General features: G+C 50.9%; 47 protein-coding genes (1 of these 47 running past the window's edge). 32 read left to right on the top strand and 15 right to left on the bottom strand.

Features of this window, described 5'->3' with window-relative positions:
- Positions 1-137: 137 nt before the first annotated feature.
- The 4 genes from E2980_RS13140 to E2980_RS13125 all read right to left on the bottom strand — a co-directional run bounded on the left by E2980_RS13140 (position 138) and on the right by E2980_RS13125 (position 4,774).
- Complete coding sequence (locus E2980_RS13140; RefSeq protein WP_167747114.1) at positions 138-2,579, bottom strand: beta-propeller domain-containing protein; 2,442 nt, start codon at positions 2,577-2,579, stop codon at positions 138-140.
- Positions 2,580-2,758: 179 nt separating this feature from the next.
- A complete protein-coding gene (locus E2980_RS13135; RefSeq protein ID WP_135152629.1) occupies positions 2,759-3,043 on the bottom strand; it encodes an ATP synthase beta subunit C-terminal domain-containing protein in 285 nt (94 codons plus the stop codon).
- 44 nt (positions 3,044-3,087) lie between these two features.
- Complete coding sequence (locus E2980_RS13130; RefSeq protein WP_135152628.1) at positions 3,088-4,335, bottom strand: MFS transporter; 1,248 nt, start codon at positions 4,333-4,335, stop codon at positions 3,088-3,090.
- A gap of 97 nt (positions 4,336-4,432) precedes the next feature.
- Positions 4,433-4,774, bottom strand: coding sequence for a hypothetical protein (locus E2980_RS13125; protein ID WP_135152627.1), 342 nt, complete (start codon positions 4,772-4,774; stop codon positions 4,433-4,435).
- A gap of 124 nt (positions 4,775-4,898) precedes the next feature.
- Here E2980_RS13125 and E2980_RS13120 point away from each other — a divergent pair, with 124 nt between their 5' ends.
- Positions 4,899-5,903, top strand: a complete 1,005-nt coding sequence (locus E2980_RS13120; RefSeq protein ID WP_135152626.1) for a TraB/GumN family protein — start codon at positions 4,899-4,901, stop codon at positions 5,901-5,903.
- Positions 5,904-6,197: 294 nt separating this feature from the next.
- On the top strand, positions 6,198-6,785 hold the full coding sequence (locus tag E2980_RS24465; RefSeq protein WP_135152625.1) for a hypothetical protein: 588 nt from the start codon (positions 6,198-6,200) through the stop codon (positions 6,783-6,785).
- Between the two features lie 190 nt (positions 6,786-6,975).
- Here the strand turns inward: E2980_RS24465 and E2980_RS13110 are convergent, their stop codons facing one another.
- From E2980_RS13110 to E2980_RS13095, 4 genes are all read right to left on the bottom strand, one after another.
- A complete protein-coding gene (locus E2980_RS13110; protein WP_135152624.1) occupies positions 6,976-7,674 on the bottom strand; it encodes a hypothetical protein in 699 nt (232 codons plus the stop codon).
- A gap of 243 nt (positions 7,675-7,917) precedes the next feature.
- Entirely contained in the window at positions 7,918-9,000 is a 1,083-nt protein-coding gene (locus tag E2980_RS13105) for a phosphodiester glycosidase family protein (protein ID WP_135152623.1), read from the bottom strand.
- Positions 8,997-9,434 carry a hypothetical protein gene (locus E2980_RS13100; protein ID WP_135152622.1) on the bottom strand — a complete coding sequence of 146 codons (438 nt, stop codon included), beginning with the start codon at positions 9,432-9,434 and terminating at the stop codon, positions 8,997-8,999. The genes E2980_RS13105 and E2980_RS13100 overlap by 4 nt, the downstream gene beginning before the upstream one ends.
- A gap of 180 nt (positions 9,435-9,614) precedes the next feature.
- Positions 9,615-10,517 (bottom strand): aldo/keto reductase, encoded by a 903-nt coding sequence (locus tag E2980_RS13095; RefSeq protein WP_135152621.1) that lies wholly within the window; start codon positions 10,515-10,517, stop codon positions 9,615-9,617.
- Positions 10,518-10,672: 155 nt separating this feature from the next.
- On the opposite strand from E2980_RS13095, the gene E2980_RS13090 reads away from it, so the two are divergent.
- From E2980_RS13090 to E2980_RS13050, 9 genes are all read left to right on the top strand, one after another.
- Complete coding sequence (locus E2980_RS13090; RefSeq protein ID WP_135152620.1) at positions 10,673-11,521, top strand: DUF72 domain-containing protein; 849 nt, start codon at positions 10,673-10,675, stop codon at positions 11,519-11,521.
- Positions 11,522-11,540: 19 nt separating this feature from the next.
- The gene (locus E2980_RS13085; RefSeq protein WP_135152619.1) at positions 11,541-12,533 is read left to right on the top strand and encodes a Gfo/Idh/MocA family protein; all 993 of its coding nucleotides are present in this window, start codon (positions 11,541-11,543) and stop codon (positions 12,531-12,533) included.
- Between the two features lie 35 nt (positions 12,534-12,568).
- Positions 12,569-13,534, top strand: a complete 966-nt coding sequence (locus E2980_RS13080) for a D-2-hydroxyacid dehydrogenase (RefSeq protein WP_135152618.1) — start codon at positions 12,569-12,571, stop codon at positions 13,532-13,534.
- A gap of 17 nt (positions 13,535-13,551) precedes the next feature.
- Positions 13,552-14,721: an MFS transporter gene (locus E2980_RS13075; RefSeq protein ID WP_167747113.1), complete on the top strand. Its 1,170-nt coding sequence runs from the start codon at positions 13,552-13,554 to the stop codon at positions 14,719-14,721.
- Entirely contained in the window at positions 14,714-15,352 is a 639-nt protein-coding gene (gene trhA, locus E2980_RS13070) for a PAQR family membrane homeostasis protein TrhA (protein ID WP_135152616.1), read from the top strand. The genes E2980_RS13075 and trhA overlap by 8 nt, the downstream gene beginning before the upstream one ends.
- Positions 15,353-15,376: 24 nt before the next feature.
- A complete protein-coding gene (locus E2980_RS13065; RefSeq protein WP_135152615.1) occupies positions 15,377-16,033 on the top strand; it encodes a pentapeptide repeat-containing protein in 657 nt (218 codons plus the stop codon).
- A gap of 871 nt (positions 16,034-16,904) precedes the next feature.
- Positions 16,905-17,921: an ABC transporter substrate-binding protein gene (locus E2980_RS13060; RefSeq protein WP_135152614.1), complete on the top strand. Its 1,017-nt coding sequence runs from the start codon at positions 16,905-16,907 to the stop codon at positions 17,919-17,921.
- Positions 17,922-17,928: 7 nt separating this feature from the next.
- Entirely contained in the window at positions 17,929-18,708 is a 780-nt protein-coding gene (locus E2980_RS13055) for an ABC transporter ATP-binding protein (protein ID WP_135152613.1), read from the top strand.
- Entirely contained in the window at positions 18,689-19,489 is an 801-nt protein-coding gene (locus E2980_RS13050) for an ABC transporter permease (protein WP_135152612.1), read from the top strand. The genes E2980_RS13055 and E2980_RS13050 overlap by 20 nt, the downstream gene beginning before the upstream one ends.
- Positions 19,490-19,531: 42 nt before the next feature.
- Here E2980_RS13050 and E2980_RS13045 read toward each other — a convergent pair whose 3' ends face one another.
- Positions 19,532-19,729: a hypothetical protein gene (locus E2980_RS13045; RefSeq protein WP_240703020.1), complete on the bottom strand. Its 198-nt coding sequence runs from the start codon at positions 19,727-19,729 to the stop codon at positions 19,532-19,534.
- Between the two features lie 177 nt (positions 19,730-19,906).
- Between E2980_RS13045 and E2980_RS13040 the strand changes: the two genes are divergently transcribed.
- The 4 genes from E2980_RS13040 to E2980_RS13025 all read left to right on the top strand — a co-directional run bounded on the left by E2980_RS13040 (position 19,907) and on the right by E2980_RS13025 (position 24,416).
- Positions 19,907-20,383: a DUF1904 family protein gene (locus tag E2980_RS13040; RefSeq protein WP_135152611.1), complete on the top strand. Its 477-nt coding sequence runs from the start codon at positions 19,907-19,909 to the stop codon at positions 20,381-20,383.
- 24 nt (positions 20,384-20,407) lie between these two features.
- Entirely contained in the window at positions 20,408-21,346 is a 939-nt protein-coding gene (locus tag E2980_RS13035) for a metallophosphoesterase family protein (RefSeq protein WP_135152610.1), read from the top strand.
- A gap of 630 nt (positions 21,347-21,976) precedes the next feature.
- A complete protein-coding gene (locus tag E2980_RS13030; RefSeq protein WP_135152609.1) occupies positions 21,977-24,049 on the top strand; it encodes an Ig-like domain-containing protein in 2,073 nt (690 codons plus the stop codon).
- 103 nt (positions 24,050-24,152) lie between these two features.
- Complete coding sequence (locus E2980_RS13025) at positions 24,153-24,416, top strand: DUF1294 domain-containing protein (protein ID WP_135152608.1); 264 nt, start codon at positions 24,153-24,155, stop codon at positions 24,414-24,416.
- 61 nt (positions 24,417-24,477) lie between these two features.
- Here the strand turns inward: E2980_RS13025 and E2980_RS13020 are convergent, their stop codons facing one another.
- The 3 genes from E2980_RS13020 to E2980_RS13010 are packed head-to-tail and all read right to left on the bottom strand — an operon-like array spanning position 24,478 to position 26,872.
- Positions 24,478-25,335 (bottom strand): J domain-containing protein, encoded by an 858-nt coding sequence (locus E2980_RS13020; protein ID WP_135152607.1) that lies wholly within the window; start codon positions 25,333-25,335, stop codon positions 24,478-24,480.
- Between the two features lie 59 nt (positions 25,336-25,394).
- Positions 25,395-25,850: a bactofilin family protein gene (locus tag E2980_RS13015; protein ID WP_135152606.1), complete on the bottom strand. Its 456-nt coding sequence runs from the start codon at positions 25,848-25,850 to the stop codon at positions 25,395-25,397.
- A 2-nt stretch (positions 25,851-25,852) separates the two neighbouring features.
- Positions 25,853-26,872, bottom strand: a complete 1,020-nt coding sequence (locus E2980_RS13010) for a M23 family metallopeptidase (protein ID WP_135152605.1) — start codon at positions 26,870-26,872, stop codon at positions 25,853-25,855.
- Positions 26,873-27,050: 178 nt separating this feature from the next.
- Between E2980_RS13010 and E2980_RS13005 the strand changes: the two genes are divergently transcribed.
- A complete protein-coding gene (locus E2980_RS13005) occupies positions 27,051-28,145 on the top strand; it encodes a ParM/StbA family protein (RefSeq protein ID WP_135152604.1) in 1,095 nt (364 codons plus the stop codon).
- Between the two features lie 416 nt (positions 28,146-28,561).
- On the opposite strand, the gene nagA is transcribed toward E2980_RS13005, so the two are convergent.
- Genes nagA through E2980_RS12990 form a run of 3 tightly spaced genes read right to left on the bottom strand, consistent with a single transcriptional unit; the run spans position 28,562 to position 31,346 of the window.
- Positions 28,562-29,755: an N-acetylglucosamine-6-phosphate deacetylase gene (gene nagA / locus E2980_RS13000; RefSeq protein WP_135152603.1), complete on the bottom strand. Its 1,194-nt coding sequence runs from the start codon at positions 29,753-29,755 to the stop codon at positions 28,562-28,564.
- Entirely contained in the window at positions 29,752-30,480 is a 729-nt protein-coding gene (gene nagB / locus E2980_RS12995) for a glucosamine-6-phosphate deaminase (protein WP_135152602.1), read from the bottom strand. Before nagB ends, nagA begins: the two co-directional genes overlap by 4 nt.
- Positions 30,477-31,346 (bottom strand): MurR/RpiR family transcriptional regulator, encoded by an 870-nt coding sequence (locus E2980_RS12990; protein WP_135152601.1) that lies wholly within the window; start codon positions 31,344-31,346, stop codon positions 30,477-30,479. The genes nagB and E2980_RS12990 overlap by 4 nt, the downstream gene beginning before the upstream one ends.
- 159 nt (positions 31,347-31,505) lie before the next feature.
- Between E2980_RS12990 and E2980_RS12985 the strand changes: the two genes are divergently transcribed.
- The 16 genes from E2980_RS12985 to mglC form a co-directional block, all read left to right on the top strand.
- The gene (locus E2980_RS12985; protein WP_135152600.1) at positions 31,506-31,730 is read left to right on the top strand and encodes a helix-turn-helix domain-containing protein; all 225 of its coding nucleotides are present in this window, start codon (positions 31,506-31,508) and stop codon (positions 31,728-31,730) included.
- 79 nt (positions 31,731-31,809) lie between these two features.
- The gene (locus E2980_RS12980; protein ID WP_135152599.1) at positions 31,810-34,389 is read left to right on the top strand and encodes a PAS domain S-box protein; all 2,580 of its coding nucleotides are present in this window, start codon (positions 31,810-31,812) and stop codon (positions 34,387-34,389) included.
- 16 nt (positions 34,390-34,405) lie between these two features.
- Entirely contained in the window at positions 34,406-35,071 is a 666-nt protein-coding gene (locus E2980_RS12975; RefSeq protein ID WP_135152598.1) for a response regulator transcription factor, read from the top strand.
- Between the two features lie 233 nt (positions 35,072-35,304).
- Positions 35,305-35,760: a chemotaxis protein CheX gene (locus E2980_RS12970; RefSeq protein WP_240703019.1), complete on the top strand. Its 456-nt coding sequence runs from the start codon at positions 35,305-35,307 to the stop codon at positions 35,758-35,760.
- Positions 35,761-36,123 carry a response regulator gene (locus tag E2980_RS12965; RefSeq protein ID WP_135152597.1) on the top strand — a complete coding sequence of 121 codons (363 nt, stop codon included), beginning with the start codon at positions 35,761-35,763 and terminating at the stop codon, positions 36,121-36,123. It abuts the gene before it with no gap.
- 212 nt (positions 36,124-36,335) lie between these two features.
- On the top strand, positions 36,336-37,403 hold the full coding sequence (locus tag E2980_RS12960) for a LacI family DNA-binding transcriptional regulator (RefSeq protein ID WP_135152596.1): 1,068 nt from the start codon (positions 36,336-36,338) through the stop codon (positions 37,401-37,403).
- A 23-nt stretch (positions 37,404-37,426) separates the two neighbouring features.
- Positions 37,427-38,119: an ABC transporter ATP-binding protein gene (locus tag E2980_RS12955; RefSeq protein WP_135152595.1), complete on the top strand. Its 693-nt coding sequence runs from the start codon at positions 37,427-37,429 to the stop codon at positions 38,117-38,119.
- Complete coding sequence (locus E2980_RS12950) at positions 38,103-39,125, top strand: efflux RND transporter periplasmic adaptor subunit (protein WP_167747112.1); 1,023 nt, start codon at positions 38,103-38,105, stop codon at positions 39,123-39,125. Before E2980_RS12955 ends, E2980_RS12950 begins: the two co-directional genes overlap by 17 nt.
- 40 nt (positions 39,126-39,165) lie before the next feature.
- Positions 39,166-42,045 carry an ABC transporter permease gene (locus tag E2980_RS12945; protein ID WP_135152593.1) on the top strand — a complete coding sequence of 960 codons (2,880 nt, stop codon included), beginning with the start codon at positions 39,166-39,168 and terminating at the stop codon, positions 42,043-42,045.
- Between the two features lie 3 nt (positions 42,046-42,048).
- Positions 42,049-42,936 (top strand): ABC transporter ATP-binding protein, encoded by an 888-nt coding sequence (locus tag E2980_RS12940; protein WP_135152592.1) that lies wholly within the window; start codon positions 42,049-42,051, stop codon positions 42,934-42,936.
- 154 nt (positions 42,937-43,090) lie between these two features.
- Complete coding sequence (locus E2980_RS12935) at positions 43,091-44,737, top strand: response regulator (protein WP_135152591.1); 1,647 nt, start codon at positions 43,091-43,093, stop codon at positions 44,735-44,737.
- A gap of 68 nt (positions 44,738-44,805) precedes the next feature.
- Positions 44,806-46,494 carry a sensor histidine kinase gene (locus tag E2980_RS12930; RefSeq protein WP_135152637.1) on the top strand — a complete coding sequence of 563 codons (1,689 nt, stop codon included), beginning with the start codon at positions 44,806-44,808 and terminating at the stop codon, positions 46,492-46,494.
- Complete coding sequence (locus E2980_RS12925; RefSeq protein WP_167747111.1) at positions 46,491-47,471, top strand: substrate-binding domain-containing protein; 981 nt, start codon at positions 46,491-46,493, stop codon at positions 47,469-47,471. The genes E2980_RS12930 and E2980_RS12925 overlap by 4 nt, the downstream gene beginning before the upstream one ends.
- Before the next feature lie 155 nt (positions 47,472-47,626).
- Entirely contained in the window at positions 47,627-48,667 is a 1,041-nt protein-coding gene (locus E2980_RS12920) for a galactose ABC transporter substrate-binding protein (protein WP_135152589.1), read from the top strand.
- A gap of 187 nt (positions 48,668-48,854) precedes the next feature.
- A complete protein-coding gene (locus tag E2980_RS12915) occupies positions 48,855-50,372 on the top strand; it encodes a sugar ABC transporter ATP-binding protein (protein WP_135152588.1) in 1,518 nt (505 codons plus the stop codon).
- Between the two features lie 14 nt (positions 50,373-50,386).
- Positions 50,387-51,025, top strand: partial view of a galactose/methyl galactoside ABC transporter permease MglC gene (mglC, locus tag E2980_RS12910; RefSeq protein WP_135152587.1) — the 5' portion only. Its footprint extends 375 nt past the window's final position; the window shows 639 of its 1,014 coding nt (coding positions 1-639); its start codon is at positions 50,387-50,389; its stop codon lies beyond the right edge, outside the window.

Here is a 51,025-nt window from a genome sequence, read left to right as displayed (position 1 = left end):
CAAATGGATTGAAAGGCTTAACGGATAGATACAACGACTTACGGAATATTTCATGAACCGCCGTATACCGAACGGTACGTACGGTGGTGTGAGAGGTCAGGGGTTAATCACCCCCTCCTACTCGATTGCTTATACGTTTATCTGGAAGCAGGTAGCGGCGTGATGGAAGGACTTCCCGGATCGGTCTTATACCGGATTTCAGGAGACGCCGGATAGTTGAGCGAGCCTCGAGCCGATAGGCTTTGCAGGTCATTCGCCTTTAGCATACTTTCGGATAATGTGTAGAGGGTGTCGCCCGAGTACAGGATGCGGCGAACGGATTTGTTATAGTCAAAGCCGTATTGGCCGCTCTTGAGCAAATCGTCCTGCGTCAGATGGGTGATCCGTCCGCGCAGATTGAAGCCAGTCTCTAAATCGATGCGATACACGTAAGCGCCTTGGTAAGTGAATTGTCCGTAGGCAGGGAAGCCGCCCGGCTCGATGGCTTCCTTGTTCTTGATCTCCATCAGCTCCACGGGAAAAGCGAGAAGCCCTTTGGACTTGGAGAATAGCAGCGCTTTAGGGTTGCTTAGCAGCTCGGAGCCCGTTCCGCGGTCGCCGATAACTTCCTTGAATTTCTCCTTGGGTTGGCTAACGTCGGACACGTCGAACAGGGCGATCTTCATTCCTTGGTAGAAGGCCATCGTTTCATCCGCGCCTGCACCCTTCGAGGGAACTTCTACGGTTTCCTTGCCGAATCCGATAATGTGATTGTCATCGTAAGGGTGCAGGTAGTCGCTGTAACCCGGGATTTTTAACTGTCCAAGAACGGCAGGCTTCAGGGGATTGCGCAAATCGATCGCGAAAAGCGGGTCGACGTTCCGGAACGTAACCATGTAGGCGCGTCCGCCCAAGAACCGGGTCGAGTATATACGTTCGCCCGGAGCAAGATTCTCCAGAGTTCCGACGGTCTTCATCTGCTCATCCAGCACGTAGAGATTGTTGGATGATCTCGCGGCACCGCTAGCCCGCATGTCCCCATTGGTAGTCGCGATGCGAAGGTAACCTCCATGCTCATCCATGGCATATTGATTTAGTACCGTGCCGGGCACGGATCCTTCGCCGATATAAACGATATTGCCTTGGTCCAGCCGGAATTTATAGACTTGCGTAACCTGGCTGTAGCCATCGCCTTTGGGCAAGTACTTCGCAATGGCGACATAGAGATGTTTAGCGGAGGCATAGATCGTTTGGCCGGAGCCGAGATAAGCGGATACTTGAATGTCTTGGTCGGGCCGGTCTAGATCGAGCGCCCCGATCAATAGAGTGCTATTATCGGGCGATTCCGGGAAATATCGAATCTGGTCCAGGGGCAGCTTCCTGAGGTCGACCGAAGAGCCGGAGTCTGAAAAGAGAGGCTCATATTGACTCGTCGCGTCGCCGGACCCGGATGTGTTCCCATTCGATTCCGTCCGAATCGCCGGATAGGAGAAGTTATTATACTTGTTCGTAATGATGTAGAGGGAGCTGTCGATCTTGCGGGAGGAGACGTAACCGCCCTCCAGCTTCGTTTCGCGAACAAGCTTGGGTTTTCCGGAGTCGCTAAGCTCATAGATCTTCGTCTGAACGCTGCTGCGTATCGCATTCGTAGGAAGGATCGACATCTTGGAATCGGAGCTCGAACCCGAGCCCCCCACTGATGGTTTCGCGGGGTCAACTTGGATCGGAATGACGGTGTTATTTTGACCTATTACGATTAACCGTTTGTTATCCACATACATTTCCTGCGGGGAAAATCCCTCATCCGGACCGTATTCCAATGTCTCGGCCAGCTTAGGTGCCGGTGGATTGGAGATATCCGCGATGAATACGCGGGAGCCGCTCAGCTGATAGATGAAGCGGCCATCGGTCTTCGCCCAATCGGCTTCATCGACTCCAGCGACCTGAATGTTCGTCTGAGAATAATCGCCGGAGCCACCAGCAGACTCTTCCGAAGGTGCGGCAGGGGAAGTATCCTTGCTATCGGTCGTTACTGCAGCCCCACCGGATTCTGCTATGACACCCCCGAGATAGTAGCCGTTAAAGGTCTCCATCTGTTTAATTAGTTCATTTAATTTCTTGGTCGTGCCTACGATAGGAAGCTGAGTAGGGTCGTCAATGCGGATCACTTTGTTGATGCCATCCCATGCGACGACTGTTCCGAGCGATTCCGATAGAGCACGCAATGGAACATAGGTCAAATTGCCCCGCGATAACGGTGCCACATCAAGGTTAACCGAACGCCCTTTGGCTTTCATTAATTTGGATCCCAGCGTTAACGTCGAAGAACGGTCTCCGCGGCTAAGCGTGACGGTATTCTGACTGTTATTCGCCTTATTCCACGAGACTTGTGCATGAAGCGCCTCCGCCACCTCGCGCAGAGGGACCATCGTTGTCTTGTTCTCTACGAAAACGGGGGTCGATAGCGATAGAGGCTTTCCGTTAACCTGAACCTTGATGCTTGTCTGCGCGGGCACGGTTGGGTATACAGCTCCGGTGACTGAAGGAACTGCCAACAGGATGCACAACAACAATGCGGCGACAAAACCTTTTCTACGCATGAGTATATCCTCCTTGGGATCGTTGGGGACTTCCGTTACGTTCATTGACGCAAATTGGAAGGGATTGGTTGCGGGGATGCGCGATCAAATTTGAGAATACTTTGGATCTTCTCTCTCCTAGACAAGAATGCCGCAGTCTCGGAGACTGCGGCATTTTGTGGGGGTGGAGCTTCGTCGTTTTATTGTAATCGACCGATAAATAATAATTTTTTTACGTCTATCTGATCCATGCCGCCATCAATTATCCGCTGAACATCTTGCAGGGTCTCTTGAAGCGAAACGGTGACTCCGGCAGTCCCCGTAAAAGTCTCGGCTACGTATAATGGCTGAGTAAGATAGGCTTCGAGGCGCTCGCCACGCGCATAGGTTCGAGTTTCGGAATCGGGTAGCCCGTCTCTGCCATGCGCTTGAACCAAGAATCGCAATTCCTTGTAACGGCGCAGCAATCTCTTAGCTTTTTGCACAACGGCAACCCCCAATTAATCCCAGGCCTGCCGCTTCGACTAACTTACTTTCTCTTTCCCCGGAAAATAAAGTAATAATACAATGCGGAGGTAACGTAGAGAACTCCCGTGATGCTGAACGTGAGCACGTATCCCCAGTAGGTGCCGAAATGGGTGATGATACGAGGCTGTACCTGCCCCATGGATGCCCAACCTAGCATGAACACGGTTTGAGTGAGCGAATTGGCGATGCCTCTCCGCGAGTCCGATATTCGATCGACCAGGATGGAATTTTGAATCGGATTCGCGGCGTTCATGAGCGCTTGCCGGAACAAGAAAGCAATGCCCGCGACCAGCAGCAGATTCGTAAACCCGGTAAGAAGCAAGAACGGCAAGGACAGCAGTTGAAAAATAACGACCGCTCGTACTTGTCCGACTTTGCCCACGAGAGTAGGACCGATCAGCATGGAAAGTACCGTCATGACTTGTCCAAGCGAGATGAGCAAGCCGACGGCAGACAGCGAGACGGAGAAGCGATCCGTGAAATAGACGTTCAGATAGGGAACGACCATCCCCGATCCGAAGCCGATGAGCAGTTGAGTAAATGTAATCTTGCTAATTAAGCTCCATTCGCCTTGAACCGATTTCGTAGGCGCGGAAGCGGGCTTTCCAACAGCAACATTCTCATTCTCTTCTTCGACAATAACCGTACGCTTCACCAAAGCAAGAGGGAGACAAGCCACGATGCTCATGACCCCTCCCGATAGCAACGCAATTCTCAAGCTGGAAGTCTCGCTCGATCCGAGAAGCTGGAGGAGGTCGCCTAGCAGACCGCCGCCGAAGCTGCCGATGACCTGAGCGGCGAGCATGACCGAGAAGTGAAAGCTGAATAGCCGTAAGCGCTGTTGTTTGGTAGAGTTCGCCGCGAGGAACGGTACCGCGGTCACTTGGAAGAACGCGGTAAACATTCCCGACAGCAACGCAAAGCTTTGCAGCCCGAATTCCGACACGGCAAAGGAGCTCCCGATGTAGGAGCTCCCCGTTATGAGCATCCCGATCATCAGGATGATTTTGCGGCTCGACCGGTCCCCTAACAACCCGATGGGGATAATCATCAACGCGGCTGCTAAAGACTGCACGCTAACGATTGATCCGATCATTCCTTGCGGATAGCCAAGAGATTGCACGTATAAATTATATAATACCGAAAATACGCCAGTACCGATTTGATAAAACACATTTGCCAAGAAAAACAACCGTATGTTGCGATTCCACGTTAAAAATTCCATTTTGGCTTGCCGTAACCATTGCATTGCTATACCTTCATTCGCCTAAGATGAATCCAATCATTATACCATAACGGAACATAACGTATGGCTGGGAATGAATGCGACAGAACCGATATTTCATTCAGGGACTAACGTAGAGGAAGGGAGTTCTGGTGACTCGATACGTGCCTTCTAGCGACTTTTCCGTTAAAAGATTGGCTTTGATTAAAGCCGAGATTTTGGCGGCATCCGCCTTGAAGAGCACCTTCCACAGCTCCGGATCGGGTAACGCGTCTATCAACAGCTGATCGTTATAGTGCTTTTTATCCTGATAGATGAGTTTGAGCGTATAATTCTCTAATTGGAATTGCACGTCCGCGGGATAGGCTGCAATGATCTCCTGTCGAAGAGACTCGAGTTCCTCCTCCAGCTTTTTTTGCTGCATTTTCAGTTCGCAGAAACGGGTAAGCTTTGCATTTTCCATAGGGCACCACCTTAACTAATATGATGAACTCTATGAAAGCCGATGCCGTAATATGCGATTTCGTTTTCCGATGCTATAATGATTTAGGAAAAAAGGGTTCCGGGAATGGAGAGTAACCATTACGATGATAAGAAAAATTGCGGGCTTAATTGTTCTAATACTTATGGCAGCATTTTTGGCAGTGGCTTGCAGCTCCGAATTAACGGCAAACTCGCCCCCAACTCCGACGCTAACGCCTACCGAGACAGTGCAACCATCAACGACGGCACCGGATGTGGTAAAGGAACCGGGCTCCAAGGGCTTCCTATGGAAAATATCTGGAGGCAAAAACCCGAGTTACCTGGCAGGGACGATCCATATCGCTAGAAAAGCGATGTATCCTCTGGATCCTGATCTGGAGCAAGCCATAGAGGATTCCGACTTTGTCGCTCTCGAATTGGATTTAACTAAGGTTGACAAGAAGAAAACTTTAGAAGTTGTCAACGAGACGGCTTTGCTCACGGACGGCACCACCTTGAAGGATCATGTGCCCGAAGAGGATTACGAGAAATTCAAGAGGATTCTGAAGAAGTCGATACTCGGTGCAGGCGCCTCCGCGTTCGATAATTACGAGCCTTGGTATGCGGCGATGACGTTAGAGAGCCTGCCGGCGATGAAGTATATGCTGACCGACGGTATAGATGAACATATTGCGAAGCAAGCCCATAAAGACGGCAAAACCGTTATCGAGCTGGAGAGCATGGAGTCGCAAATCGGAATCTTTGATGAATTTTCGGATGAGTTGCAGCAATTATATTTTCATCAGACGGTGGAAAATGCCGGCTTGGGCGCGGTAGGTATAAAGCAACTGCTCGATATGTGGACGTTAGGGAACCTTAAGCTGCTGGAAACGATGCATGCCCAGTTCGAGAAGGAAGGCAAAAAATCGATGGGCAAGCTATTCGACGACTACAACGGCAAATTCTTGGTGAACCGAAACGTTGAGATGGCGAAGAAAATCGATGGTTACCTGGCTGACGGAGAAAAAGGTACGTATTTAGTCGCGGTCGGTTCGTTGCACATGGTGGGTGAGCAGGGTTTGGTGTCGTTGTTGGAAAAAGAGGGCTATACGGTAGAGTTTGTGGAGTAGTTTGGGATGCTGAGGGAGAAATCGCTCCGCCCTCCGCTGAACCACGCCGAGCTAGTAAAGAAAAGTTACTAACTCGGGTCAAAGCGAAGGTGGAGCGCCTAGCTAGTAAAGAAAAGTTACTATCTCGGGTCGAAGCGAAGGTGGAGCGCCGAGCTAGTAAAGAAAAGTTACTATCTCGGGTCGAAGCGAAGGTGGAGCGCCTAGCTAGTAAAGAAAAGTTACTATCTCGAGTCGAAGTGTAGGTGGAGCGCCGAGCTAGTAAAGAAAAGTTACTATCTCGAGTCGAAGCGAAGGGTGGAGCGCCGAGCTAGTAAAGAAAAGTTACTGACTCGAGTCAAAGCGAAGGTGGAGCACCGAGCTAGTAAAGAAAAGTTACTAACTCGAGTCGAAGCGAGGGTGGAGCACCGAGCTAGTAAAGAAAAGTTACTAACTCGATTCGAAGCGAGGGTGGGGCGCCAAGCTAGTAAAGAAAAGTTACTATCTCGAGTCGAAGCGAGGGTGGGGCGCCAAGCTAGTAAAGAAAAGTTACTATCTCGAGTCGAAGCGAAGGTGGAGCGCCGAAATAGTAAAGAAAAGTTACTATCTCGGGTCGAAGCGAAGGTGGAGCGCCGAGCTAGTAAAGAAAAGTTACTATCTCGGGTCGAAGCGAAGGTGGAGCGCCGAAATAGTAAAGAAAAGTTACTATCTCGGGTCGAAGCGAAGGTGGAGCGCCGAAATAGTAAAGAAAAGTTACTATCTCGGGTCGAAGTGACGGTTGAGCGCCGAGCTAGTAAAGAAAAGTTACTATCTCGGGTCGAAGTGACGGGTGAGCGCCGAGCTAGTAAAGAAAAGTTACTAACTCGAGTCGAAGCGAGGGTGGAGCGCCGAGCTAGTAAAGAATAGTTACTAACTCGAGTCGAAGCGAGGGTGGAGCGCCGAGCTAGTAAAGAAACGTTACTAACTCGGGTCGAAGTGTGGGTGGAGCGCCGAGCTAGTAAAGAAAAGTTACTATCTCGAGTCGAAGTGACGGTGGGGCGCCGAACTAGTAAAGGAAATTTACTATCCCGGGTTGAAGCGCGGGTGAAAGCGTCCATTATCGTGTCGAGAGAAGAAGAGCTTTGCCTCTCTCGTTGATATCAAACTCATAGAATCTTTTAGTGCCTCCTCCTACTACTTTGATAAGGCTCCTCTCCGCCATTTCAAGTAAAATTTTCTTGCACGGAGCTTTAGTCAAATGCAAATACCGACGAATAACCGCGACATGGACGGGACCCGGTCTCGTGATCAACAACCTCAAAACTTCCCTCTGGTACACCGATAACTCGAGGAACTCCGTATTATCCGTTGTCCGATAATTGCCTAACTGCTCATAAAAGGATCGAAGGCAGAGCTCAGGCTTCTTGTCCAGTTCATCCCAGCTAAAAGGCAAGTAGGTAAAACGGTACCCTCCAACACTTCTGATTTTCATCTGCTCGAACGAGTAACGCTCGCGGGTGATTGTTTCTACATGCGATACGTATCCATTCGCCTCCATCGCGAACCATAGTACCTCGTAGAAGATATCCACGTAAGCTTTGACGCCGCTCGTCGTTACGATTTCATACTCCAGCACGAAACCTTCGAACGACTTCATCGCCGGCCAAACGACCTTCTCCAGCAACTTCTTCGTTCCCGTCAAATCCCTGTGCAGCATCTCCAGACGCTGACCGCTCGCGCCTTTCCTTTGTTCAGCTAAGAACCGTTCGTACTCGCGCTCGAAATCTTTGTTTTTGTTCAACATACTCTTGTTCATGGTTACCCTCTCCCTTTTCGGAATACAAAAAGCCGCCCGCTCCGGTAAAAGGAGACAGACGGCGTATGCTTTACGCGCGGTATTAAGCTTATATATCTATAATTTATCAGGTATTCACTAGTCAGGCAACATCTTTGGAGCGGAAAAGGTTGTGCATTGAGAAGATCTCGACTCGGTGCGTAAACGGATGGTTGTGTTAGCTAACTTTCTTCGTTCCCTCGGCAATACTCCGACCGACTCCCATTACTTAAAAAACAAAAAGTTGGTAGGAAGCTTGCGAAGATTGCCATCGGACGGGTTGTTGATTACTCGCCCGTTAAACACGAGCGAGGTCGAGCCGCCGCCGTCCAGGTTATAGCCGTCCAGCGCCCCATAGCGCTGCAGCAGAATCTGCATCTCGGCAAGCGTCGCGCCCGAGCTGCCGCTCTCGTTATAACCATCGGCGACTAAGAACAGCAGCTGGTCGTCCTTGTAGCTTGCGATGACCGTGCGGGGAGCGCGCTTAGGACTGGATTGCCACTTAGAAGGAATGGAAGTCTTGCGGCCGTCCTGCAATAGAACCGGCACGAAGGACGCTCCGAACTTGGGACCTAGCGCATCCAGCTGCTGCTTGCTCGAGAATTTTCCTCCGACAAGCTTGTTGTTCCCATTCAAGCCTACGAAGAATAGATCCTTGTAGGACGGCTGAAAGCCGCCAACGTATTCTCCGTCTACGACGGTCGTACTCAGAGGATAACGTTTGCCTCCGCTATCGGCAAAGCCCCCGGCATTCACGCCAATGGCGGCCTTATACCTATTAACGGCAGCTAAAGTCGTTTCCGCGCCGCCGTGCTTGTCGTTCCCGAGCACGAGCTTCATCGCGCTTTCATCCTTAAGCTTCACCTTCAAGGCATAGCTGCGGAAATTCCGCGTGCCCAAGTAGAATAATTGCGCCTGCAGCTTGTCCGACTGAATGGTGGCTGCCGGCGCTCCGAGCTTCCTCGTAATCCGTCGGTCATAGATTTGATAGGGTCTGCCCGCTTGAGCGGAAGCCAACGAAGCGATTTTCTTCATGTCGGCATTTGTCTTGTTATACAAAGTAAGCTGTCTCTGAATGGACTTGCCTGTTTCCTTGGCGATTGCTTGAGCTTGTCCCAAGCCTTTTATCGCCTTGGCGGCTGGAGCAACAGGGTCAGCCAAAACCGATTTGCGGGCATTCATCGGAAACGTAGCCTCGGACAGCTCGATTCCTACGTTCGAGACCAGCATCCAGACCAACATCCCAACGAAAGGAGTGCAGGCGAGCAACAACGTTCGGTTAACGGAGCGAATGGAAGCCGCGCTCATTTGAGCACGTCCAGACTTTTCTTAAGCTCGTTCAGCTGCTTCTTCACTTCGGCCAACTGCGTATAGAGCTTGTTGCTGTTGTCCGTTTTCGTGTCCATATTATCCTTAGTAAAAGTCAGCAGTTCGTTGAGCGCTTGAATCTTGCCTTCCATCTGGGCCATTTGTTCCTTATACCCGGCCTCGAGCTTCGTTAACCTGGCGTCGTAATCCTGCTGCATAAGCGCGATCTGCGCGGATGTCTGACGCTCGAGGTCGGAGGTGACATTGTTCTGAATCCGCTCGGAATACCACTTCGCTCCGGCGACGCCGCTAGCGATTAGTACAAGCCATGCGATGGCAAAAATGAAAAAGGCGCCACGGCGCTTCTTCCTCGGCGACGTCTCTCTGTAAGTTTCGGTCAGCGTGGCGTTACTCTCTACTCCCGTGTTTCCCATTTCTCTTTTTCATACACCTCTCTTGTTGTCTTTACGGTAATATGAACGAAACTAGGCGGGAAAAGTTGCGAAGACATGATTTTGTAACATACCCTCTCTAGTAAAAAGGCAGAAATGCAGGCAATACTTTCGCCTTTGCCCCTGCCTTTGCCCCTGCCTTTGCCCCTGCCTCTGCAAAACTTATTTCAATCCTGCCCAAGCCGGTTCGCGAGCTTCCTTCCAACGACTGCGGATAAGATGAAGGTCGCCGTCGCTAAGCTTACCTTTGGACGCCGACATGACGTTCTCGAGCAAATGCTTCGGATTGGTCGTTCCGACGATAGCGGTATGAACCTGCGGATAGGTAATCGCGAAACGAAGGGACATCTCGATCATGGAATCGGAATCCGCTTGCGCGAACGGGTAATCCAGCTTTTTCATGCGTTTCACGTAAACGTCCGGAGCATTCTCCGTTCCTTCCCTTTCCCAGACGACGTTGGTGACCGGACGTTTCGCGATGACCCCCATGCTTCGCTGCGCGGCTTCATCCAACGTTAGTTCGATCGCTTCCTGATCGGCAAGGTTAAGCGAGGTTTGCAACGCGTCGAAAACGTTGGTCCGAACGGCATAGAGAGCAGCCGTGCTATCTCCGCTGTATCCGATATAACGGGCTAAACCTTCTTTCTTTAGCCGCTGAACGGCTTCGATCAATTCTCCTTGCCGAAGCACGTCCTCCGAGCAACTATGGATGAGAAGAAGATCAAGATAATCCGTCTTCAAGTTTCGCAGACTGCGTTCGATGCTGGGACGTACGTTGCGCACGTCCCAATCGGGATAAGGCAGTCCGACGCTGGTCCCTTCGCCAAGCTTGCTGAATAAATAGTAATCCTTGCGCCGATGAGATACGGCTGCGCCAATCAATGCCTCGCTGCTATTATAGCTAGATGCGGTGTCGAGAACATTAACCCCGTTTTCCAATGCGGTGCTTAGGAGCTGCTGCACCTCCTTGACGGTTTTTTCCTTTCCTTTCATCGCGATCTCGTAACCGCCGAAACCAAGTACCGAGACTCGCATATCCGTATTTCCGAATTGTCTTTGTTCCATTGCTGTCCACCTCCGAGCTGTTTAGAGGTTATTACCCAAAGCGATAGGGAACCACCCACCCATTTACCCATTCGGGTTAATGACTTGAAGAATAGACGATAAAGTTTTAGTATCAGGGTATTGCTTAACCTAGGTCGGGTATGGGAGGTGCCGCCGTGATTCAGGTTGGATTGGCGGGATGGGGAGATCATGATACGCTTTATCCGCCCGGAACGGCGGCGAAGGACAAGCTTCGAACTTATGGCACGCAGTTTGGGATCGTGGAGATGGATAGCTCGTTCTACGCCGTGCAGCCTATGGAGCGGATGACCCGCTATGCGGAAGAAACCCCTGAGGGCTTCGGCTTTATCGTGAAAGCCTACCAGGGAATAACGGGGCACCTGCGAGGAAAGCCCTATTACGAGAATGACGACGAGATGTACCAGGCGTTCAGGGAAAGCTTGGAACCGGTCATGCTGGCAGGTAAGTTAACGGCGGCGCTGCTCCAATACCCGCCATGGTTTGATTGCACCAAGGATAACGTGAGAATATTAAGAGAGACCAAGAAAAGGATGGAAGGTTTTCCGTGCGCGCTTGAATTCCGCCATCAAAGCTGGTTCGCGCCGGAATACCGGGAGAAGACGCTGGCGTTCATGCGGGAGGAAGGCTGGATTCATAGCGTCTGCGATGAACCGCAGGCGGGCGCAGGGTCGATTCCGATCGTCCTTGAAGCGACAACGCCGGAATTCACTCTCGTTCGCTTGCACGGACGAAACGTCGGCGGCTGGAACCAGAGCGGCGCCGCGAATTGGAGAGAGGTTCGTTACCTCTACGATTACAGCCAAGAGGAGCTTGGGGAGTGGAAGGACTGTATCGACCAATTGCTCCGACAATCGGCGAAAATTGGGATTATTTTCAACAACAACTCCGGGGGACACGCGGCTAACAATGCCAAGCAGCTTATGCGAATGCTAGATTTACCCGTAACGGAAATACCGAGACAGCTAGATTTATTCAACCTCTAAAATAGAAAGGATTATCCCTATGATTAGATTCGGCATTATCGGCACCAATTGGATCACGGAAGACTTTATTAACGCCGCTCGCAGGATCGGGGACTTCGCTCTGACAGCCGTGTATTCCCGCTCGGAAGCGACAGGGCGACAATTCGCGGACAAGCACGGCATTCCCCATGTTTACGCGGACTTAGAATCCTTCGCGGCAAGCAGCGAGTTGGACGCCGTCTATATCGCCAGCCCTAACTCCTTCCACGCCGAACAGGCGATCCTGCTCATGAACCATGGCAAGCACGTGCTGTGCGAGAAGCCGCTTGCTTCCAACGCATTGGAAGTCCGGCGCATGACGGAATCGGCAGCGAACAACCAGGTCGTGCTCATGGAGGCAATGAAATCCACGTTTACGCCTAATTTCCTCGCGATTCGCGACAACCTGCACAAGATCGGAACAGTTCGCCGTTATTTCGCGAGTTATTGCCAATACTCTTCCCGGTACGATCTCTACAAGCGTGGAGAGATTCCCAACGCATTCAACCCGGAGTTCTCCAATGGCGCGTTGATGGATTTAGGCGTCTATTGCGTCTATCCGTTGGTCGTTTTGTTCGGGCTGCCGGACAGCATTCAGGCCAACGGATTTATGCTGGATTCCGGAGTAGACGGAGCGGGCAGCATTCTGCTCTCTTATAAAGGCATGGACGCCGTCATCCATTACTCCAAGATCGTCGACTCGTACGCGAGCGCCGAGATTCAAGGAGAGAACGGGACGATCATCTTCGATAAAATCAGCCGGCCGGACAAGGTGCAAATCCGTTATCGCGACGGTACGTTGGAGGATCTTACGCAAGCGCAGGAAGACAACGCCATGTTCTACGAAGTTCAAGAATTTATTGCGCTAATCCAGCGAGGGGCAAAGCAATCCAGCGTGAATTCCCACGTGAATTCGCTGGCTGTTATCGGAATATTGGACGAGGCGCGTAAGCAAATGGGACTTGTGTATCCTGCTGACGGGGCCAACTCCTGAGGAATACTTAAACCTGGAAAGCGGAGGAAGTAAAAATGAACATTGTCGTCTTAGACGGCATGACTTTGAATCCGGGGGATTTGGATTGGAGATCGCTTGAAGCATTCGGTCGATTAACGGTGTACGATCGGACACCTCCGGACCGGATCGTGGAGCGTGCCAAGGGTGCGCAGATCGTCATTTCGAACAAGACTCCCCTGCGGGCCGAGACGTTGAATTTGCTTCCCGACCTGCGCTACATCGGGGTTCTGGCGACGGGTTACGACGTCATCGACACGAAGGCAGCCGCGGCAAGGGGGGTCGTCGTCACGAACGTGCCCGGGTACGGCACGCAGACCGTCGCGCAAACCGTGTTCGCGCTGTTGCTTGAATTGTGCCATCATGTCCAACTTCATAGCGATGCGGTACGTGGCGGAGAATGGTCGTCCTCCCCGGATTTCAGCTTTTGGAAAACGCCTTTAATCGAGCTGGCCGGCAAAACATTGGGGATCGTCGGCTTCGGCAGAATCGGGGAGCGGGCGGCCCGTATCGCGGAAGCTTTCGGAATGAACGTTATCGCTGTTCGAAGCAATCGTGCCATGCCGTCTTCTTCGGATGACGCCGTGCGGCGAGTGGAGCTGAACGAGCTTTTCCGCGTCTCGGACGCGGTTACCTTGCATTGCCCGCTAACGCTCGAAACGGAAGGCATGATTAACCGGAACAGCCTAAGTTTAATGAAACCATCGGCTTTCCTGATCAATACGGCTCGCGGCAAGCTTGTCGTCGAGCAGGACTTGGCCGACGCCTTGAACGAAGGTATTATCGCGGGTGCCGCGCTTGATGTTCTGTCGACGGAACCGCCTCCGCCGGACAATCCTCTATTGACCGCCCGGAACTGTATCGTGACGCCTCACATCGCATGGGCTACGAAAGAAGCGCGCGAACGACTTCTTGCAACGGCTGCGGACAATGTGGGGGCTTGGTTAAACGGCTCTCCGCGGAACGTCGTGGGGGTATCTTAGCGTGAAGGAAAATGACCGTGTCTATCATAACCAGGCTTAAAGGCTTCAACTTTTTTTACTTTGCCCTGTTCGCGTTATTCATTTCTTTCCTGCCGACCTATAGCGCCCAAGTCGGCGTATCTGGAACTCACATCGGACTTATCCTCGGCTTGGGCAGCTTGATCAGTATAGTGGCTCAGCCCTTATGGGGAATGGTCAGCGATAAGTCACGGACGATTAAGAAGGTGCTTCTGCTTCTATTAACGGCCTCGATTCTCGTTGGAACGCTGCTGTACCAAGCTAACCATGTCTGGAGCTTGGTCGTCCTTGTCGCACTAATGAACGTGTTCTACTTGCCGACGGATCCTCTCGTGGAAAGCTTGAACTTTCAAACGTCCCAGCGTGAAAATGTCGGCTACGGATCGGTCCGGATGTTCGGGGCGTTAGGCTATGCGTGCGTATCCCTCACTGCGGGTTATGCTCTTAAACTGTGGAGTATGGACAGCCTGTCTTGGATATTTCTAGGCATCGGCATCGCGGCTCTGGTGCTGGCTTTAGGGCTGTCGGATGTGAAGGCTTCGGCTTCCAGGGCTTCCTTTCATCATTTGCGGGAATTTTTCTCTCAGTCGCATACGTTAGCCTTTTTCCTTGTCGTGCTCATCGTCGCCATTCCCCACAAAATGAACGATACGTTCATTGGACTCTACATGGAGCAATTGGGCGGGGACGTACGGCTGACCGGGATATCCTGGTTCGTGATGACGATCACAGAGACGGTTATGTTCGCGCTCAGCGCCCGGATAATAAAACCCGGCAAAGAAGCTTTATGTATGGCAGTGGCAGCGGGGCTGTACGCATTGAGGTTCCTATTGAGCTCGATGATCGGAACGCCTTACGGACTTGTTGCGCTTCAGGTTTTCCAAGGGTTTACGTTCGTCATTTTCTATGTTGGAGCGCTGCAGTATTTGTACCGAATCGTGCCCGACCAATGGAAGTCTACGGGACAAACCGTACTAACGGCGATCTTTTTCGGCGTTTCGGGCATTGTCGGCTCGACCCTCGGAGGCTGGCTGATCGACGAATACGGAGGAACCTTCTTATATAGAGGGATGGCGTTCATCGCTTTGCTTGGATTTCTGCTCGGCATTTATTTGGTTAGGAAGCCTGATAGTCTGCAGCAAAAGGGAAGGTGGCATAAAGATGGCTGACACGCATGTGTACACGAAGAGAGAAGAGATAGCCAATGCGATTACGCATGGCATAGGGACTTTGCTAAGCATCGCGGGACTCGTTCTATTGATCGTATTCGCAAGCCGGGAGGGAACGGCCTGGCACGTCGTGAGCTTCACGATATTCGGCGTTACGATGCTGTTGCTCTATACGGCTTCGACGCTGGTGCATTCTTTTCCCGAAGGCAAGGTCAAGGATCTGTTCGAGACGTTCGATCACTCTTGCATCTATCTGTTCATAGCGGGAACCTATACGCCGTTGTTGCTCGTAACCTTACGCAGCCCGCTTGGCTGGACGCTGTTCGGTATCGTCTGGGGTCTTGCGGTGGCGGGGGTCGTCTTCAAAGCGTTCTTCACGAAAAAATTCCTGGTGATCTCCACGCTTTTCTACGTCATGATGGGGTGGCTGATCGTATTCGCGTGGAAGCCGCTCCAAGCGTTGCTAGTCCCGGGAGGCATCCGGCTTCTCATTATCGGAGGACTTCTCTATACCGTCGGCTCCGTCTTCTATATTTGGCGGGGCTTCCCGTATCACCACACGGTATGGCACTTGTTCGTCCTGGCGGGTTCGATGATGCACTTCTTCGCGATCTTGTTCTATGTGTTATGACTAAAGTATTCGGAGGTATCATTCATGGCTACGAAGAAGGAAAAGAGCTTTCTAGAAGCGCCTAGAATTCCGGAGCTGCTTGACCCATTAACCATTGAGGATTACGAAATTCAAGATAAGCAGGCTTTTGAGAATAGTCGAATCGCAAACGGTAAGCTTGCCGATCAGTCAGCCGACAAGGTAAGCTTTGACCGTGTCGTGTTCGAGAATGTTTTCTTTGAGCGGATCGCCTTAGAGAGAGCCGAATTTACCGACGTCGTCTTCAATCGATGCGACCTGTCGAACGTCAATTTCCGCGATTCGATCTTGCATAGGGTACAATTCAACAACTGCAAGCTCCTCGGGTTCGATCTATCGAATTCAACGATGCGCAACGTGAGATTCGACCAATGCAACGGTCAATATTCCGTCTATCGGTTCACCGATATGAAGCAGGTTGGTTTCTTCCATAGCAACTTCGATAAGGCGGATTACTATGAAGCGAGCTTGGCGAAAATTGAATTCGTAGAAACAGGCATCGATCAGGCGCAATTTACTGGAGCGAGACTGGCAGGAATCGATCTGAGCAGCTGCGAATTTCTAAGCATCGGAGTTACTCTGGAAGGCCTTCATGGCTGCATTATCGGCCCTGACCAGGTTCGCGGCTTCGCTCATCTGCTTGGCGTGGTCATTAAGGAGTAAATACCTTTTCAATGTAACTAACTTCGACTTCGGCGGGCATTCAGCACGGAATTAGCAAAGAAAATTAGCTAACTTCGACTTCAGTGGGCATGAGGTACGGAATTAGCAAAGAAAGTTTGTTAACTTCGACTTCGGCGGGCACGAGGCACGGAATTAGCAAAGAAAATTAGCTAACTTCGACTTCGGCGGGGCATGAGGTGCCGAGATAACAAAGAAAGTTGGCTAACTTCGACTTCGGCGGGCACGAGGCACGGAATTAGCAAAGAAAATTAGCTAACTTCGACTTCGGCGGGGCATGAGGTGCCGAGATAACAAAGAAAGTTGGCTAACTTCGACCTTTAGCGGGCGTGGGCCACCGAGATAGTAACAAAAGTTTACTATCTCTGCCCTCCGGGAGCTCGCAGCACCGAGATAGTAACAAAAGCTTACTATCTCCGCCCTCGGCGAGCTCGCGGCACCGAGATAGTAACAAAGGCTTACTATCTCCGCCCTCCCCGAGCTCGCAGCACCAAGATAGTAACAAAAGCTTACTATCTCGACCCTCCATGAACTCGCGGCACCGAGATAGTAACAAAAGCGTACTATCTCCGCCCTCCGCGAGCTCGAGGCACCGAGATAGTAACAAAAGCTTACTATCCCGCCCTCCGCGAGCTAGAAGCACCGAGATAGTAACAAAAGCGTACTATCTCCGCCCTCTCCGCCCTCCGCGAACGAACAATATGACATTGTAATATCAATGTACCCTAAATGAACACGTGGCTTGAGCTTTGAATAAGATAATACTTATTCAAGGCTCTTTTTGATATCTACATCGGTTCGTGCCGAGCCGTTCATATACAAGAGCGCCAATATGTGAGGGAGTGAACCATCCATGAAGAACATGAGAAAACCTGCTCTGTTGCTCCTGGTCGCCATGCTAATGATCCTGACCGCCGCCGCATGCGGCAAAAACAACAAAGATCCCGAGAAATTAACTGCCGTCAAATTCTCCGAGGTTATACGTTCCATCTTCTACGCACCGCATTACGTGGCTATGTCCCAAGGCTTTTTCAAGGAGGAAGGACTCAACGTCGATATGAATACCGCTCAAGGCTCCGATAAGGGAGCGGCCGCCCTTATTGCCGGTACCGCGGACATTTCCCTCGTCGGACCGGAAACAACCATCTATATTTTCAACCAAAAGGGGGATAAAACGCTCAAGGTGTTCCACCAGCTCACTTCCAAGGACGGTTCATTCCTCCTATCCAGAGAAAAGCTCGACAACTTCCAATGGAGCGACGTAAGCGGCAAAACGATCATCGGCTGGAGACCGGGCAGCGCACCGCAGATGGTTATGAATTCCACGCTGCTTAAGGAGCAGGCGAAGGACGCAGAAGTTATCACGAATATCGCGGCTCCAGCTATGGCTGGCGCGTTTACTAGCGGTCAAGGGGATTTTATTCAGTTATTCGAGCCCGTAGCTTCGACATTGGTGAATGAAGGCAAAGCCTACTACGCGGCTTCCATGGGCGAAGCTTTCGGGGCATTCCCGGAAACCTCCTACGTAGCTACTTCGGATTTCATAAAGGATAATCCGGAAACCGTCCAGAAGTTCTCCAACGCGGTTGCCAAAGGTACGGAATGGCTCAATACCGCTTCGGAAGATGAAATCGCGAATGCGCTAATGCCGTTTTTCGAGGGGACGCCTAAGGATCTCATCCTTCAATCGGTTGAACGGTACAAGAGCCAAGACACTTGGTCGGCCAACCCGGAACTGACCCAAGAGCAGTTCGATACGTTGCAAAGCGTGCTCGTGGAGAATGGCGTGCTGAAAGCGGAAGAGAAAATCAAGAACATGGAAGACGTTGTGGATATGAGCTTCGTGAAAAAAAACGGGAAATCGGATTGATGGGCTTATGGCACAAATCGAGCTGAAGGACGTCGGGTTGAGCTATTTTACTCTGAAGCAAGAGACCGAGGCGTTGCGCGACATCAATTTATCCATCAAGCACGGGGAGTTCATTAGTATAGTAGGGCCGAGCGGCTGCGGGAAAAGCACGCTGCTCTCCCTTGTTTCCGGAATGTTGAAGCCGACTAAGGGAAAGGTCTTAATCGACGGTCAAGAGGTATCGGGGACCTCTCCTAAAGTGGGGTATATGCTGCAGCATGACCACTTGTTCGAATGGCGGGACGTCCTGAATAATCTGCTTGTCGGAGCGGAGATTCGCAGAATGGATAGGGGCAAGGCTAAGCAGAAGGCGTTGGAACTGCTCGAGCGCTATGGGTTAGGAGAATTCGCTCGGCACGGTCCTTCGCAGTTGTCCGGGGGGATGCGCCAACGGGTTGCGTTGATTCGTACTCTGGTGGCGGAGCCGGATATTCTGCTGCTGGACGAACCGTTCTCCGCTTTGGATTATCAAACTCGTCTGACACTGTCGGAGGAAGTGTTTCATATTATTAAGGATCAGGGGAAGACCGCCGTGCTCGTTACGCACGATCTTTCCGAGGCAATCAGCATGGCTGACAGGGTTATGGTCATGTCTAAACGGCCCAGCACGATTTCGACCGTCCATACGATTCTATTCGAAGAAGGCGACAACCTGTCACCTTGGAAAAAAAGGGAGGCAGGCCGATACAACCACTTCTTCAACGCGATTTGGAAGGAGTTAGAGGAGCATGTCATCCCCACTGTATGACGACTACCTAAGAATCCAAAAACGCAGGCTTCGCATAGTCTCGCTAACTCGGCTCTCTGTTCTTATTCTGTTCCTGGCTCTGTGGGAGCTCGCCGCCGAATGGAGGTGGATCGATCCGATGCTGACGAGCAAACCGTCTCAGCTGTGGACCTCCTTCCGGGAGCTTGCCTTCGAAGGGAGCTTATTCAAGCATACTTGGATATCCGGACTCGAGACGCTCGTCGGGATCGTTATCTCCATGCTGCTCGGAACGGCCATCGCCGTACTCTTCTGGTGGAGTACCTTCGCCTCGAAGGTGTTGGAGCCTTATATCGTAGTCCTCAACGCGCTTCCTAAGGTTGCGCTGGGTCCGATATTCTATATCTGGTTAGGCGACCGATATTCGATCTATGGCATGGCGGTGGCGATATCCGTTATCGTGACCATCATCATGGTGGAGAGCGGGTTCAGGGAAATCAGCAAGACCAAGCTTAAGCTGATGGGATCCTTCGGGGCAACGAGGTTTCAGATGCTTCGAATGGTGCTGCTTCCCGCGAGCGTTCCCCATTTTATCGCAACGCTGAAGGTGAACGTAGGTTTGACGCTGGTCGGGGTGGTGATGGGGGAATTCCTTTCCTCCAAGGCGGGTCTTGGGTATCTGATCATCTATGGCGGCCAGGTCTTCCAGATGAATCTCGTAATGGTCAGCATTATGATGCTGGCACTTTTGTCCGTTATTCTCTATGGCATCGTCAACCTTCTAGCGCGATACGCGAGGAAAAAATACAATCACGAGTCGTGATGGAGGTGACCCGTGGGACAGGCTCCGTCTATGATTGGAAGATCAAGCTATGCCATTTAAAAAATCAGCGCCGTCGCGGCTGCCTCTGAGGCGGCATTGCGTTCGGCGCTGCTCTGCTTTCTTGTTCTGCACGACTTGGGTATGAGGCTTGCGATGCCACTGGTTACGGCTTATTTCCGGGTTATTCAATCCGGACCTCTCGATCTTGCGTCGATGTTGCTTTGATTTCGACATTCCCATATTTTAGACACCTCCGTGTTTAAATTGATCATAACGCACGCTATCGGTTGTGCGCAATAGGATCTATGCGACCAAGCGGCTTGTCCGCTTCAACGAAATGGAGTACAATCTACCGGTCGAGGTTATGGCGGACGTCCGCACAGCATCGGATTCATTCACCGAAGGAGTGCCTATAAAATGCCTCATCTGCTTATCCGGGGAATTAGCCCCGAACAAATTCGCGGCATCAGCATGCCTCTAGTCGCCGACCTGGCCCTAGCATTCAAATGCCCGGAGGACCATATATTGCTGGAATGCCTGCACACGACCGCCTGCTTCGGCGGAGAGCTTGTGCCATCTTATCCCTTTATTGAAGTCAATTGGTTCGACCGGGGACAATCCGTCCAGGATCAAGCCGCCGAGTGTATTGACCGGCATGTTCGATCGCTAGACATCGCAGAGGTCGAGGTTGCATTCAGAAGCTACGAAACGAATAACTATTACGCGAACGGGGTCAAGCTATCCGCTACCGGCGAAGCAGAGCTGCAATCTCTCAAATCGGAGAATGAACGGCTCAAAGACGAACTCCAGAAGGCCAGGAAAGCGCTGCAATCCAACCCGTCCAACTCGAACTCTTATATGTCTAGCAAGCTATACGATGCGCTAAGAGAGTAGCATGTCGATTGCGAGGTCATTCGTATGAACAGAAAACTGAGGTTTCGATCCGACGGAACGTTCACGATCGTGCAATTTACCGACCTTCACTGGCAAAACGGCGAACCGAAGGATATGCGCACTAAAGCGCTTATGGAGCGGGTGCTGACTGAGGAAAATCCGGATCTCATCGTCTTTACGGGAGACGTAATCGAGAGCCTATGCTGCAAGGATCCGCTGCAATCATACAGGGATGCGGTGTCGGTTGCCGAGAAGAGCGGCATTCCTTGGGCGGCCGTATTCGGCAACCATGATTGCGAAGGGATCGTGACCAGGGAGCATCTAATGGGCATTCAGCTCGAGCACGCGGGTACGATTGCGGAAGCAGGTCCTGCGGAAATAGATGGGGTAGGCAATTTCGTCGTCCGGATTGCGGATTCGGACGATACGACTGCGGCAGCTCTTTATTTTCTTGATAGCGGCGGGTATTCGGCGTTGGCGGGAGTTGCGGGATATGACTGGATTCGTCAAAGCCAGGTGGATTGGTACCAAGCGCAATCCAGATCGCTGCGGGAAGAAAATGCAGGCGTTCCGGTTCCGGCGCTAGCCTTTCAGCATATTCCTCTGCCGGAATACCGGGAGGTGTGGAATTACGGCACGTGTTATGGGCATCGGTATGAGCGGGTCCAATCGCCCAAGCTCAATTCGGGTCTGTTCGCGGCGATGGTCCAGTCCGGAGGCGTTATGGGAATTTTTTGCGGCCATGACCACATTAACGATTATTCCGGAATGCTGCATGGAATAAGATTAAGCTATGGACGGGCCACCGGTTACAACACTTACGGGCGATGGCTATTCCAAAGAGGTGCGCGAGTGATTCAACTTCGGCGCGATCAGGATTATATCTCCTGGCATCGCTTGGCGAATGGCAAGAAAGTGCTGAATCCCCGCAAGCATTCCCCGAATCGGTTTTCTCGAGCTTAGAAGACTATTATAAAGCTCTTCCCTAATGCCCAGCGCATATAGGGGAGGGCTTTTTTCTTTTCTGACCATCAAATTAGCTCAGGGAAAATCCGAAACGGTCATTTTGATCACCTCACACGTTCACTGAGCTACCTTCGCATTTGAGACGGTCACTTTGACCGTCATGACGCCTAAACTAGGCATCTATGTTTCGATTTGCGCGCTGAAACGGTCATTTTGACCACCTCAAACGTTCACTTAGCCAATTTCGCATTTGAAACGGTCATTTTGGCCGTATGGCGGAATAATACCGCCACGTGGTTACTACTTAGGTCTCCCCATATTTACTATTCTCTATAGCTATTCAAGGCCCAAAAAGTGCCTTCATCGCGCCGCAACCTAATGAGCATGAAGCGCGAAGGCCAAAAAAGTGCCTTCATCGCTCCCTAAAAAAAGGAGACCTAAGTAGTAACCGCCACGTGGTACTAAATGCCCGAAATTCGCTCCGCGGCACCTATCGCTGTTGGACAAGTCGATACCATGCGTATCTTTTTTTTAAGAATTTTCTAATAATAGAAACAAAACGTATCTGACCAGCGTCAAACTCATTGCACTCACAGAACTGTGTCTAGTTTATAAGGAGGTAGCGAGATGAGGAAGACGATTGCGGGATTGCTTGCTATGTTCATGTTATTCAGCATGCCGTTTAAAGTTATGGGAGCATCGAATTTATCGACGGAGCAGAAGTACGAAGTGCTCAGGCAGAAAAACATTTTCACCGGGTTCGCGGATGGCAGTTCACGCCTTTACGAGACCATGTCGCGGGAGCAACTGGCTGCGGTTCTATTCCGCTTGCTGGAGTTGCCAGTACAGGCTTATTCGCCGAGTTTCGACGACGTACTGAAAACTCGATGGTCTTATCGCGAGATCGAAACGGTCAACCGGGCAGGGCTGATGAAAGGGACCAAAGCTAGAACGTTCGCTCCCCTGCAGAACGTCACGGTAGAGCAGATGGCCGTGATATTCATTCGAAGCTACGGTTTATCGGGAGGAGGAAATACGCCGGTTACCGGCAAAGTGTCCAAATGGGCGAGAGGAGCGGTCAGCCTGGCGTTAGATCGTCAATTGATTCCGCAACTTAGCGATTACACAGTGGACGCGACTCGTGGACTGTTGGTCGAGGCGGCTTATGCCGTCTATGAAGACACCCATATCGAACCGCTTCGTATTCGCTCCGTAGACCAGCTCTCGAACCAATCGGTGAGAGTAAATTTACAGCAATGGACCGATACCGCGGATAAGAGCAGGTTCGCGCTCAAGGATGCTTATGGTAACATTCGGACCATTCATCAAGCAACGATAAGCCAGGACGGGATGTCGATTGTGCTATGGACGGATCGGCAGCTTGGCGGCGTGGTTCACACGTTAACGATCGACGGAATCTCTTGGACTTACACATCCACTCCGGATGACGCGACCAAGCCGTACATCGTATCGCAGCCGGTTAGATTACCGAATAAGGTATTCGAGATTACTTTCTCGGAGCCGGTAGAGCAGAATTCCGCAACGAACTCCAACAACTTTTTATTAAATAACGGCTTAAAAATAAGGACCCTTCAGCTGTCGTCCGACGCGCGCAAGGTGATCTTCACCACATCGGATCAGACGGATGGGAGAACCTACCAGTTAACGGTCCGCAACGTTAAGGATTTGGCCGGCAACGTCATGGACACGCGCAATGACTTGTATTTCGTAGGCAGCAACGATAATACGAAGCCGAAAGTAACCGAGGTAAAGGTTGATACTAACACAGCCTTGGTAAGCGTCAAATTCAGCGAGAAGATCGATCCGCATCACGCGGTTCAAACTTACCATTACTCCATCGATAAAGGATTAGCGGTCGCTCAAGCGACTTTGAACAGCGATGGGCAAACCGTAATCTTAAAGACAACGCAGCAGCAAGACGGAAGCTTCTACACTTTAACCGTTAGCGGCATTCCGGATGTCGCGGGCAATGTTATGGATTCGTCCTCCAGTTGGAAGTTCGGCGCGGTTTCCAATCCGATCGTTCCCGTCAATCTGCAAGAGATTAAGGCCATTAACCAGAACACGGTGGAAGTGACGTTCGATCGCGCCATAACGGGGTCTGACGTGAACAATCTAAAACTGACCGCATTGAAGGATAACGGCTCGCAAGTATCCATGACGGATTGGAGCGCCTTCGTCCAATGGAAGCCGGGAAGCGACCGGGCGGTAACCATCCAATTCCGCAACAAATCAAGCAACCCCGATTTGTTCGTTACGGGTCACTGGTACGGCGCTCGCGTATCTGGAGTTTCGGGATTGGTGACGACAAACGATTCGAATTATAAGGAATTCGGAGGGACCGTAACCGATAATTGGATTCCGTACGTGACCCAAGCCGTCGTGCTCGACAGCAAGAGGATAAAAGTGATTTTCAGCGAACCGGTCAAAAATGTTAACGAGACGGCCTTCCGAATCCGTGTGAAGGACGGCGATACTGTGAATATCGATTACGACGAGCTGAACGATACGAACAAGATCGTAACGGAGGTCGTTCTCAGGTTGAAGGATGAGCTGGAAATCAATAAGAACTACGAGATGTCTTTTCAGCCGAATATCATTACCGATGCCGCGGGATGGAACGGATTAAAAACAAGCGACGGTTCAACGCCGTATATCTTGAGCTTCAGGAGAAATTAGCCGTGCGAGCATGGCAAGCATAGAATATCCCCTAATCCCCTTGTTTCGCGGAGAGAATAAAAGTTGTACAATTTGATAAGCAAGGGGAGCAGGGGGCAAAGAAATGCAATGGTTAATCGGTTACCTCATAGGCATTAATCTATTAGCGCTCTTTCTCATGGCGCATGATAAGTCTCAGGCAAGGAACCGCGGCAGGAGGGTACCCGAGAGGACGTTATTCCTGACGGCCGCCGTTGGAGGAGCTATCGGGGCTATCGCCGCGATGAGAATTTGGCGGCACAAGACCAAACATGTTTCGTTCGTCGTCGGTATGCCTGCGGTACTCATCGTTCAGGCGATTATTGGCATTTGGCTAGTCGGTAGATAACGGTATGTATCAAAAAGCGGATGCGAGAGGTTTTCACCTGACGCATCCGCTTTTTGCATGTTTATGGCGTTGTTTGAATTAACTTCTCCAGCAGCTTGCGGGTATCGTCCCATTTCTCTTCGCTAGCGCGGATAGCAATAATTGGACTCTCTCCTGACAGCTCTATGCCTTGGAATATCGGGTTGCCTGCAATATCGATTCCGTAAGGATGATCTTCGGTATCCTCTTCGGCTTTGGCAGTGCGGACCTTATCCTGCGGAAGCGTCATTCCGGTTGCTTTCGCGAAATCGTCCAATCGGATGAATGCCCCCTGAACGGTTAAGCTTTCAAAGTTTTTCTTGTCCGTAATATAGAGCTCGGACTTCTCTGTCATAAGCATGAGTATGCTTTTCTGTTGCATGGCCATATCTTGTTGGCTCTTGATTTCGGTAGGAACGAATACTAGCGTAGTCTTGATTCGCTTCCAATCGGGAATGAGCGTCAGCATATTCTGCTCCAGCGCTTCCATGTCCGCGAAGTAGAAGTTACCGAATACGCTTACGGATAGATTGGCCGGAGGCGTATTGGCGGCTTCCCTTCTCTTGTCGATGCCTTCTTTGATGAAATAGCCGGCGAGAAGCACGAGTACGAGTCCGATAATGACATGGAATTTATAATAGTGGAAGAAGTGGGCCGTCTTCGTAGGCTTCTCGACGGTGCTGATTTTCTCCGACTCGATTCCGAGCACGAGATTATAGGCCCGATTAATCTCCGAAAGGTCCAAACCTTGATTTTCTTCGTCGTCTTCCCCGCTGCGGCTTTTCTCGGATCGTGCGCGCTTCATCAAGATGAAATAACGGTTCTCTACCTGTTCCCGGGTCGCGTCTTCCGGCAAACCCAGTATTTCGTATGCCTTCTTCAAGTCTTCCAATTCGCTCACTCCAGTCAACCTTCCGTTCTACTATGAATGATACACGAAGTACGGAAGGGCGCGCAAACCTACCACGTTTTGAGTACGGATACCGCATCTCCTTCGGGAGCTTGGGGAACGATTGCTTCCGGCTCTCGCGGAGGGGTTTTTTCTTCGGCAACGAAGGGAGCGTCTTTCATGTCCATTCTGCTAGACCCTTGGAAGAGGCCTCCGGATTCGATCGAGAGCTCAAGCGCGGAGAGGTTGCCGTGAAGCTTTCCCGTAGCTTTAATGGTCAATTTCCCTGAAGCGGCGACATTGCCGATGACCTTGCCGGCTACGATCACGTTGCGGGCTTTGATGTTCGAGCGGGACACCCCGTGCTCGCCGATCGTAATGTCGCCGGCGCATTCGATGTCTCCCACCATTTCCCCTTCGACCCGTATTCCGCCTTCCGATTTTATTTTGCCTTCGAAAGACGTTCCTTCGCCGATTAAAGTATCCGTCATGTTAGGGTCGATCTTGCTTTTCTTCTTCTTAAACATCGTCACTTACTCCTTCTAGTTGCTTTAAGGTAGGGTCGCGGATCAACGTTCTCGCCGTTTATGATGACTTCGTAATGAAGATGAGGGCCCGTGCTGCGCCCGGTTGATCCAAGCTCGGCTATAATATCGCCTTTGCTTACTTTGGTTCCTGCCTCGGTAAGAATTTTGCTAAGGTGAGAGTAATGCGTACGTAATCCGTTGGAGTGAGCAATGAGTACGTTATTGCCATGGGAACTGCTGTATTCCGCCTCGATAACGGTGCCGTCAGCCGCCGCGTAAATCGAGTCCCCGGTATCTCCGCCGATGTCGAGCCCGGCATGATAAGTTGCCCGACTAGTGAAAGGATCCTTGCGGATTCCGAAGGTCGAAGTAATTCTCCGGGAGTCCGTAGGCCATATCGTCGGAGTTACGGCAAGAAGCTTCTGCTGTTTGGCGACGGCTTCTTTGGTCAACTCCAGCTCCGGCTTCATCCATTCGATTTGATCTTCGAGAGAATGGAACGCGTTCATGGTTTGATCGACAAGAAGATCCATTTCTTCCTCGGTTACAGGGAGCTCTTCGCCACCCTTTCCTCCGTCCATGGCGAATTGACCCTCATCGTCGGTTTCTTGCCCGGTAGACGATTTGCCGGCAACTTTGGCCTTATCGGAATCCTTGGTCTCAATGCCTGCCATTTCCTTTAATTCCGATTCTAGTTTCTCGATGTCGTTCATTCGGGTGTTGATTTTCTTAGCTTGCTCGGAGAGATCGGCAAGATCCGTCTGAAGCTCGTCGATATGTTCGTTCTTGCCATCGATGATCTGCTCGTAATCGCCGGTCGCGGAAGACAATTGCTGCTTAAGTTCCCCGATCTGGCCGGTATTGCCTTGATAAAGCAAAATGGCAGTTATGCTGCTTGCAAGCAACGCTGCTGCTATGATTAGTCCCGTAACGAGGATGATTGCAGATAGCTGAAAACGCATCACCTTGTTGTTCGCATCGGGGATCACCATGAAGGTGAATTTTTTATGCCGCCATCTCATGACTTTCCTCCTGATTATTCTACATCTTCATCCCAACATACTTCGACACAATTTTCGCATATTCCTTTTTTATCTAAAAAAATCAAAAGAATCAATAGTGGAAAAGGAGGATTTTGTCGCAACAGGGCGAATCCAATATAAAAGCAAGTCGTAAAGGTTGGAGCCGGGGAGGTTCATGATGATTAAGTTAGCGGGAATAGATATTGGTAACGACAGCGTCAAATTAGTCGTAAGCGGCTCGAATGAACCTGTCATTATTCCGAACATCGTATCGCCGGGTTACGAGAGGCATGTTCTTCAAGAGGAAGATTCGTCCCTGAAGGCGCTTGACGTTATGGTTTACAGCCCGAAATTGAAGAAGAAGAGCCAGCGATATTTCGTAGGCCTGCTCGCTTCGGAGGATCAGGACAACGCGGAGTTGGAGGATACCGACAACAAAGCGACGAGCGACCAATCGCTTATCGTCGCGTTGACGGCATTAGCGTACGCAAGCGTGACGAGCGTAGCTCATTCGCTTCAGCCTGGGCAAACGATCGACCAAGTGGAATACGTGATCGGTACGGGCTTGCCTGTACGGACTTACGCGCGTTATCACCAGTCGTTCGAAGAACGGCTCGTCGGCGAGCATGAGGTTACTTTCTTATCGACGCCGAAACTGAACGGGCGCACGATTCGGGTTAACATACGGAGGGCAATCGTCTCGATCGAGGGCGCTGCCGCACTGTTCCACATGGCTACGCACGAGAATTTGCAGGTGCGGGACGAAGAGCTGTATTACGGTTGTATCGGAATTTGCGAGATGGGGGCTTTAACGACGGACTTCCCGGTCGTGAAGCGAATGAGCATCGACAATCAATTCAGCACGGGCGAGCAGCTCGGACTAGCGTCCTACCTGGACTCGATCATCCGCGAAGTCGAGGATCAATACGGCTATCGCTTTCCGAGCCGCACGAAGCTCGTCCAACGCATTCGCAAGAATCAGTTCATCATTCAGCGAGTGGGCGAGGGACAAGCGGATATTCGGCCTATCGTCGATAACTACTTCAACCGCGCCGCGCAGAAGATCGTGGATCTCATCCGCAAACGTTGGAAGAAGTACCCGGATATCCAATGCTTCTACGTGCTTGGCGGCGGAGCTGCAGCCTTGAAGCCGTATATTCTGGAATTGGCCGAGAACATGCGTCTCCGTTTCGTAGACGACAGCGAGTTGCAGAACGTATATGGATACCTCAAGCTGGCTAAGAACAAAACTTCCCAGTCGGAAGCCGTATAAAACTACACATATCGTTACTAAATTGAAACAGGACTAGCCCAAGGTCTTCTCAGACTTGCGGGACAGTCCCGTTTTTTTTGTTCGGGAAGCTGGAATGGATTCTGCACATTTATCTATTGAAGCGGACCTCAGCCGCTATATCTATATAAGTGTCTACTTAAAGCATCAAGCGGACGCAGTTTCCGCTATTTGCCCATTAACACTCTATCGTCTAGTGGTTTTCGGCAAATAACGGATCCTCTGTCCGCGGGCATGAAAAAATAGGGGTCATTCGTGCAAATTGCGGATTCTGAGTCCGCTCGCGGCTAATCATCGTTTGCAGATCATCGCTCATGAGAGTTTGATCATCGGCTATGACGATTCAAATCATCATAGTAAAGAACTTCTCCTAAAAAAAGGGAAGCTCTTTGCGTTGATTAACTATATAGTTTATTTCCTCTGACCCAGATTCCTTGAAGATCCAACGAAGAGTCCAGCAATAGGATGTCCGCTGCCTTGCCGACCTCCAAAGCTCCGGTTACATGATGAATGCCGAGCTGTTTGGCCGGGTTGGCGCTTGCCATGCGGCTCGCTTCCTCGAGCGTAACTCCGACTTCCCGAACGAGATACCGGACGGCTCCGATCATCGTGAGCGTGCTTCCCGCAAGGCTATCCGTTTCCTTCAATCGAGCGACGCCGCATGACATATGAACGGTTAGACCGCCCAACTCGTAATCGCCGTCGGGCATTCCCGCGCCTGACATCGCGTCCGTTACGAGGATGACGTTGCGGCTGCCTTTGGCGCGAGTGATGAGCTTAATGCCTGCAGGATGCACATGGTGCCCGTCGGCGATGACCTCCGCCATGATCCGATCGTCGGTTAGCACGGCCCCGACGGTACCCGGTTCGCGATGGTGGAGAGGCTTCATGGCGTTGAACGTATGGACTGCATGGCGGAGTCCGTGGTCCGCGGCGGCAATGATCTGATCGTACGACGCATCCGTATGTCCGCAACTGGCGACGATGCCGTTAGCCGCAAGCTTCTCGATATAGGCAAGCGCTCCTTCCGTTTCGGGCGCCAAAGTCTGAATCTTAATGACGCCCGGGAAGCGGCTCAGCCATTCATCCAACCATTCCGGCTGCGGAGGGACGATGTACGCCGGGTTCTGCGCGCCTTTCCATTTCACGTTGACATGAGGTCCTTCCAGATGGACGCCTATCACCTGGGCGTAGGGCATCGGGCTGGACATGAAAGAACTAACGCGCTCCAGAACGGCGGTTAAGTCCTCACGGGAGGAGGTCAACGTGGTAGCCAGCATGCTCGTCGTTCCATGCGACGCATGAAACTTCGTAATGGCCTCTATGTCCTCGCCGTTCGCATCCATGAAGTCCCGTCCAGCGCCTCCGTGCACGTGAACATCGATAAATCCGGGGATGACCCAACTTCCCTTCGCGTCGAAAAAGTCGATTTTGTTGCTTGGGGATAGCATGGATTCGATTGCCGATGGATTGTTTTCTATTGCAACGATGAAGCCGTCTTTAAATCTTATCGATCCGCGTTCGAGAACACCGGAGGGGGTCACGATACGCGCGTTATCGATTTGGAATTCCTTCTTGTCGTAATTTCTCATGCCAATTTACCCGCAGCCGAAGAATCCAGCAATACGATAAGATTAGGATGCGTCTGAAGAAGGGAGGCCGGGCAATCCGTCGTGATAGGTCCTTGCAAAGCGCGCTTCACGATGTCCGCTTTGTCGGCACCTTTGACGACGAGCAGGATTTTCTTGGCTTTCAGGATGGTGCCTACGCCCATCGTTAGCGCCTGCTTAGGAACATCGTCGATCGAGTCGAAGAAACGAGCGTTGGCCTCGAGGGTTTCTTCCGCCAAATCAACGACATGCGTACCTTTAATAAGAGCATGGGCGGGCTCGTTAAAGCCGATATGGCCATTATGTCCGAGTCCGAGCAGTTGAAGGTCAATCTGACCGGAAAGCTCGATGGATTCGTCGTATCTGCGACATTCGGCAGCGGGATCCGCCGCATTGCCGTCCGGGATATGACATTGCGAGGCCGGCAAGTCGATATGGTTGAATAGATGGTTGTTCATATAGGAATGATAGCTTTCGGGATGGTCGATAGGCAGATTAACGTATTCGTCCAAGTTAAAGGTAGTCACGTTGCGGAAGCTGAACATCCCTCTTTGGAATTCGTGAACGACCTGCTTGTAGATGCCAACCGGAGTGCCTCCGGTAGCCAACCCGAGTACCGCGCGCGGCGTCGTTTGGATTTGACCGATGATGATATTCGCCGCAGCCTCGTTAAGCTTGTCGTCGCTGTCGAAAGTCAGGATATTCATTTATTTTTCCTCTCCTCTTTGCCCGATGTGTAGGATTTAACCGTTTGATAAGAAAGTTCCAGACGAGGAACATATTGCTCGAAGTGCTCGCTGACGAGACCGATGAACAGAATGTCGACGACATGTAAAGTCGCCATCCTCGAAGCCATATCGCCGCGTCTCATGCCGACCTCCGCGGATGAAGTGAAGAGTCGGACCGACGCATGATCGGCGAGCGTATTCGCTCCGAACCGCGTGATGGAGAGGGTCGTGGCTCCTTGCTCCGCAGCGCAACGCAGGGCATGGATCGTCTCCGGCGTCTCGCCGGAGTAGGAAATGCCGACGGCTACGTCCTCGGAAGTTAACGATGCGGCGGAAGTCAGTTGCAGATGCGGGTCCGAGAAAGCGGCTGCCGCCTTCCCGATCCGTATCAGCTTGTGGAAGAAATCCTGGGCAACGATGCCGGATGTCGCCGAGCCGTAAAGGTCGATCCTCGTGGCGCGATGCAGGGCTTCGATCGCTAGACGGAGCTGGTTTAAGTCAAGCACTTGAGTCGTATCCGTGATCGATCGAAGATGGTTCGCCGTTATAGCGGAGACGATCTCGTTCAGGGGGTTACCCGCTACGATGTCCTGATATCGATTGGGAGCAGCCGTCTGTTGGACGAGCTCCGTCGCCAGCTTCTGCTTGAAATCGGGAAAGTTCTGCGAGTGAAAGGTTTTGCAGAACCGGGATATCGTAGCCGTGCTGCTTCCCGATTGCGCGGCCAACTCGGTTATCGTCATCTGAACGGCCTGCCGGGGATGCTTGATCAAGTACTCGGCCAACGCGCGTTCCTTTAAATGTAGACTTTCCATTTTTTCCTGGATTGCATTCAGAATGCTCAAGGCTTACACCCTTTGGTTGGAAAATTATTTTCTTATAATTTAATAATTATAAGAAAATAATTTTCATGATATAGCTTCATTGTACTTCATCGATTTTCATCTTGCAATGTGGATTTACGCTCATAAGAATTCTAAATCATTGTCGGGGGGTTACCGCATATGAAATTCGAACTTGGCCGCTGCTTGCTTAACGAACGACTGCTCGAATCGGGCATGACTAGGAAACGACTCGCCCGGACATTGCTTTATAAGCCGGAACGGATATCCGACTTTATCGAAAACAAAAGAGTCATGCCCCTTAAGATCGCAATCTCTATTGCCGATACTATTGGGTGCGGAGTGACCGATCTATATGAATTGATTTCGGAAGGAAAACGAGTCTGAAGAGGGATTAATCGCAAACATTATTTATTGTAGAATGGAGTAAGCAATTAAAATCGAAAATTCGTGCGGGGTTATCACAGTGGATTTAGCGATTTGGTCTTATGACAACACGAATAGGAAATTTGACTACATAACCGAAGAGTTAACTAAAATCACGGGGTTTCCCGCCGAAACGTTCATTAACTGGGATTTTTGGAAAGATATCATTCATCCCGAGGATTTCCCCAAGTTTGAAAACTTATCCGCAAAAGTTGACCAAGGAATACCGGATAACAACGAATATCGGATTGTTCATGCCGACGGTCGAATTTGTTGGGTTCAACTTAGGGTGATCCCTATGAAAAACGATAACTGCGAGATCACGAGAATCGACGGCGTCGTTGTGGATATCACTTCTCGGAAAATGATAGAGGACACGTTGCATCGAAGCGAACAACGGTATAAATCTCTTTTCCAATACCACAATGATACCATCCTTGAATTGGATCTGGACGGAACGATTATTTCGATGAATCAGGCGGCGGAAATCGCTTATGGAGAGGGATATGTTGCAGAAGGCCATAAGATATGGACAGAATTCCTGGGTGCAGAGGGTGTACGGCGCGCAGCGGAATACTTTCAGATGGCAAAAGACGGCCGACCGCAACAATTTGAAATTTCATCTACCGATATAAACGGAAACGTTCAGAATTGGGACGTTAAAAAAATCCCGATATATGTGAACGGCGAAATAACGGGAGTATTTGCGATAGGAACCGATATCACCTCCAAAAGGAAAATCGATAGGAAGTTACAGGAGAGCGAAGAGCGGTACAGACGACTGATCGAGCTCTCTCCGCAACCGATAGCATCTATGCGGGACGGAAAACTTATCTTTATTAATGCCGCAGGCCTTAAGCTTCTGGGAGCGGGCAGCGTATCGGAACTTATCGGGAAATCGATCTTCGATTTCGTTCATCCGGAATATGTTCAAATGGCTCAAGATAGAGCCGAGTTAGTAAGGATGAATAAATTCATCGGCACTTCGGAATACAAACTAGTCCGAATGGATGGGCAGACGATCGAAGCCGAAGTTTCCGGAATATTCGATGACCAAATGCAGTCTACTCTTATGGTTATTAATGATGTGACGGTACGGAATAAGATGGAGAGAGCGCTTCAAGAGAGCGAAGAACGTTATCGCCAAATGGTGGAACTGTCTCCGATATCCATTGTCGTCTATAAAGACAGGAAACTTACTTACGTCAATCCCGCCGGGCTGAAACTGATAGGAGTCAAGGAACTAGACGGAATTATTGGAATCAATCCGCTGAAATTCGTTCATCCGGACGATAGCGGCTTTGCGAGAAAGAGGATGGAACAATCCTTGCGGGGGCTTTGTTCTCCCGAAGAATATAGAATTATCCGGATGGATGGGAAAACCGTGGATGTTTCCGTAACGTCGATTTATGACGTCAAAACGTTAAGCGTTCAACTCGTGCTTGTGGATGTCTCTGCTCGTAAACAAGCGGAGCAGGCATTATTGAAAAGCGAAGAAATGAATCGGCTCCTGGTTGAGTTATCCGACAGGTTTTCGAGCGACTTGTTCGGCGTTCTGAAGGTGCATGAACTGGAACAAAGGTTGATTAAAGAAGTTCGTGACGTTATTAAGGCATCAAAAGTAAGTCTAATCGAGGTCGAGCGAAACAATCGGTTTTTTATTAGGTGCGGACACCACATTCCGGAAAGGTTGCCGTCCAGTCTATTCGAATGGAATCAGAATATCCTGCCCGTATGCGAAATTGTCGATATGCCGGACGGTCACATAATAAAGCTCGGAGAAATCAGAGGGAAAATGTATTTGCTTTGCATCTGCGAGAAGCCGCAGACATTAACCCTCCCGTCCTATAGAATATGGCTTGAAACGATTTGCCGTTATGTGAGCGTCCTCTATGATAACTTCCGCGTTATCGAAGACTTAACCAAGGAACTGGAGGAGATTACTACCCATCAAGCGACTCCTTCATGGCTTCTGAGGCTTTTGTTCAAATTGTCCGAGCACGAGAGGAAACGCCTGTCTCAGGATCTTCACGATGCCGCCCTTCAAGAACAAATCATTTGGTATCGTAAATTGGATCAGCTAATTTCGAATCAATCTCTCCCCGCGAAGCTTCAAGAACAACTTGAACAAATTACGCAAGGGTTGTTAGACGTCGTTTATCAAATCCGTATCACGTGTAATGAATTAAGACCGCCTATGTTGAAGGAGGAAGGAATCGTCTCCTCCCTGGAGGCATTATTCGAGTTCACGCAATTGCGCTCCAACTATTCCATTGAATTCAGTGCATTCGATATTCCTCTTACGTTAACGGACGATCAAATTACAGGGCTTTACCGAATCGTACAAGAGCTTCTGGCAAATGCATCTAAGCATTCAAACGCAACGAGGGTACATATTTTCTTAACGTCCGGACCCGACTGGATTCAATTGAATTACGAAGATAATGGGATCGGAATGGATATCAGCAAGGTTGAAAACACTTTTGTAAGCATGGGAGTTTACGGGATGAAGGAAAGAGTTCGGAGTATGAATGGGACAATAGAGTTCCGGTCATCCCCGGACAAAGGATTAGCTATTTGCATTTGCATACCGGCTTCCAATGAAATACTGACTATATAAATGAGGTGCGTTCATCATGATTGACATTCTATTAGTAGACGACCACCCATCGGTAATGGAAGGTACGAAAGTGTTGTTGGAACAAGAAGGAGACATGAAGGTTTTTTTTGCGCAAACTGCCGCGAAGGCTTTGGAAATGACGGACAACCAACCGTTCGATGTGATGCTGATAGATTTGCACATGCCGGACATAAGCGGTATCGATCTCGCAAAAAAAGTATTGGGCAATACCCCTAACGCCATTATATTGATCTACACGGGGTTCGAATTTAAAAACCATTTTAACCTGATGATCGAAGCGGGGATATCCGGATATGTATTAAAGACGGCGAATAAAGAACAGTTGGTAACGGCGGTTCGCTGTGCGATGCGGGGGGAAGCCGTTTTGCCTTTCAACTTGATGAAACAACTCAGAAGATTAACCGCCCCGGTGCAAAGCGTGAACAATGATAGGGAGACTTTCGCGATCAGCGACAAGGAACATCATATATTAAAAGAAATAGCCAGAGGGAGAAGCAATAAAGAGATGGCCGAAACTTTAATCATGAGCCAGCGTTCGTTGGAGTATTGTCTAACCAATCTCTTTCAGAAATTAAAAGTCAAATCACGGTTCGAGGCAGCGATGAAAGCCAAACAAATGGAGTTGTTAAGCGACTCGGATTTCCCTCAAACTTCACCGTGAAAGTGAATAGAAGAATGAGAATGAAACGGTCCCGTATCACTTAAGAGGTACGGGCTTTTTTCTTTCTACAAATTTCTACATAATTCCGCAAAATATTTGCGGTATCGCGCAAATCTTTTTCGGTTACAGGTATATAGTCGAGGTTTTATGATTGATATTAGTTCAATGTTACTATTTTCGAATTAGAAGAATGTGAGTCCAAGGGACTAAATGGTGATGCTTAGCGGAAATCATTGAAAGGGGTTACAGATATGCTTCACAGTGTTATGGAATCCGTCCGTCAAGTGATTCCAATTCCTGCTGTCGTTCAATCTCCGAATGTGTTAGAGGATACCGTCATTCAAAGGGATATCGAGGTGTTTGTAGGTTTCACCGGGCATGCTTACGGCCGAATCGTTATTCAGGGGGAATGCAAAACCTTCAGCAAGTTGGGAGAATTTATGTATGGCATGCCGCTTGAAGGGGATATCCTTCATAGTTTTGTCGGGGAGCTGGCGAACATGGTTGCAGGAAATACTTCTATCCTCATATCCAACAAAGGAATAACGATTGATATTACCCCTCCGACGGTGATGGTAGAAAAGCTTCATTTGCATGGATATGAACGAGGAATCTCGGTCCCCGTCCAGTTTGAAAATGTTGGTGAAATCAATATCATCCTACTATTGCAAAATCAAGGAGATGGTTAAATGGCCAAAGTATTGATCGTCGATGACGCCGCGTTTATGCGCATGATGCTGAAGAACATACTCCAAAAAGGCGGCCATGAGGTAGTAGGCGAAGCCGAAAATGGTCTTATGGCGATTGAAAAATATAGGAATCTAATACCCGATTTCGTAACGATGGACATTACGATGCCTGTTATGGAAGGAATCGAAGCAGTCAAACAGATCAAAGTATCCGATCCGAATGCCAACATCATCATGTGTTCCGCGATGGGACAACAATCGTTGATCGTACAGGCCATCCAAGCCGGGGCAAAGGATTTTATCGTAAAGCCTTTCCATGAGGAACGTGTGCTGGAATCGGTCAGAAAAGTGTTGGGCGCTTGACGAGAGTGGTACCCGTAGATCGAATTGCTTTGAAAATAATGGAAGCCGCCAATGCCGCTAACCGATAGCTTTCGGGAAGCGGCTTTTTACATGTCAACTCTGGTTTGACAGAATTTTACTCTCGGTTTATATTGAAATGAGTGTTTTGCAAACGTTTGCAAAAATAGAAAGGAGATCTCTCCAATGTTGTCTCGCTGCTCTTGTGATCGGATATGACCGGCGATGGACGCACTTTCGAATCCGACCCGCCGGGAAACAAAACCGGCTTCCATGACGTAGGCATCAAAGCGATCGCCAAGGCGTTAAATTTATCGGCCAGTACGGTATCCCGGGCTTTGAACGGGGTGTACGGCGTGAATCCGGCTACGAGAAAACTTGTTCAAGAGACGGCGAAGGCCATGGGTTACGTCCCTCATCTTGGTGCCAAGCAGCTTGTCGGCAAGGGGAGCAACATGATCGGGGTATTCATCCCGCAATTCGAGTTTGAAGCGAGCACGGGATTCATAGAGATGTTCTCCCCCATCCAACAAGCTTTGCAGAGCTATGGCAAGGACGCGATCTTCTTCTCGGTTCCGTTTTCCGACTATCCGAAGCATCGTTTAACGGAATTCATAGGCTCCCGCAGCTTGGAAGGCTGCTTGTTGTTTCCGGCTTTCTCGGAAGCTCATCCAATCATGCAGGAAGCATTGGAGCTTGAGGTGCCTTGCGTAAATTTCGAGGATGTAGTCGGACCTCGCTGCTCCTCTGTCATTTCCGATGACCGAGAGGGTGGAAGGCTAGCGGGAAGACAGTTATTGCAAGAAGGACATTGCATCATTGGTTACATGAACGGCCCGCCCCATCTCCGAATATGCAAGGAGCGGTATGCGGGGTTTTGCGATGCGTTAAGGGAAGTCGGCATTGCGCACGATAGCCGGCTGGTGGCGGTCGGAGACTTCTCGGGTTCAAGCGGGGCAGCGGCGGCTATCGGCCTGAAGGAAAGCAATCCGGAAATGACGGCTTTATTCTGCGCCAATGATTTAATGGCGATGGGAGCCATTATGGAATTTACGCGCAACGGCATTTCGATACCTGGACAGCTTTCCGTCATGGGATATGACGGGGATACGTTTACCGCCTATACTTCTCCTCCGCTAACGACGATTCTCCACGCAAGGGAAGAAATCTGTACGCGTGCCGTAGAGCTGCTAATGGGCCTGCTGGCGGGTAATCCGGGCAGAAGAGATGCGATTTCGCCTAGGCTTTTGGGGCGTCAATCGACTGCAAGAATGATAGTTTAGCAGAAAGGAGATCTGCGAACGAGATGGCGGTTTCGACTAAAGATATTATTCATGCCGACGGAATCCAACGGGTTTTCGGCAAAGGTTCCGGCGCGGTAACCGTGCTTAAGGGAGTGGATATCCATCTCGCGGCAGGCAGGTTAGTCGCTTTCAAAGGCAGATCGGGCTCGGGCAAGACTACGTTGATCAACTTGCTAAGCGCCTTGGATCGGCCAACGGAAGGCACCATCACTTTCGATGGACGCAACCTTACGGCGATGTCCAACAAAGAAAGGGATGCCGTGCGCAGGAAAGAAATGGGGCTCATCTTTCAATCGTTTGCCCTTATTCCTCTCATGTCCGCTTACGAGAACGTGGAGTTTGTTCTCAGAATTGCCGGTGTGCCCGCCAACGAGCGCAAGGAGGCGGCAATTCAGGCGCTAGATCACGTTGGACTTAAGCCCCGGATGCATCATCGTCCGTTCGAGATGTCCGGGGGCGAGCAGCAACGAACCGCGATCGCGCGAGCAATCGCGCATAAGCCCAAGCTGATTCTCGCGGACGAGCCGACGGCAGAACTGGACAGTCGTACAGGATTGCATATCATTAAGCTTTTCCGGGATTTAGTGGAGCAGAGCGGTATCACGATCATTCTGACTACGCACGATCCCGCCATTATGGAAATCGTCGATCATGTCTACGAACTGGAGGATGGACAAATTGTCTCGCACAATTAAACAAGCCGCTGCTCTCGGATTAACGCTAGTACTAGGCGGCGCATTGGCAGGCTGCTCTTTGCTTCCCAAAGAAGAGGAAGCATTGAAGCCGCCGCTCGTCAAACCCGCGCAAGAGAATTATACGACAGTAAAAGTGGAAAAGGGATCCATCGTCAAAGCCATCAGCGGAAGCGGTTCGCTTGAGTCCGTCCATACGGATATTTCCCAGTTCACGGGCCAAGGAGGACGCATCCAGGAGATTCTCGTAAAATCCGGGGATAACGTCAAGAAAGGCGACGTACTCGTTCAACTCATTCTGGACGGTCTCGACCTGCAATTGAAGGAGCAGCAGCTGGCGCTGGAAAAAGCAAAGTATGCTTACCAGCAAGCGCGTAACGGCGAAGATCAGGCGGTGAAGATCGCAGGACTGCAATTAGAGATCGAGCAGATTAAATACGATCGGCTGTCCAATCAATTGAACAGCAAGCAATTGGTCGCCGGAATCGACGGTCAAGTCATATTTACGGAATCGCTTGAGGAAGGCGATTTCGTGGAGGCTTATCAGACGTTGGTCATCGTGGCCGATCCCGCTAAGCTTCGTATCGCCATCCGCGTGGAGAACGCCAATGATATTCGGGAAGTGGAAGTCGGCGCGAAAGCGGATATAACCTTGAAAGAGGAGAAGGTCGCAGGGAAAGTCGTACAGACGCCATCCTCGTCTCCGGACACGTTAAATAAAGATCTAGCAGAGAAATACGCGAAGACTCTCTATATCGAAGTTCCGACGCTGCCTAAAGAAGCCGAGATCGGCTCCATGGTCGACGTCAAGATCATCACACAACAGCGTGACGACGTGTTGAAGATTCCGCGCAGCGGCCTGCGTTCCTATCTGGGTCGAAACTTCGTGCGAGTATTGGAAGAAGGCAAACGACTTCGCGAAATAGACGTCGAGCCGGGACTAGCCGGATCCACCGAAGTCGAGATTGTCAAAGGGTTGACCGAAGGGCAAATCATCGTTATGCAGTAAGAAATTTTTTATGCATTCCTAGAGCCAGGGAGGCTTTATCGTGGCCTTATTCGTAATGATCATCCGTAAAATGGTTCAAAACAAGTGGCTCGTATCCAGCATGTTCTTCGGCATATTGATTACCGTTGCGCTTGTCGGAACGATGCCGATCTATTCCGAAGCGATCTTGAGCCGCATGTTGGTCAAGGATCTGGAGACGTTCCAAAATGAGCGAGGAGTATACCCGGGAACGCATTGGGCGATGATGGGTTTCTTCAACGAAACGAGCGAACGACGCGCCTCGCGCATTGCCGAGATGGATAAATTCATGGCCGACACGGCCGGGCCGGGTTTTGGCATACCGATTAAGGAGCTGGTACGGGAACGGCGCACCAAGTCCGTTATGATCATTCCCGAAGGCGAGGAAAACAGCAAGAAGACCAAGCAAACCGCGACGTTGAGATCTTACAGCGACTTCGAGCGGCATATTAAGCTGGAAGACGGGAGAATGCCTTCCAAGCAGCCTGTAGATGGCATCTATGAGGTACTGCTTACCGATCAAGCGCTTGGTAACTTTAAGCTTGTTCTGGACAAAGTATTAACGCTAAAAGACGACAAGATTTTGGGTACTATCAAAATCAAACCCGTCGGCATACTCAGCAAGAAGCAGGATGACGATCCCTACTTCCGCAATACGGGTCTAAGCGATCTGAGCTCGGCATTCGTCATCAACGATGCCTTGTTCGCCCAGGAATTCATTCGCGGAGGCAGAATCCCCGTTACCGCCAGCGGTTGGTTCTTCGTCCTGGATTATTCCAAGATGGAGCTCTCGAACGTGAACAGCTTCTTGGAAACCGACAAAGCGATCAGGGCCGTAGTGAAAACCAAGGTCGCGACATTCCAAAGCGAATTCAACGCCCCCGCGATCGAGACGATCACGAAATATTTCGAACGCTCCAAGCAGCTAGGCAAGCTGATGTGGTCATTAAACGTTCCCGTGCTGATCATGTTGGGCTTCTATATGTTCATGGTATCCAACCTGATCGTAGACAGGCAGAAGAACGAGATCGCCATTTTGCGAAGCAGGGGAGCGTCTAGGTGGCAGATCGTACTATCCTTCGCCATGGAAGGGCTGCTGCTCTGCGGCATTGCTTGGCTCGTGGGCCCATTCATCGGGATGGGATTAACGAAGATGCTGGGAGCTTCGAACGGATTCTTGGAATTCGTGCAAAGGTCTCGAATGTCGGTGCATGTTAACGAACAAGCTTTCATATACGGGGGAATAGCGGCAACGGTTTCCTTCGTCATGATGCTAATTCCGGTCCTTCTGGCGACCCGGGTATCCATTGTCGGGCATAAGCAACAATTGGCCCGAATGCAACGCATGCCGTTCTGGCACAAGGCGTTCTTAGACGTGGTAGCGTTGGCGGTATCGATTTACGGTTTATACACGTTTCAGAACCGATTGAAGGATTTGCAGAGCCTAGGGTTGAATACGGACGACTTGAATATCGATCCTCTGCAGTTCGTCATGCCGGCGCTATTCGTCGTAGGGGCGGGTTTGCTTCTGCTTAGGCTGTACCCATTCGTCCTGAAGCTTATTTATTGGATCGGGCGTAAATGGTGGCCGCCATCCTTGTACGCGACGTTAATTCAAGTTGGGCGCTCCAATAGCCAGTATCAATTCCTGATGGTTTTCCTCATCATGACCATCGCGATTGGAGTATTCAGCGCCGGGGCGGCGCGAACGCTGAACAACAATACCGAGGATCGGATCCGTTACGGGCATGGGGCGGATTTCGTCCTTCAGGCGCAATGGCAGAACGATGCGCCTCCTCCGCCAATGCCGGGAGGACCCGGTCCTGCGGCGGTCGAGGTCGCAGTGCCCAAGGTCATTCATTATTTGGAGCCGTCCTTCGATCCGTACGCGAAGCTATCGGGCGTGGAGTCGGCGGCCAAGGTGTTCGTGAAGGACAAAGCGGTCTTCTCTTCCGGAGAGAAGCAAGGTACCGCTACCTTGATCGGCGTCGACAGCGACGATTTCGGAAGAACCTCATGGTTTCCGGATCATTTACTGGATTATCCTTTTTACGAATACTTGAATCTGCTTGCCGCCGACTCCCGAGCCGTGCTCATCTCGCAAACGCTGGCGGAGCAACGCGGAATGAAGACGGGCGACACGATTTACGTAGGATGGGAAAACGTAAGCTCCCAACCGTTCGTCGTCTTTGGAATCATAGACTACTTCCCGACATTTAATCCGAATCCGCCCGTAGGCTCTATCGACGTGTCCGAAGAGGACGCGAAGGCCAACGCGCCGATGCTGATCGTGGGCAATTTGAGCCGTATTCAGTTTCAGCTGGCTCTCGAGCCGTACGAGGTATGGTTAAAGATGAATCCGGGATATTCCACCGCGGAGTTCTATGAAAGCATCGAGAAAATGGATTTGCCTTTGACCAATGTCGCGAATACGAAAGAGGATCTGACCAAAGCGAAGAACGATCCTTTCCTGCTCGCTTTAAACGGAATTTTGACGTTAGGATTCATCATTTCCATCGTCATCAGTTTCGTGGGATTTTTGCTTTATTGGATCTTGTCGCTAAAGGGAAGGACGCTGCAGAACGGAATCATGCGGGCAATCGGCCTCTCCCTCCGCCAGCTGATCGGAATGCTTGCGCTCGAGCAATTGCTGACCTCCGGCGTCGCGATCATGATCGGCGTTCTTGTCGGCAACCTGGCTAGCAAGCTGTTCGTTCCGAACTTTCAGATTGCCTTTAATCCGAGCAGTCTCGTCCCGCCGTTCAAGGTGATGTTCGAAGCGATCGACTTCATCAGGCTTTATTCCATTGTTTGCGTCATGCTGCTTCTTGGGCTCGGCATTCTGTCTTACATGCTCTCCCGCATACGCGTCCATCAAGCGCTGAAGTTAGGGGAGGACTAATCGATGATCCATTGCGAAGGTTTGGTCAAAATATACAAAGCGGCCGATCTCGAAGTGTTCGCGCTGCAGGGCTTGGATTTGCGAATAGAAACAGGAGAACTGATGGCAATTATCGGCAACAGCGGAAGCGGCAAGTCCACGCTGCTGAACATGCTCGGCGGACTGGATCGTCCGTCGGCGGGAACGCTCGAGATCGACGGTAAGAACATGCTGAAGATGACCGAACGAGATTTAGTTCGGTATAAGAGGGAGAGCGTCGGTTTCGTATGGCAGAATAACGCCCGCAACTTAATTCCCTACTTGACCGCGCTAGAGAACGTCGAGCTGCCGATTCTGCTCAAGGGTAAGCGCAAACGGCTTCGCGCGTTGGAGCTGTTGGAGGCGGTCGGGCTAACCCACCGAAAGAACAACAAGCTTCATCAATTGTCCGGAGGCGAGCAACAACGCGTCGCTATAGCGATCGCCCTTGCCAACCATCCGAAGCTATTGCTGGCGGATGAACCAACGGGCTCCGTCGATTCGCGGATGGCAGACCAGATTCTCGACTTGTTCCGCGAGCTGAATCGGACGATCGGGATCACCATCGTCATCGTTACGCATGATCCGCTGCTCGCGAAGAAGGTAGACCGGGTCGTCGCCATTCGCGACGGCAAGATTTCCTCCGAAATGCTGCGGCGTAAATCGTATGCGGAGGAGCTCGAAGAGCTCGAGCGGGGAATCGTCCAGCCGGAGGAAGAGTCGCACGTCGAATATGCGATTCTCGACAAGGCGGGACGGCTGCAAGTGCCCGCGACCTATTTAGAATCCATCGGCGTTAAGGATACGAACAAGGTGAAGCTAGAGCTCGTGGAGGGCAAGATCGTCTTGACTTCTCCGGAAGAGGCTTCATAACAGGGGGTTGCCCGCGCGAAATCGCGGGCGACCCCTTATTCGTACAGCTGTAGACGCAAGGATCTCCTGGGAGCAGTTCATCCGCGACAAAAGCTGTGTTATGCTATTGCCATATGAAAACGTATTCTTGCTGTTTTGGAGAGGAATAATCCCTATGTACAAATTAATTCTGGTGGACGACGAAGCCGATGTGCGTGAAGGAGTGTTAAGCGAAATCGACTGGGAGGCAAACGGCTTTCAGGTTACCGACGTAGCGGAGAACGGCCGCGAAGCGTTGGAGATGGCCGAGAAGTCGATTCCCGACGTCATCGTGACCGACATCCGGATGCCCTTCATGGATGGGCTCCAGTTATCCGAGCAGATCCGTCGCGTCTACCCTTCTACCAAGATTATCATCTTGACCGGCTTCGATGAATTCGAATACGCGCGCAAAGCCATCCACCTGAACATAGAGGAGTTCGTCCTTAAACCCTTCTCTGCCGGGGATCTGCTGCAAGCCCTGCACAAAGTGAAGGGAAGGCTGGACGAGGAGATGGCCGAGCGGGAGAACTTAGACACCCTGCAGGAGCATTATCGCCGGAGCATTCCCGTTTTAAGGGAGCAGTTTCTCGTATCGCTTATGACCCGAAGGCTTACGTCAACGGAAATCCGCGAGAAAACGGAGCATTATGGCATGTCGTTCGAAGGCAACTCCTATATGGTATCCGTCATGCAATTGGATAATCCCGCGCTGGAGAGGGGAGCGGAAGACGCCAACCGAAGCCGCTTCGATTTCGAGCTGCAGAGCTTCGCCGTTCGGAATATAGCGGAGGAAATCGTAACGCGCCACGGCGCGCAGGGTTATGTATTCCAGCATAACGATAGCGTCGTGTGGCTTGGGATCAGCCACGAGGCCGATCCGGACGCCGTTCGCGGGAATAGCTCTAATCTGCTTGAAGAAATCCGCCAGAACGTGGAGAAATACATCAAGCGAAGCGTCACGATCGGTACCGGCACCGTAACCCCGAAGCTCTCGGACGTCAAATTTTCCTTCGCGGACGCCGCGGCCGCGCTAGACTACCGGATATTGCTGGGCAACAACCGGGTGATCGCGATCGAGGACGTGGAAAGCAGATCCGCCTCTCCGATTCGATTAGATGAACTTCAAGAGCAGGCGTTCCTGCGCTGCCTGAAGGTGGGTTCTTCCGAAGAAATGGAATCGATCGTAGACAGTCTGTTCTCGCCGCTCATGTTCGCGGGCTCGTCATGCTCCTTTCGGGATGCGCAGATATTCTTGCTTCAGATCGTGACCGCTATGCTGAAGGCGCTTCAGGAGCCGAGCCGGGATTTGGGCGATCGGCTGAACAGCGATGCGAACTGGCTTCAGGAAATCACCCAGTTCGATAGCCTTCAAGAGGCTAAAGATTGGGTCGTTTCCACATGCGCCTCGATGATGAGCCGTATCGCCAATGACCGTCAAACCGCCTACCATTCGCTTGTGGAGCAGGCCCGGGCGTACACGAAAGCGCATTTCTCGGATAGCGAGATTACCATCGCTAAGGTGTGCGCGCATCTGCACATCAGCTCCGGGTATTTCAGCAGCATTTTCAAACGGGAGACGAAGATGACCTACGTGAATTACTTGCTGCACGTCCGAATGGAAGCCGCCAAGGAATTGCTCCTCACGACCGATCGGAAAACCTTCGAAATCGCGGAGTCGGTCGGGTACGCGGATCCGAATTATTTTAGCTTTAGCTTCAAGAAACAAGTCGGCATATCGCCCAAGGATTATCGCAATAGAGCGAGAGGAGAAGCGCCGTGAGAGGCCCCAAGATCCGGCTTTACCGATTCAAGAGCATCCAGTTCCTCATCGCCGCTTCCTTCACGGTTATGACGGTTCTCGTCGTCTTCTTCGTCAGCATCGTCCTCTACAATAAATTCAATCGCATGTCGGAGAACAATACCTCTCTCGGCAACCAACAGGTTATTTATCAGGTAGCGTCCAATCTCGAATATTACATCCGCAGCATGACCGCCATATTTTCCTCCGTAGAGAACCAGATCAAATCCAGCGGAGAATTACCGAACGATTTGTTGAACGAACGATTGGATACGATCTTCCATACGCGCGAAGATTTGGTTACGATCGCGCTCTTCACAGAAGCGGGGCAACGGATGACGGCGCTGCCTTCGGCGGACATGCGCTCGAATACGCACCTGACCTCCCAGAACTGGTTTCGGTCCGCGATCGAGAACCCGAACCATCTGAGCTTCTCGGTGCCGCATGTGCAGAACCTATTTAAGGGCGAATATAAATGGGTCGTGTCCATGAGCAAGGGAATTAAGCTGAAGACGGCGAACGGGGAAGAGATCAACGCCGTCCTGCTCGTAGACGCCAACTTCAAGTTGATCGACGACCTGTCCCGAAGCGTGAAGCTGGGGCAGAAAGGGTACGCGTATATCATCGACGACTCCGCGGGCAATATCATTTACCATCCGCAGCAGCAATTGATTTATGCGGGCTTGAAGTACGAGAACGTAGAGCAGGCGCTTAAATATACGTTCGGAAGTTATTTCGACGATTCAACCGGAGTGGACAGGCTGATCACCATACAGACCGTTAACAACGTCGGCTGGAAGATCGTCGGCGTCTCTTACATGGATGAAATCGTCACGACCCGCAAAGAGATCAGTACATTCCTTCTGTGGCTGCTGCTAGCCGTCATGGCTTTCGTGCTCCTGATCACCCTCTATATGTCCGCGAAAATATCCCAACCGATCAAACGACTGGAGAAGTCCATGCAAATGGTGGAGCGCGGGAATTTCGATATCCATATCCCGATTCGCCGGGACGATGAAGTCGGAAGGCTTTCCCGAAGGTTTAACCTCATGGTGAATCGGATTCGCGAGCTGATGAAACAAAACATTCACGAGCAGGAAGCCAAGCGCAAGAGCGAGCTTGAGGTGCTGCAATCGCAGATCCATCCGCATTTCTTGTACAATACGCTGAATTCGGTGGTGCGCCTCGCGGGAACCGGGAAAAATGAAGACGTTATCACCATGATCACTTCGTTGTCGCGGTTTTTCCGGATCAGTCTTTCCAAGGGAGAGCGTTTTATTTCGGTAGCTGACGAGCTGGAGCATATTCGAAACTATTTGATCATCCAGAAAATGCGCTACAAAAATAAATTCGAATACGCGATAGAGGCGGAGGAAGAGGCGCTTGCGTGCAAGACGCTGAAGCTGGTGCTGCAGCCTCTCGTGGAGAATTCAATCTATCACGGCATAGAACCTAGCGCCGAGGATGGTTTTATACGTATCTCCGCAAAGGTCGTGGATGAGAAGCTGTGCTTGCAGATCAAGGATAACGGGTTGGGCATAGCGCCGGACAAGCTAAGGGATTTGCTTACTGACCTTGGTCGTAACGGAGAAGGATCGGGTATCGGACTACGGAACGTTCACGAGCGGATCCGCTTGAACTACGGCGAGGAATACGGATTGCAGATCGAAAGCGAGCGCGAAGAAGGCACTATCGTCAGCGTATGGTTGCCTTGCGTGCAAGAAGGGGTGGAATCATGAAGAGATCGATAGCAACGTTATCGGGAATCCTAACGTTCCTGCTGATTCCGTTACTCGTCTCCTGCGCCAGGGGCGGGGAAATTCATCCCGTTCCGGATCAACAGAAGGAGGTCGCCCTTATCGTCAAGAACAAGGAGGGCGAATTTTGGAATACCGTTAAAATGGGCGCAGAAGCGGCTGCTAAAGAGTTTAACGTGAGGCTCATCTTCGACGGGGCGACGAACGAGTCGGACGCGGATACCCAGATCGAGCTAGTGAATAAATACGTGGCGTACGGAACGGACGGGCTTATCCTAGCCGCCAACGATTATAAGAAGCTGGCAAGCTCGGTGGACAAGGCGGATAAATCCGGCATTCCTATCGTTACGATAGAGTCGGAAGTGAATTCGCCGAAGGTAACGAGCTTTATCGGCATCGACAACTATGAAGCGGGACGGCAAGCGGCAATGAAAATGATGGAGCTTACGCATTACAAAGGCAGGTTCATCATTTTGAACTTCGTGAAAGGCTCGCGGAACGCGGAACAACGGGAGCAGGGCATTCGGGACGAATGGGCGAACGCGCCTGACATGCAAGTGCTGGAGTCTGTATATTGCAGTTCGGATTCCTCGCGTTGCGGGGAAGTCACGAAGGAAATGCTGGATAAACACGGCAGCATCGACGGGATATTGGCTTTGAACGCCGTTGCTTCGATCGGCGCGGCGGAGCAATTGCGCAACATGCAACAGGATGGCGTCATCAAGCTGGTCGCGTTCGACAATACGCCGGAGGAATTGGAATGGCTGCAGGAAGGGGTCATCCAAGCGACCGTCATACAGAATCCGTTCAGCATGGGCTATTTAGGCGTAAAGACTGCCGTGGAGGCCATGGGTAAACAGAGCGTGGCAAAGAAGATTGACACCGGAACGAAGGTAATCGACGCCGAGAATATGTTCTGGTCCGATAATCAGAAGATGCTGTTTCCTTTCGTTCAGTAACGACTACGAATATCGAACATCGAATATCGAATATCGTAGATAATTCAGTAGGATTTTTATAGAAATGAGGAGAATATTGAATTCGCTTTCCCTCTTATTTGAGACATAATCGACCAGTAAACATTATTGAACAGATACGAGGAGGTCAAAGCAACATGAAAAAGAAAATTATTCCCGTACTAGCGATAGGGGCAATGCTGGCTGCAGTGGCGGCAGGTTGCGGCAACAACGAGAAAAACGGCGGCAACGAGGGAGCGGGCGGCGACAGCAATACGATCGGGGTGGCCATCTACAAATTCGACGACACGTTCATGACGGGCGTGCGTAACTCGATTAAGGATGCGGCGACGGGCAAAGCGACAGTCGATATCGTCGACAGCCAGAATTCCCAACCGACGCAGAACGATAAAGTCGACCTTTTCGTCTCCAAGAAATACGATGCGATGGCTATCAACCCGGTAGATCGCACGGCAGCCGGCGTCATCATCGACAAAGCCCAAAAAGCCAAGATCCCAGTCGTTTTCTTCAATCGCGAACCGCTTGCGGACGACATGAAGAAATGGGATAAGGTTTACTATGTCGGAGCTAAAGCGGAGCAATCCGGTTCCATGGAAGGCGAGCTGCTAGTCGATTACTGGAAAGCGCATCCGGAAATGGACAAAAACAAGGACGGCACATTGCAATATATCATGCTGAAGGGCGAGCCGGGACATCAAGACGCCGAGCTTCGCACGAAGTTCTCTATTCAAGCGATCGAGGATGCCGGCATCAAAGTGGAGAAACTCGCGGAAGACACGGCGATGTGGGACCGCGTAAAGGCTCAGGATAAGATGGCTACGTTCCTTTCCGCTCATGGCGACAAGATCGAAGCCGTACTTGCCAACAACGATGATATGGCTCTTGGCGCGATCGAAGCGCTCAAAGCAGCCGGTTATTTCAAAGACAACAAGTTCATGCCGGTCGTAGGCGTTGACGCAACGGCTCCTGCCCTGCAAGCGCTGTCCGACGGAACGTTGCTCGGTACCGTGCTTAACGACGCGAAGAACCAAGGCGCGGCGACATTGAATCTTGCGGCGGCTCTTGCCAAAGGTGAAACGCCAACCAAGGAAAACGCGGGTTACGACATCACGGACGGCAAATACGTATGGGTACCTTATAAGAAAATCACGAAAGACAATATGAACGACGCCAAGTAAACGGAATAGGGCGGGGGGCGATCGAGGCTTGCGTCGCTTACCCCGCCTTTCCTACGATTCAGAATGTATAAAATTTCGCTATCCATTTCTGAATCGTCACCGACATAAACCTATGCCGCCATCCAAAGGACGGCGGCAGCCGTTTATGCTTGTTCCGATACAACCGTCATCAGGGGGCGTGAACATAATGACAACACCGCAATATCTGCTGGAGATGGAAGGGATTTCGAAGTCTTTTCCGGGCGTGCAGGCTTTGGATAACGTGACTTTGAACGTTCGTGCAGGCACGGTGCATGCGCTAATGGGCGAGAACGGGGCAGGCAAATCGACGTTGATGAAATGCCTATTCGGAATCTATTCCCCGGAAGCCGGCGAAATCCGGATGAATGGCGAGAAGCTCCATCTGCCCGATTCCAAAGCGGCTCTTAACAGCGGAATTTCCATGATCCATCAGGAGCTGCACCCTGTTCCTTATCGAAACGTCATGGAGAACATCTGGCTTGGCCGATTGCCTTTGCGCGGAATCGGACCGTTCCGCTTCGTGGACGGCAAGAAAATGTTCCGCGATACCGAGAAGCTGTTCAAGGAGCTGGACATGGATATTAAGCCGGATACGATAACCGGCAAATTATCGGTTTCCAAGATTCAATCGCTTGAGATCGCCAAGGCGGTTTCCTACAATGCCAAGGTCATCGTCATGGATGAACCTACATCTTCCTTGACGGGCAACGAAGTAGAGCATTTGTTCAGAATTATCGAGGGCTTGAAGCGGCGCGGAGTCGCGATCATCTATATCTCGCACAAAATGGAAGAAATCTTGCGCATTTCCGACGAAGTGACGATCATGCGCGACGGCAAGAAAATCGGTACTTGGGAAGCCAAGGATTTGACGACCGATTTGATTATTTCCCGAATGGTCGGGCGCGACTTGACCCAACGGTATCCGGAACGCTCTAATATTCCAGGGGACGTGCTCTTGCGGGTGGAGGACTTCACTTCGCCTTTAGCTAAATCGTTCCGCAACGTATCGTTCGATCTACGGCAAGGAGAAATTCTCGGCGTCGGCGGATTGGTAGGCGCTCAGAGAACGGAGCTGATCGAAGCTCTATTCGGCATTCGCTCGGTATCGTCCGGGCAATTGACCCTGCGCGGCAAGCCGATCAAGATCCGCAGGCCAATCGATGCGATTCGATATAAAATGGCTTTACTAACCGAAGAACGCCGCGTCACCGGCATCTTTCCCGTACTGTCGGTGCTTGAGAATACGGTAGTCGCTAATCAGAAGAAGTACGAGAAGCCTTATTTCCTGTTGGAAGACGGCAAGCGCCGCGAAGACACGGACAGCAGCATTAAACGGTTGAGCGTGAAGACGCCGTCTATGAAGACGCAAATAAGGTATTTGTCCGGGGGGAATCAGCAGAAGGTTTTGCTGGCGAGATGGCTGTTGACCGAGCCGGATATCTTGTTGTTAGACGAGCCGACCCGGGGCATCGACGTCGGCGCCAAATTCGAGATCTATTCCATCATCGCGGACCTAGCCGCGCAAGGCAAAAGCATTATCATGATATCCTCGGAAATGCCCGAGCTGCTCGGAATGTCCGACCGGATCATGGTTATGAGCGAAGGAAGTTTGACCGGTATCGTGGACGGCAGAACGGCCACGGAAGAAGAAATCATGCGGCTAGCTGCCCAACATACGGCTTGATCGGGGGAATCAACATGAACGTTTCGATAAAAAGAATGAATGCTTTCCTGACGGATTACGCGATCTATTTCGTGCTTGCCGTTCTCATCATCGGCATTACGTTAACGGACCCGTCCTTCTTATCCTTGAGTACTTTAACGAACATCCTGCATCAGAACTCGACGAAAGCGATAATCGCGCTTGGCGCGGCATTCGTACTCATTACGGGGGGAGTCGACCTCTCCGCGGGACGCGTCGTCGGATTGTCGGCGGTTATCTCCGCTTCCATGGTTCAGTTATCGAATTATCCTCAGAAGTTTTTTCCAAACTTAGGGGAGTTGCCTATTATTTATCCTGTTTTGCTAGCTGTTCTTGCAGGTCTTCTCGTTGGCCTCATCAACGGTCTTATCATCTCCAAGCTTCATGTGCCGCCATTTATTACAACTCTAGGGACGATGGTTATCGTTCTGGGAGTCAATTCTCTGTATTTCGATATGCCGCCGAACAATTCCCAACCTATAGGCGGGCTGCGTTCAAGCTTCACGCAATGGGGCTCGGGCACGATCGAGATTGGTTCGTTCAGCTTGCCTTACTTGGTCATCATCGCGATCGTAGTCGCTATCATATGCTGGGTCATTTTCAATAAAACGAGACTTGGCAAAAATATGTACGCA

This window comes from Cohnella luojiensis (assembly GCF_004564235.1).
Classification (GTDB): domain Bacteria; phylum Bacillota; class Bacilli; order Paenibacillales; family Paenibacillaceae; genus Cohnella; species Cohnella luojiensis.
The sequence above is the reverse complement of the archived record's forward strand: the minus strand, read 5'-3'. Positions and strand labels throughout refer to the sequence as shown.

Coding starts and splice junctions, on each gene's coding strand:
- E2980_RS13140 (WP_167747114.1), bottom strand. CDS start 2,579: ATGCGTAGAAAAGGTTTTGTCGCCGCATTGTTGTTGTGCATCCTGTTG.
- E2980_RS13130 (WP_135152628.1), bottom strand. CDS start 4,335: ATGCAATGGTTACGGCAAGCCAAAATGGAATTTTTAACGTGGAATCGC.
- E2980_RS13125 (WP_135152627.1), bottom strand. CDS start 4,774: ATGGAAAATGCAAAGCTTACCCGTTTCTGCGAACTGAAAATGCAGCAA.
- E2980_RS13120 (WP_135152626.1), top strand. CDS start 4,899: ATGATAAGAAAAATTGCGGGCTTAATTGTTCTAATACTTATGGCAGCA.
- E2980_RS13110 (WP_135152624.1), bottom strand. CDS start 7,674: ATGAACAAGAGTATGTTGAACAAAAACAAAGATTTCGAGCGCGAGTAC.
- E2980_RS13105 (WP_135152623.1), bottom strand. CDS start 9,000: ATGAGCGCGGCTTCCATTCGCTCCGTTAACCGAACGTTGTTGCTCGCC.
- E2980_RS13100 (WP_135152622.1), bottom strand. CDS start 9,434: ATGGGAAACACGGGAGTAGAGAGTAACGCCACGCTGACCGAAACTTAC.
- E2980_RS13095 (WP_135152621.1), bottom strand. CDS start 10,517: ATGGAACAAAGACAATTCGGAAATACGGATATGCGAGTCTCGGTACTT.
- E2980_RS13085 (WP_135152619.1), top strand. CDS start 11,541: ATGATTAGATTCGGCATTATCGGCACCAATTGGATCACGGAAGACTTT.
- E2980_RS13080 (WP_135152618.1), top strand. CDS start 12,569: ATGAACATTGTCGTCTTAGACGGCATGACTTTGAATCCGGGGGATTTG.
- trhA (WP_135152616.1), top strand. CDS start 14,714: ATGGCTGACACGCATGTGTACACGAAGAGAGAAGAGATAGCCAATGCG.
- E2980_RS13065 (WP_135152615.1), top strand. CDS start 15,377: ATGGCTACGAAGAAGGAAAAGAGCTTTCTAGAAGCGCCTAGAATTCCG.
- E2980_RS13060 (WP_135152614.1), top strand. CDS start 16,905: ATGAAGAACATGAGAAAACCTGCTCTGTTGCTCCTGGTCGCCATGCTA.
- E2980_RS13055 (WP_135152613.1), top strand. CDS start 17,929: ATGGCACAAATCGAGCTGAAGGACGTCGGGTTGAGCTATTTTACTCTG.
- E2980_RS13050 (WP_135152612.1), top strand. CDS start 18,689: ATGTCATCCCCACTGTATGACGACTACCTAAGAATCCAAAAACGCAGG.
- E2980_RS13045 (WP_240703020.1), bottom strand. CDS start 19,729: ATGGGAATGTCGAAATCAAAGCAACATCGACGCAAGATCGAGAGGTCC.
- E2980_RS13040 (WP_135152611.1), top strand. CDS start 19,907: ATGCCTCATCTGCTTATCCGGGGAATTAGCCCCGAACAAATTCGCGGC.
- E2980_RS13035 (WP_135152610.1), top strand. CDS start 20,408: ATGAACAGAAAACTGAGGTTTCGATCCGACGGAACGTTCACGATCGTG.
- E2980_RS13030 (WP_135152609.1), top strand. CDS start 21,977: ATGAGGAAGACGATTGCGGGATTGCTTGCTATGTTCATGTTATTCAGC.
- E2980_RS13025 (WP_135152608.1), top strand. CDS start 24,153: ATGCAATGGTTAATCGGTTACCTCATAGGCATTAATCTATTAGCGCTC.
- E2980_RS13015 (WP_135152606.1), bottom strand. CDS start 25,850: ATGTTTAAGAAGAAGAAAAGCAAGATCGACCCTAACATGACGGATACT.
- E2980_RS13010 (WP_135152605.1), bottom strand. CDS start 26,872: ATGAGATGGCGGCATAAAAAATTCACCTTCATGGTGATCCCCGATGCG.
- E2980_RS13005 (WP_135152604.1), top strand. CDS start 27,051: ATGATTAAGTTAGCGGGAATAGATATTGGTAACGACAGCGTCAAATTA.
- nagA (WP_135152603.1), bottom strand. CDS start 29,755: ATGAGAAATTACGACAAGAAGGAATTCCAAATCGATAACGCGCGTATC.
- nagB (WP_135152602.1), bottom strand. CDS start 30,480: ATGAATATCCTGACTTTCGACAGCGACGACAAGCTTAACGAGGCTGCG.
- E2980_RS12985 (WP_135152600.1), top strand. CDS start 31,506: ATGAAATTCGAACTTGGCCGCTGCTTGCTTAACGAACGACTGCTCGAA.
- E2980_RS12975 (WP_135152598.1), top strand. CDS start 34,406: ATGATTGACATTCTATTAGTAGACGACCACCCATCGGTAATGGAAGGT.
- E2980_RS12965 (WP_135152597.1), top strand. CDS start 35,761: ATGGCCAAAGTATTGATCGTCGATGACGCCGCGTTTATGCGCATGATG.
- E2980_RS12960 (WP_135152596.1), top strand. CDS start 36,336: ATGACCGGCGATGGACGCACTTTCGAATCCGACCCGCCGGGAAACAAA.
- E2980_RS12955 (WP_135152595.1), top strand. CDS start 37,427: ATGGCGGTTTCGACTAAAGATATTATTCATGCCGACGGAATCCAACGG.
- E2980_RS12940 (WP_135152592.1), top strand. CDS start 42,049: ATGATCCATTGCGAAGGTTTGGTCAAAATATACAAAGCGGCCGATCTC.
- E2980_RS12935 (WP_135152591.1), top strand. CDS start 43,091: ATGTACAAATTAATTCTGGTGGACGACGAAGCCGATGTGCGTGAAGGA.
- E2980_RS12930 (WP_135152637.1), top strand. CDS start 44,806: ATGACGGTTCTCGTCGTCTTCTTCGTCAGCATCGTCCTCTACAATAAA.
- E2980_RS12925 (WP_167747111.1), top strand. CDS start 46,491: ATGAAGAGATCGATAGCAACGTTATCGGGAATCCTAACGTTCCTGCTG.
- E2980_RS12920 (WP_135152589.1), top strand. CDS start 47,627: ATGAAAAAGAAAATTATTCCCGTACTAGCGATAGGGGCAATGCTGGCT.
- E2980_RS12915 (WP_135152588.1), top strand. CDS start 48,855: ATGACAACACCGCAATATCTGCTGGAGATGGAAGGGATTTCGAAGTCT.